This window comes from Photobacterium lipolyticum, assembly GCF_003026475.1.
In the GTDB taxonomy this organism is placed as follows: domain Bacteria; phylum Pseudomonadota; class Gammaproteobacteria; order Enterobacterales; family Vibrionaceae; genus Photobacterium; species Photobacterium lipolyticum.
The window spans coordinates 519,044-568,721 of the sequence record NZ_PYMC01000002.1 but is presented as its reverse complement, the minus strand read 5'-3'; the positions used below and the strand labels follow the sequence as shown (position 1 = coordinate 568,721).

At 46.7% G+C, this 49,678-nt stretch carries 47 protein-coding genes, 1 tRNA gene and 2 pseudogenes (1 of these 50 only partly in view); 32 read left to right on the top strand and 18 right to left on the bottom strand.

From position 1 onward, the window contains the following. Positions 1–186: 186 nt before the first annotated feature. From C9I89_RS05325 to C9I89_RS05305, 4 genes and pseudogenes are all read left to right on the top strand, one after another. Positions 187–881 (top strand): annotated as a pseudogene (locus C9I89_RS05325) (IS3 family transposase); the annotation flags it as partial. A 675-nt stretch (positions 882–1,556) separates the two neighbouring features. Next, positions 1,557–3,065 carry a group II intron reverse transcriptase/maturase gene (gene ltrA, locus C9I89_RS05320; RefSeq protein WP_211315210.1) on the top strand — a complete coding sequence of 503 codons (1,509 nt, stop codon included), beginning with the start codon at positions 1,557–1,559 and terminating at the stop codon, positions 3,063–3,065. Positions 3,066–3,145: 80 nt separating this feature from the next. Next, positions 3,146–3,622: pseudogene (locus tag C9I89_RS05315) on the top strand (IS3 family transposase); the annotation flags it as partial. A gap of 582 nt (positions 3,623–4,204) precedes the next feature. After that, positions 4,205–4,759, top strand: coding sequence for a 3'-5' exonuclease (locus tag C9I89_RS05305; RefSeq protein WP_107282294.1), 555 nt, complete (start codon positions 4,205–4,207; stop codon positions 4,757–4,759). A gap of 60 nt (positions 4,760–4,819) precedes the next feature. Here C9I89_RS05305 and C9I89_RS05300 read toward each other — a convergent pair whose 3' ends face one another. After that, positions 4,820–5,275 (bottom strand): hotdog fold domain-containing protein, encoded by a 456-nt coding sequence (locus tag C9I89_RS05300; protein WP_107282293.1) that lies wholly within the window; start codon positions 5,273–5,275, stop codon positions 4,820–4,822. Between the two features lie 347 nt (positions 5,276–5,622). On the opposite strand from C9I89_RS05300, the gene C9I89_RS05295 reads away from it, so the two are divergent. Then, positions 5,623–6,510: a DMT family transporter gene (locus C9I89_RS05295; protein ID WP_107282292.1), complete on the top strand. Its 888-nt coding sequence runs from the start codon at positions 5,623–5,625 to the stop codon at positions 6,508–6,510. A gap of 197 nt (positions 6,511–6,707) precedes the next feature. Here C9I89_RS05295 and C9I89_RS05290 read toward each other — a convergent pair whose 3' ends face one another. Beyond that, positions 6,708–8,288: a DHA2 family efflux MFS transporter permease subunit gene (locus C9I89_RS05290; protein ID WP_107282291.1), complete on the bottom strand. Its 1,581-nt coding sequence runs from the start codon at positions 8,286–8,288 to the stop codon at positions 6,708–6,710. A 3-nt stretch (positions 8,289–8,291) separates the two neighbouring features. Further along, on the bottom strand, positions 8,292–9,335 hold the full coding sequence (locus C9I89_RS05285; RefSeq protein WP_107282290.1) for an HlyD family secretion protein: 1,044 nt from the start codon (positions 9,333–9,335) through the stop codon (positions 8,292–8,294). A 127-nt stretch (positions 9,336–9,462) separates the two neighbouring features. Here C9I89_RS05285 and C9I89_RS05280 point away from each other — a divergent pair, with 127 nt between their 5' ends. Further along, the gene (locus C9I89_RS05280; protein ID WP_107282289.1) at positions 9,463–10,383 is read left to right on the top strand and encodes a LysR family transcriptional regulator; all 921 of its coding nucleotides are present in this window, start codon (positions 9,463–9,465) and stop codon (positions 10,381–10,383) included. A 63-nt stretch (positions 10,384–10,446) separates the two neighbouring features. On the opposite strand, the gene C9I89_RS05275 is transcribed toward C9I89_RS05280, so the two are convergent. Continuing rightward, positions 10,447–11,427 (bottom strand): DUF3187 family protein, encoded by a 981-nt coding sequence (locus C9I89_RS05275; RefSeq protein WP_107282288.1) that lies wholly within the window; start codon positions 11,425–11,427, stop codon positions 10,447–10,449. A 482-nt stretch (positions 11,428–11,909) separates the two neighbouring features. Further along, positions 11,910–13,073, bottom strand: coding sequence for a glutathionylspermidine synthase family protein (locus C9I89_RS05270; RefSeq protein WP_107282287.1), 1,164 nt, complete (start codon positions 13,071–13,073; stop codon positions 11,910–11,912). Positions 13,074–13,316: 243 nt separating this feature from the next. Between C9I89_RS05270 and C9I89_RS22925 the strand changes: the two genes are divergently transcribed. Both C9I89_RS22925 and vcdP read left to right on the top strand, forming a co-directional pair. Beyond that, the gene (locus tag C9I89_RS22925) at positions 13,317–13,451 is read left to right on the top strand and encodes a hypothetical protein (protein ID WP_281258240.1); all 135 of its coding nucleotides are present in this window, start codon (positions 13,317–13,319) and stop codon (positions 13,449–13,451) included. A gap of 147 nt (positions 13,452–13,598) precedes the next feature. Then, a complete protein-coding gene (vcdP, locus tag C9I89_RS23110) occupies positions 13,599–13,685 on the top strand; it encodes a small protein VcdP (RefSeq protein ID WP_483875141.1) in 87 nt (28 codons plus the stop codon). Between the two features lie 106 nt (positions 13,686–13,791). On the opposite strand, the gene C9I89_RS22920 is transcribed toward vcdP, so the two are convergent. Next, the gene (locus tag C9I89_RS22920) at positions 13,792–13,923 is read right to left on the bottom strand and encodes a hypothetical protein (protein WP_281258239.1); all 132 of its coding nucleotides are present in this window, start codon (positions 13,921–13,923) and stop codon (positions 13,792–13,794) included. Between the two features lie 139 nt (positions 13,924–14,062). On the opposite strand from C9I89_RS22920, the gene C9I89_RS05265 reads away from it, so the two are divergent. Together C9I89_RS05265 and C9I89_RS05260 are read left to right on the top strand one after the other, a co-directional pair. After that, positions 14,063–14,620 carry a TetR/AcrR family transcriptional regulator gene (locus C9I89_RS05265; RefSeq protein ID WP_107282286.1) on the top strand — a complete coding sequence of 186 codons (558 nt, stop codon included), beginning with the start codon at positions 14,063–14,065 and terminating at the stop codon, positions 14,618–14,620. 142 nt (positions 14,621–14,762) lie between these two features. Then, positions 14,763–15,035, top strand: coding sequence for a cupin domain-containing protein (locus tag C9I89_RS05260; protein WP_146155046.1), 273 nt, complete (start codon positions 14,763–14,765; stop codon positions 15,033–15,035). A gap of 5 nt (positions 15,036–15,040) precedes the next feature. Here the strand turns inward: C9I89_RS05260 and C9I89_RS05255 are convergent, their stop codons facing one another. Next, positions 15,041–16,084: an alkene reductase gene (locus C9I89_RS05255; RefSeq protein ID WP_107282284.1), complete on the bottom strand. Its 1,044-nt coding sequence runs from the start codon at positions 16,082–16,084 to the stop codon at positions 15,041–15,043. Between the two features lie 130 nt (positions 16,085–16,214). Between C9I89_RS05255 and C9I89_RS05250 the strand changes: the two genes are divergently transcribed. Further along, positions 16,215–16,796 (top strand): TetR/AcrR family transcriptional regulator, encoded by a 582-nt coding sequence (locus C9I89_RS05250; protein WP_107282283.1) that lies wholly within the window; start codon positions 16,215–16,217, stop codon positions 16,794–16,796. 125 nt (positions 16,797–16,921) lie between these two features. Further along, entirely contained in the window at positions 16,922–17,542 is a 621-nt protein-coding gene (locus C9I89_RS05245; RefSeq protein WP_107282282.1) for a LysE family translocator, read from the top strand. 127 nt (positions 17,543–17,669) lie between these two features. Here the strand turns inward: C9I89_RS05245 and C9I89_RS05240 are convergent, their stop codons facing one another. Further along, positions 17,670–18,110, bottom strand: a complete 441-nt coding sequence (locus tag C9I89_RS05240; RefSeq protein ID WP_107282281.1) for a hypothetical protein — start codon at positions 18,108–18,110, stop codon at positions 17,670–17,672. 679 nt (positions 18,111–18,789) lie between these two features. Between C9I89_RS05240 and yhfZ (C9I89_RS05235) the strand changes: the two genes are divergently transcribed. The 9 genes from yhfZ (C9I89_RS05235) to C9I89_RS05195 all read left to right on the top strand — a co-directional run bounded on the left by yhfZ (C9I89_RS05235) (position 18,790) and on the right by C9I89_RS05195 (position 28,325). Continuing rightward, positions 18,790–19,686: a GntR family transcriptional regulator YhfZ gene (gene yhfZ / locus C9I89_RS05235; RefSeq protein ID WP_107282280.1), complete on the top strand. Its 897-nt coding sequence runs from the start codon at positions 18,790–18,792 to the stop codon at positions 19,684–19,686. Between the two features lie 18 nt (positions 19,687–19,704). After that, positions 19,705–20,061: a hypothetical protein gene (locus C9I89_RS05230; protein WP_107282279.1), complete on the top strand. Its 357-nt coding sequence runs from the start codon at positions 19,705–19,707 to the stop codon at positions 20,059–20,061. 24 nt (positions 20,062–20,085) lie between these two features. Then, positions 20,086–20,961: a phosphotriesterase family protein gene (locus C9I89_RS05225; protein WP_107282278.1), complete on the top strand. Its 876-nt coding sequence runs from the start codon at positions 20,086–20,088 to the stop codon at positions 20,959–20,961. A 16-nt stretch (positions 20,962–20,977) separates the two neighbouring features. Next, a complete protein-coding gene (locus C9I89_RS05220) occupies positions 20,978–21,337 on the top strand; it encodes a DUF2620 domain-containing protein (RefSeq protein WP_107282277.1) in 360 nt (119 codons plus the stop codon). Between the two features lie 9 nt (positions 21,338–21,346). Beyond that, positions 21,347–22,648, top strand: a complete 1,302-nt coding sequence (locus tag C9I89_RS05215; RefSeq protein ID WP_107282276.1) for a YhfT family protein — start codon at positions 21,347–21,349, stop codon at positions 22,646–22,648. Positions 22,649–22,723: 75 nt separating this feature from the next. Then, positions 22,724–23,905, top strand: coding sequence for a YhfX family PLP-dependent enzyme (locus C9I89_RS05210; protein WP_107282275.1), 1,182 nt, complete (start codon positions 22,724–22,726; stop codon positions 23,903–23,905). Further along, positions 23,898–25,124 carry a phosphopentomutase gene (locus C9I89_RS05205; protein ID WP_107282274.1) on the top strand — a complete coding sequence of 409 codons (1,227 nt, stop codon included), beginning with the start codon at positions 23,898–23,900 and terminating at the stop codon, positions 25,122–25,124. The genes C9I89_RS05210 and C9I89_RS05205 overlap by 8 nt, the downstream gene beginning before the upstream one ends. A 165-nt stretch (positions 25,125–25,289) precedes the next feature. After that, positions 25,290–27,485 carry a carbohydrate-binding protein gene (locus C9I89_RS22915; protein ID WP_281258238.1) on the top strand — a complete coding sequence of 732 codons (2,196 nt, stop codon included), beginning with the start codon at positions 25,290–25,292 and terminating at the stop codon, positions 27,483–27,485. A gap of 645 nt (positions 27,486–28,130) precedes the next feature. Beyond that, positions 28,131–28,325, top strand: a complete 195-nt coding sequence (locus C9I89_RS05195; protein WP_107282273.1) for a YwbE family protein — start codon at positions 28,131–28,133, stop codon at positions 28,323–28,325. Between the two features lie 170 nt (positions 28,326–28,495). Here the strand turns inward: C9I89_RS05195 and C9I89_RS05190 are convergent, their stop codons facing one another. The 4 genes from C9I89_RS05190 to C9I89_RS05175 are packed head-to-tail and all read right to left on the bottom strand — an operon-like array spanning position 28,496 to position 31,395. Further along, on the bottom strand, positions 28,496–29,386 hold the full coding sequence (locus C9I89_RS05190) for a DUF7916 family protein (protein ID WP_107282272.1): 891 nt from the start codon (positions 29,384–29,386) through the stop codon (positions 28,496–28,498). 10 nt (positions 29,387–29,396) lie between these two features. Beyond that, positions 29,397–29,735 (bottom strand): PTS lactose/cellobiose transporter subunit IIA, encoded by a 339-nt coding sequence (locus tag C9I89_RS05185; protein ID WP_107282271.1) that lies wholly within the window; start codon positions 29,733–29,735, stop codon positions 29,397–29,399. 2 nt (positions 29,736–29,737) lie between these two features. Then, on the bottom strand, positions 29,738–31,063 hold the full coding sequence (locus C9I89_RS05180; RefSeq protein ID WP_107282270.1) for a PTS sugar transporter subunit IIC: 1,326 nt from the start codon (positions 31,061–31,063) through the stop codon (positions 29,738–29,740). A 14-nt stretch (positions 31,064–31,077) separates the two neighbouring features. Continuing rightward, on the bottom strand, positions 31,078–31,395 hold the full coding sequence (locus tag C9I89_RS05175; protein ID WP_107282327.1) for a PTS sugar transporter subunit IIB: 318 nt from the start codon (positions 31,393–31,395) through the stop codon (positions 31,078–31,080). Positions 31,396–31,967: 572 nt separating this feature from the next. Here C9I89_RS05175 and yhfZ (C9I89_RS05170) point away from each other — a divergent pair. The 9 genes from yhfZ (C9I89_RS05170) to C9I89_RS05130 all read left to right on the top strand — a co-directional run bounded on the left by yhfZ (C9I89_RS05170) (position 31,968) and on the right by C9I89_RS05130 (position 40,259). Beyond that, positions 31,968–32,864, top strand: coding sequence for a GntR family transcriptional regulator YhfZ (gene yhfZ, locus C9I89_RS05170; RefSeq protein ID WP_107282269.1), 897 nt, complete (start codon positions 31,968–31,970; stop codon positions 32,862–32,864). A gap of 32 nt (positions 32,865–32,896) precedes the next feature. Continuing rightward, positions 32,897–33,772: a phosphotriesterase family protein gene (locus tag C9I89_RS05165; protein WP_107282268.1), complete on the top strand. Its 876-nt coding sequence runs from the start codon at positions 32,897–32,899 to the stop codon at positions 33,770–33,772. Positions 33,773–33,788: 16 nt separating this feature from the next. Next, positions 33,789–34,148 (top strand): DUF2620 domain-containing protein, encoded by a 360-nt coding sequence (locus tag C9I89_RS05160; protein ID WP_107282267.1) that lies wholly within the window; start codon positions 33,789–33,791, stop codon positions 34,146–34,148. Between the two features lie 9 nt (positions 34,149–34,157). After that, positions 34,158–35,459 (top strand): YhfT family protein, encoded by a 1,302-nt coding sequence (locus C9I89_RS05155; protein ID WP_107282266.1) that lies wholly within the window; start codon positions 34,158–34,160, stop codon positions 35,457–35,459. Between the two features lie 123 nt (positions 35,460–35,582). After that, a tRNA-OTHER gene (locus C9I89_RS05150) sits at positions 35,583–35,663 on the top strand. A gap of 144 nt (positions 35,664–35,807) precedes the next feature. Then, on the top strand, positions 35,808–36,365 hold the full coding sequence (locus tag C9I89_RS05145; RefSeq protein ID WP_107282265.1) for an NnrU family protein: 558 nt from the start codon (positions 35,808–35,810) through the stop codon (positions 36,363–36,365). A 178-nt stretch (positions 36,366–36,543) separates the two neighbouring features. Then, on the top strand, positions 36,544–37,203 hold the full coding sequence (locus tag C9I89_RS05140; RefSeq protein WP_107282264.1) for a hypothetical protein: 660 nt from the start codon (positions 36,544–36,546) through the stop codon (positions 37,201–37,203). 639 nt (positions 37,204–37,842) lie between these two features. Next, on the top strand, positions 37,843–38,784 hold the full coding sequence (locus tag C9I89_RS05135) for a DMT family transporter (RefSeq protein WP_107282263.1): 942 nt from the start codon (positions 37,843–37,845) through the stop codon (positions 38,782–38,784). 14 nt (positions 38,785–38,798) lie between these two features. Continuing rightward, a complete protein-coding gene (locus C9I89_RS05130) occupies positions 38,799–40,259 on the top strand; it encodes a sodium:solute symporter family protein (protein ID WP_107282262.1) in 1,461 nt (486 codons plus the stop codon). A gap of 93 nt (positions 40,260–40,352) precedes the next feature. On the opposite strand, the gene C9I89_RS05125 is transcribed toward C9I89_RS05130, so the two are convergent. Further along, entirely contained in the window at positions 40,353–41,285 is a 933-nt protein-coding gene (locus C9I89_RS05125; RefSeq protein ID WP_107282261.1) for a helix-turn-helix transcriptional regulator, read from the bottom strand. Positions 41,286–41,774: 489 nt separating this feature from the next. On the opposite strand from C9I89_RS05125, the gene C9I89_RS05120 reads away from it, so the two are divergent. Next, positions 41,775–43,007, top strand: coding sequence for a serine/threonine protein kinase (locus C9I89_RS05120; protein ID WP_107282260.1), 1,233 nt, complete (start codon positions 41,775–41,777; stop codon positions 43,005–43,007). A 451-nt stretch (positions 43,008–43,458) separates the two neighbouring features. Further along, positions 43,459–43,707, top strand: a complete 249-nt coding sequence (locus tag C9I89_RS05115) for a hypothetical protein (protein WP_107282259.1) — start codon at positions 43,459–43,461, stop codon at positions 43,705–43,707. 2 nt (positions 43,708–43,709) lie between these two features. On the opposite strand, the gene C9I89_RS05110 is transcribed toward C9I89_RS05115, so the two are convergent. The 5 genes from C9I89_RS05110 to C9I89_RS05090 all read right to left on the bottom strand — a co-directional run. Then, on the bottom strand, positions 43,710–44,921 hold the full coding sequence (locus C9I89_RS05110) for an efflux RND transporter periplasmic adaptor subunit (protein ID WP_107282258.1): 1,212 nt from the start codon (positions 44,919–44,921) through the stop codon (positions 43,710–43,712). Between the two features lie 4 nt (positions 44,922–44,925). Beyond that, positions 44,926–47,289: an ABC transporter permease gene (locus tag C9I89_RS05105; protein WP_107282257.1), complete on the bottom strand. Its 2,364-nt coding sequence runs from the start codon at positions 47,287–47,289 to the stop codon at positions 44,926–44,928. Positions 47,290–47,296: 7 nt separating this feature from the next. Continuing rightward, positions 47,297–48,037: an ABC transporter ATP-binding protein gene (locus C9I89_RS05100; protein WP_107282256.1), complete on the bottom strand. Its 741-nt coding sequence runs from the start codon at positions 48,035–48,037 to the stop codon at positions 47,297–47,299. Positions 48,038–48,244: 207 nt separating this feature from the next. Next, a complete protein-coding gene (locus C9I89_RS05095; protein ID WP_107282255.1) occupies positions 48,245–48,661 on the bottom strand; it encodes a hypothetical protein in 417 nt (138 codons plus the stop codon). A 383-nt stretch (positions 48,662–49,044) separates the two neighbouring features. Further along, positions 49,045–49,678 carry the 3' portion of an NADH:flavin oxidoreductase gene (locus tag C9I89_RS05090; protein WP_107282326.1) on the bottom strand. Its footprint extends 479 nt past the window's final position, so 634 of the gene's 1,113 nt are visible here — the last part of the coding sequence; its start codon lies beyond the right edge, outside the window; it ends in the stop codon at positions 49,045–49,047.

Below are 49,678 nucleotides of genomic sequence, written 5' to 3'. Positions count from 1 at the left end.
AATATGCGCGAATGTCTCATCAAGGCCAGAGATGATAATCTCATATACAGGCCGGATATATGGAAGCCAACCTGTCCCTTTTATTGAACCAGATGCCTTGCAAGCCGGGAGGTGACCATATATGGTCTAATGATCCCGGACACCATTTAAGGTGGTAAAGTTACCGCCTAGTTTTAGAGGTGTTCAATGACAAAACAACGTCGTACTTTTTCTGCTGAATTTAAACTTGAAGCAGCCAATCTGGTTCTGGACCAGGGCTATACCGTTTCTGAGGCTTCCCGCTCTCTGGATGTGAGTGAAAATGTCCTTCGTCGATGGGTGAATCAGTTAAAACAGGAGCGAGGTGGTCAAACGCCATCGAGTAAAGCGCTCACTCCGGAGCAACAAAAAATCCAGGAGCTAGAAGCTCGTATTAACCGCCTTGAGCGGGAGAAGTCGATATTAAAAAAGGCTACAGCTCTTTTGATGGCGGACGAGATAGAACGTATTCGCTGATAGACCAGTTAAGAGAGCAAGAGCCAGTTGAATTGGTCTGCAACGTTTTCGGCATCTCACCCTCAAGTTATTATGAGTACCGACAACGCCACCGTGATATAGACGCTGAACGCGTTGAATTACGCAGCGAGGTCAAACGACTTTTTGCAGTGAGTCGAGGCTCCGCAGGAAGTCGCTCACTTGTGATGATGATGCGTGATAAAGGTTACAGTATCGGCCGATTTAAAGTTCGGCGGCTGATGCAGGAGGCCAGGCTTACCAGTAAACAACCCGGCGCGCACAAATATAAACAGGCTGCTCATGAACGGCCAGATATCCCGAACCATCTGAACCGAGAATTCGATGTTAGTGCACCGAATCAGGTCTGGTGCGGAGACATCACATACAGTGTGCCCGGAGTTCAGGGCGAGCATGGACGCTCAAATTGAACCACAAGTCTATCTGAAATCCACAGGCAACAAGGCTGAAGTCGAGTTACTGTGGCTATGCTGGGTTGTGACAGCATATGAGCCTGAGCGGCAGTGATTTACCGATGCTGGTAAAGTGATGTAACCCGTGGACAACGGGGAGTGAGACGAACTCGTTACGTCAAGATGCTCCTCTAGGCTGAGTATTGGACGGATGAAGAACATGAACTGATTAACCCGCATCTATGGGCTGAAATGTCGCCACTGCCTACACGAGTTAACAGGCAGTATGACGTAGTGTGAATGAGACAAGTAGGCTCAAGCACACCGATTTGCAGAAGAAATGTATGCTTCTGGCAATGGGAAGAAGTGCCAACACAAATCAACTTCTTAGCGTCATCACCTTACAGCACGATAAGGCTAAAGACTGCGATCAGCATCCACCCCAATATGTTTGAGTTCAGGTAGGTAAACCGGGGAAGGTCTGTTTGAATGCCAAGGGAGCATGCCCCCGATGGCAAACAGGCTGACGGAGTTCTCGTAGTAGTCCGAGATGGGGAAAGCCCATTACATGGCGAAGGAGAACAGTTTAATTAACTTGTGTCAGCAAACTAGTTGACTGTAATTAGGTGAAGACCTCTGATAATCAGCGAAATGCAACGCAAGTTGGCAACATGGACGGCAGACGATGAAAATCGCAGGGTAAATCGCCTGCTTCGTCTCATTTCTCATCCTGACTGGCTGCATCATGCGGCAGAGAGAACACTCTCTTCCAAAGGAGCCAGAACACCAGGCGTGGACGGTATCACTAAATACCATCTGCAAGAGAAATTGGGTGACTACCTTCGTGCACTTAGACTGGAATTACAGTCAGGCAATTACCAGCCTATGCCTGCACGACGCATCTATATCCCTAAAGCAAATGGGAAACAACGCCCACTGGGGATCCCGACTTTGCGCGACCGCATAGTGCAGCGGGCAATGCTAATGGCCATGGAGCCAATCTGGGAGAATGACTTCCATACATTATCCTATGGTTTCAGGCCAGAACGCAGTGTTCACCATGCTATCCGTACCGTCAAGCTACAGCTTACCGATAACACTGAAACACGGGGCCGATGGGTGATCGAAGGTGACTTAGCCAGTTACTTTGACACGGTTCACCATCGACTGCTCATGAGGTGTGTGCGTAAGCGAATAAGCTGCAATGGGTTTAATACCCTGCTCTGGCGGTTTATCAAAGCAGGACATGTTGAACGCAACCTTTTCTGTGCGACAAGCGAAGGCGTCCCTCAAGGTGGTGTCATCTCTCCGCTGCTTTCGAATATCATGCTTAATGAGTTCGATCAGTATCTCAATCAACGCTATCTGAGTAAGAAAGCACGCAAAGACCGATGGTACTGGAACCACAGTATTAAAATAGGACGAAAACCAGCGCTGGAGAACAATCGACAATGGCGGCCTGCCGTAGCTTATTGTCGCTATGCTGATGATTTCGTTGTTATTGTCAAAGGCTCCAAGCTAGACGCTGAACACATTCGTGATGAATGTCGATTCTTTCTTGAGGGGAAGCTAAAACTCACACTGAATATGGACAAAACCCATATTACCCATGTGAATGATGGCTTTGTTTTCTTGGGACACCGGATCATCCGAAAGTGCGGGCCTAAAGGCAACATGCGAGTGGTCTCCTCAATACCGAAGGTTAAAGCGAAAGCGTTCATTCACTCTCTGATAAAAGAACTGTCCGGGGATTTCAGTTGCAGCAAGATAGACAAGGTGGAGAAGATTAACCAGAAACTCAGTGGCTGGTCACAGTTCTATCGCCACACTGACTTTACGGCTATGACATACAGACGAATAGACCGAGTCGTCTTCTGGAAACTAGCTCGTTGGCTCACTCGCAAATACCGTTGCCGAATCAAAGCACTATTGATGAAGTGGTGTAAACGTCCCGAGCCGACAAAAGCTAAGACATGGGTATTATTTGGCAAGACCAACTTGGGAAATCAATGTGGTGTATCGTTGTATCGCCTAGTAAGTAGCCCCAAGAGACCATTTCGGTGGCGTCTGCCAGAGAGCAATCCCTATCTTAGGCAAGAAGTCAGAAATACGGTTACTTCACGCTACACCGATGTTGCTATGGCCGTCGGCCATAATTAAATGGAGAGCCGTATGCGCTGAAAGGTGCACGTACGGTTCGGAGAGGAGAGGCAGAGAAATAGTACGACTACGCTCTGCCTCTTACTCTACTCTGGGCGGGCTCAAAATGGTGCTATCTGGCTGTTGTTCTCGACCTATACACTCGATGTGTTGTGGGTTGGGCGCTGTCTGAACATCCCGATGCAGCACTGGTTGTGAGCGCATTGGACAGAGCTTATGAGCTACGAGGGAAACCCAAAGGTGTTCTCTTTCACTCAGATCAAGGTTCCCAATATGGGAGTCGGAACTTTCGCCAACGGCTGTGGCGTTATCGAATAAGCCAAAGTATGAGCCGCAGGGGAAATTGCTGGGATAACGCGCCAATGGAACGCTTATTCCGAAGCCTGAAAACAGAATGGGTTCCGGCTATGGGGTATATGACAAAGGCCGAGGCATCGAGAGATATCAGCCATTACCTGATGGGCTATTACAACTGGGAACGGCCTCATAAACACAACGGAGGCATTCCACCGGCAAAAGCTGAGAATCAAACTAATTTACTGTCCGGAAATGGTTGACCAATACAGAGGACGGCGCTGGGTGCCTTATCTGGTGGCTATCGGTTGCGAACCAGTTATAACTTACATGTTCACTTATCAGCTCAGTACGGGCGATGGTCCGAGATGTTGCCCTGATATCCTCAAAGTTGCTGTAGCTTCCTATCCCTTCAACCAACCTTTGTTTCAGGTAATCTGCATTTCCCACTGCCCGGTAACGCTGGCTTGTCCTCAGCGACACGGTAACAGACTTCCGCATAGGACTACCCGTGTAATGAAAAATCCGCAGATAAAAGGTGTTCACCTTCTTCAAGATCGAAAAGTGCAGGGTACCTATCGCATCATTTGCTGGACTCGATGTGTGACCTCCTTGATTGACCTTTTGTATGACCTCCGATGCTAAAAGGGCATTTCTCTGCATAGCTGTGTGATGAAGAAGAGGTTTATGTTCATTTTGCCGAATCATGGTTGCAGCTCCCTTCGGAACAGCGAGTTACCTCGTTATCAGTAGCCTGAGAATGCTTTTCCACCTTTCCCGCTTTGGCGAACAGAGCCCCAAATGCTATGATGCCAGGCTGTTTTTGCGTCGAGCCCGGAAAGGTGATGAATTTTAATCGAATAGTCTGTTTTGACCTCGAGATGTGTTGTTGGAATGATGGCCGGGAACCGAATACCGGCGAAATTATAGAAATAGGATTGGCAGAGCTTGATTTAGAGACCGGTGAGATCATTCGTCGCGCCCAGCATTATGTGAAGCCTGAGCATGATGAAGTTTCCCAGTTTTGCACCGAGCTGACAGGCATCAAGCCGGAAGTCATTGAGAAAAACGGTAAGCCGCTGGCAACTATCCTGAAATCTATCGAGCAGAAATTCGGTGGTCGCCATAAAATCTATGCAGCTTGGGGCCGCGATGATCTGATTTTGCGAGCGGAATGCAAAGCGAAAGGCTTAAAAGTGCCGTTTAACGAATATCTTAATCTGGCTACCATATTCAGGCTGCAACGCCATGTTACTAAGAAGCGTTGTGGACAGAGAGCGGCGATGGAAATTGCCGGGATCGAGTGGGAAGGGCGACAACATTCGGGTTATGTTGATGCATATAATCTGGCTCGCTTAGCCACAACGTTATTTTGTGATGCCAAGGACGACTCAAAATAAGAATCCCTGTCAGGAAAATAGCCGCAACATGCGGCTTTTTGTTTTCCCGTGTGGTATCAATCAGCTCAGCCGCACATTCATGGTGATTTCGGCCGAAAACACCACATTGCCTTCGGTATCAGTAACTTCGACCGGGACTATTTTATCCCCCTCGGTGTCCCATTCAATATTATCTCCATTTGCGACGGCGACTAAATCGGTTTTTGCTTTTTTTAAGTATCGTACCGTCATGCCTGTTGGTAACCATTTGCTTTTTTCCGGCACTGACACGTCTGTCATCATACCTGCTGCCAGCTCTGCCATATTGCACATGGCGATGGCATGCACCGTGTTGATGTGGTTATGAACCCTGCGCCGCTTCTTAATGCTGACTTCGGCATAACCGGGCTTCAGTTCGGTGATGAGGGGGTTGATTGAGGAAAAGTAAGGAGCAACACGACAGACTATCAGGGAAAATAATTTATGACCGAAAGGTAACTTTATTAAACGGCGATAGGTTTTGAGATTCTTACGCATTGGACATTCCTTTTTCAATTGCATCCTGGTCAGACCACGCTACATTCTGCTCGATTAAAAATCAATCACCGAATACGTTCGTTCCTCATTGATTTTACACTGTTTCTTATCAGGAAAGATTATGGTTGTAATTTTAGTGATGGAAGTTATATCAATAAATCAATGCCTTGAGTTCGTTTTGTCTCTTTCGTTAGGCGCGGAATTTCTTTGATTAAGTGAATAAAAAGCTAAATGTCTGACAATAGAGCTACTATGTCTGATTGGGGATATTTATATCTTAAATGACCTGCCAGAATACTTAAAAGACAAAACAGCCTATTCCCATCAATTCAGATACAAGGAAAACAATGTTCTACTTATTTCCCTTATTAACCGTTTCTATCTGGGCAGGGAATGCCATCGTTAACAAACTTTCGTGCAGCGTGATTGATCCGGGAGCAATCTCATTCTACCGCTGGTTATTTGCTATGCTGGTGCTCACTCCTTTTGTTGCAAAATCCGTCTGGTGCCACAGAAAAACCATTCAGCCCCACTTATCTAAATTGGCATTTTTGGCTTTGCTGGGTATGGTATTGAACCAGTCATTGGGCTATTTTGCCGCGGTGACAACCACTGCAACCAATATCGCGTTAATTGCCTCACTGATTCCGTTGATCAGCATGTTTCTGAGCGTGCCTCTGTTAGGACAACGCTTATCCCCCCTTGCCATCGTGGGGGCGGTCTTGTCTTTAGGCGGATTAGTGCTGATGTTGAGCCATGGCGATGTTCACTTGTTGGCTGCCCAAGGCATTACTCAGGGGGATGGTCTGTTATTGATCGCCGCATTTGTTTATGCGCTTTATTGTGTGCTGCTTAAACGCTGGCAGATGCCATTAACTAACTGGCAGTCTGTGTATGTGCAAGGTGTCTTTGCGGTAATGATGCTAACGCCGATGTTATTATCCAGCGAGCGTATTGCGATCACGTCTGAGGCGTTACCGCTAGTTATGTATGCAGCGATCCCTGCTTCGGTCATTGCACCATGGTGCTGGTTACAGGGTATTCAGCGTTTAGGTGCAGATCGTACCGCGATGTTCATGAACTTAATGCCGGTGATGACCGCTGCGATTGCCAGTGTGATCTTAAACGAGCAGTTAGCGTCTTATCACTATATTGGTGGTTTGATGGTATTAAGCGGCGTGGCGCTGGCGCAGATGAAGATCAAAGCACGCCAGCAGAACCTGGCGACGGCGTAATTTATTTACTGTCTTTGGCTATAAATCGAACCCAATAAAAACGGCAATAACGTCTGTTATTGCCGTTTTTCTTTATGTGCGTATCAAGTTGTTTTTAATGTAGTTTCGAGTTTCGAGTTTCGAGTTTCGAGTTTCGAGTTTAGAGTTTAGAGTTTTCTAGTTACTAGCTTCTCGCATCTCGTACCTAGTTTCTGCCCTTATTCCGTCCGGCTCGATAGCATTAATAATGCGGCGATACCCAAGAAAATGGTCATCACCAAAAACACATCGTTATAGGCCATGATGGCCGCATCGCGTTGCATGGTTGCCATGAGTGAGGCTTGTGCCTGGATCATTGCGGTGCCACTGTCGCTGCCAGACTGGATAAAAAATCCGGCCTGCTGTTTGAGCTGATACCAGGCATCGCTACTGACACTCGGTAAACTGGCTTTTATGTGGGCCAGATGCTCTCGGGTCTTGTTATCAAGCATGGTTGCGATAATCGCAATGCTGAATGCTCCGCCTAGGTTACGCATTACATTCGTCAGCGTCGATGCATCAGGCGTTTGCTGCTTGCTGATCCCCTGCATGGCCACCAATGAGAGCGGCACCATGATAAACGGGCTGCCGATAGCACGTAACAGCATGGAAAATATCAGCTGTTGCCCGCCAAAATCGATGCTCATGTGGGTATTCACAAAACAGCTTAAACCAAACATGGCAAAACCAAAAGTCACCAGATATTTAGGTTTAATAATCCGGGTCAGTCTGGGCACTAGCGGGAAGATCAGCAGCTGGGGAAAGCCCATCCACATCAGTATTCCACCGATTTCCATCGCATTGTATTGCTGGATCTGGGCCAGATATAATGGCAGCACATAGATCGATCCCAGCAGTGCCATACCTAATATCAGATACGCTAAGCAAGATATCGCAAAGTGGCGATTTCCCAATAGCCGTAAGTTGACTAACGGGGTTTTGTGCTGCAGCTCGTTGATCACAAAATAAATAAGGCTGGCTGCAGAGATAGCCGCCAGGGTGACAATAAAGTCGGAACTGAACCACTCTTCCCGGCTCCCTTCTTCCAGTACCACTTCCAGACACCCTAAGCCCACCGCCATTGTTACAATACCATGCCAGTCAGCTTTTAGCAGGCTGTTGATATTTAACGGCTCGTCATCTAAGCCATAGCGAACCATCATGATAAGCAGAATAGCGGGTGGCAGATTGATATAGAAAATGTAGTGCCAGGATAAGTTCTCGGTCAGCCAGCCGCCAAAAGTCGGGCCAATTGACGGCGCAAAGGTGGCCGTAATTCCAAACATTGCCATACCGATAGCCCGTTTGTTAATCGGGAGCAGCTGTACCACCAGCGAGAAGGCCAGCGGAATTAATGCTCCACCGCTGAAACCTTGCAGGGCACGGAATACGATCATCGATGTCATATTCCACGAGACAGAACAGAGTAACGATGACACCGTGAAGATCACCGTGGTCCAGGTTAAATAGCGGCGTTTGCCCAGAGCGACGGATAACCATCCGCTCAGAGGGATCGCAATCATTTCTGCGACCAGATATGAGGTCGAAATCCAGGAGCTTTCGTCTAATGTTGCAGACAGCGCCCCCTGAATATCTTTCAGCGATGAGTTGGTGATCTGAATATCTAAGATCGCCATAAATGCCCCAATCAATCCGCCGATCAAGGCTATCCAATGACGGCGCGGGACTTCGTCGCTGTGTGCTGATGCTGTCGCTTGTTTTGATGCCAAATGGGTGTTGGTAATCGCCTGCTCACTCATGGCTTAGCCTCGGGTATCAACAGTCGCAATGACTGACAGCCCCGGGATCAGTTGCCCGGTTAACTGCTCCGGATTAGGGAGTACAATTTTCACCGGGACACGCTGAACAATTTTAGTGAAGTTACCGGTCGCATTTTCAGGCGGCAGCAACGCAAACTTAGCGCCAGTTGCCGGAGAGAAACTGTCGACAATACCGTCAAGGGGTTGATCCGGAAAGGCATCCAGTTCAACGGTTACTTTTTGTCCGGGATGGATTTTAGCCAGCTGGGTTTCTTTGAAGTTTGCTTCGATCCAAACCGCTTTGGTCGGAACCAGGCTCATCAGGGGCATCCCCGGTTGTACATAGAGTCCGTCGCGTAAGCTGCGCTTGCCAACAATGCCATCAACCGGAGCATAAATGTTGGTATAGCTCAGATTCAGATCGGCTTGTTCTAAGTGAGCTTTTGCTTCTGTGATCGTCGCCTGAGCCTGTGCGATTTGGCTGTTAATGACATTAAGCTGATCTTTAGATGCCTGAAAGCGGGCGTTGGCTTCGTCTAACTGTGCTTTAGTCACTTTAAGATGTGAGGCTGCATCATCGACTTCATCTTGTGAGGAGTAATTGCGTTTTAGCAGGCTATGGGTGCGGCTCATCTGTTGTTGAGCGCGTTCATGTTCAGCTTGCGCAGAAGCAATCTGGCTCTTTGCCTGACGAATTAATGTTTGTTGCAGTAGATACTGAGCGTCCAGGTTATCAATGGCGGCAGCACTGACGGCCAGATTTGCAGTGGCCTGATTTTTGGCTGTGGTGTAATCGCGATCATCAATTTTAGCCAGTAATTGTCCGGCTTTAACGTGTTGGTTATCGTCCACATAAGATTGAATGATATAGCCGGAGACTTTTGGGCTGATATTGGTGATATCACCTTGCAGGTAGGCATTATCGGTTGATTGAAAATACTGACCGTGACCAAACCAGTAGCCACCGGCTGCAATGCCCAGCGAAAGCATGATCAAGGTGGCAATGATCGGGGCTTTTTTATTATTGGATTTTTTGTTTTCAGCCATGGTGTTCTCTTTATTCACGTAACTAACTCAATAAATATTGTGTTACGAAGTGTAAAAGAAAAAGATTGGTTGATTGGATAGGAGAAAAAGGAAACACTGTTGCAGAAAAGAGAATAATAGGCAGATTATGGATCTGAATACAATAGCAATGTTTACCCAAGTGGTTGAATGTGGGAGCTTTACTCAAGCTGCCGAGATGTTAGATCTCACGAAATCAACGATTAGCCGTAAAATTGCCGAGCTGGAATCCCACCTGGGTGTGCGTTTGCTCACACGTTCGACTCGTAATTTAGTGCTGACCCAGGAAGGGGAAGCATTTTATCAGTCCTGTGTGCAGATGCTCGACATTATGGAGCAGGCGGAGCTGGAAGTTACAGCCAATCAGGATTTGATCCGTGGCCGTCTGAATGTTGTTATGCCGGTGGAATTGGGCCACCTAGTACTGGGACAATATATTAACGATTTTTTGAAGCTGTATCCGAATGTCACTATTCATTTAGAGCTGACAAATCGTGAAGTCGATATTATCGGGGAAGGCATTGATTTATATGCTCAGATAGGCGATATCACCGATTCAAGCATGGTCGCGAGACCTTTCCATTCATCACAACGCGTGCTGGTGGCCAGTCCTGAGTATTTGGCCCAATACGGGGAGATCAACAGTCCCGCAGATCTCAAGCCGCCGCATTACCAAATTAAGATCTACAACGCCGCAGTGAAGATACCCAACTGGCATCTGAAGCAAGCCGATGAAGACGTCCATGTCGATCTGCCCTATAGGCTGCGTGTTAATACAATAACGTCTTCGTTAATGGCTTGCCTGGATGGGTTGGGTATTGCGATTTTGCCGGAATTTATCTGTCGGGAACATCTAAGAGAAGGGCGCTTGGTCGCCCTGCTACCGGATTGGAATATGTCTAATGCACCAGTGAGTTTTGTTTACCCGCAGCGTAAGTTGATGCCGAAAAGGTTACGGGTGTTTATTGATTATATGATTAGCCGTTGTGAACAGCGTGACAGGGCAATGAAAGAGAATATGTCCGGCTAAACCAAAGGCTTTGGCAGGGCTTGCCGGTCACTTTACATTGTAAATTATCCCGATTGGCATTATCTAAAAACGATGACGGTAGCCTAAAGTAAAGGCGATATCTGCACTGTTATCCATATTAAAGACATTTTCAATCATAGAAACTTCCACCGCACCGTTATTGAGGTGATAGCGGTAGCCTAGCAGCACTTCATTTGAGGGCTGCGACAGATCTGAACTCGTCTCGCTGGCGCCTTCATAAAGGTGGTATTCCAGTAAAATTCGGTGACGCTCGGTTAGGACAAACTGATAGCCTACTGACGCCATAAAGGCGTATTTCTTATAGGGAAGATCAGCGAGAGCTTTGTCACCACGGCGGTGTGACACCCCCAATGTCGTATAAATGCGATGCCTGCCGGCGCGGTAACCATAGTTAGCTTGCAGTGATTGCTCAAAGCTGTTGTTTTTAAATGGGCCGCTGGATACATAGTTATAATACAGCGATCCCCCCACCGACAGACCGTGACGATCAGTCTCAAATACCTGATAACCGGTATATAACGTGATGGCATTACTGAGGGTTTCTCCTCTGAAATCATGAATTTCAATGCCATGTTCCGGATCTGAAATGTCAAACGAATGATCGTCAACATTCTCTCTGCCGTTTTGGCTGAGACCAAACGTATCATGGAATATCGTGGTTAAGTTATCCAGATGGTTATTTGCGGCAAAATGCCAGGTGTAATCGAGATCGATCGTCCACCTTTCGTCTACCTGCCATTGGCCGCCGACTGTCAGGGCATTCTGATAATAGTCGGCAGTGTAATCTTCAGTCTCAGCCCAGACACTGGCCATAGTGCCAGTCGCATATAGCTCGACGGCCCCCGGTCTGTTACTGAACCCGGACCGTAAAAGAGGGGTTAGGCTATTTGACTGCAGGGGGGACTGGGCATAGGTTTTCAGCGGACCATAATCGTCAAAGCTGGCATCCGCATTTGCAGCGGTTGTTACCAAAGCGGCGAGTAAACTGGTTGTGACTACTGTATTTACTTTGCTGGTTGTCATCCCGATGTCACTTCATCCCGTTTGATTAGATAGCGATGTACTCATTTTGCTTGTGTATGATGAGGCTATCGATATGGTTGTTTTATGCGCTGTCGTATAAATTTTGGGTATGCATTTGAGGTGGAGTTTATAGCGCATGCAAGCTTTCTGAAGTCTGAATGAGATTGATATAGCAACCGGGAGTTAACCGGATATATAATAAGGCCTTACTAAAAAGTATATTGTCAGTATAGAAATAAATGCAAAGTTGCACGACTTAGATTTCGTGCAGAGTATGAATTTAAAGATCCACTAAATGTTGTTACTGGAAGCTGATGAAGATGCCGAGAGCCAGTGATTGCTATTTCCCGGCTCATGGCTGTTTTTGAGGTGGCTAAGATTGGTATCCTGACTCAGGAACAACGCTTCTAACATAACCGCGTTATCCAAATGCCTTGTTCGGCAAACAGGCTTTTATTCTGATCTGTCTGAGTCGATGGACTTTATAAAATAATATGCGGCAGATAGCGTGACATATCCTGCGTCACTTTTGAGGTATCTTCACGAATGGAAATGCCGCCCGGTTTATCATCGACCAGCCAACTACCGATCAGGGTGTAGTAATCGCCGAATTTAGGCAGCGGGTGATAGGCCTGATAAATGACCCCTTCGTCGCCATAAGGGCCCTCGGTTCGCAGGGTCTGCCGTCCGTTCTGAACTATTTCAATATTGGCCCCTTCACGGGCAAAAATCGGCTTTATGACGTAGTCTTGCAGGTTGCCGAGCTTACGGTCATCGGGGAAGTAGGCGGGCAGCAGGTTGGGGTGGCCTTCGAATTTTTGCCACAGCAATGGCAGCAATGCTTTGTTGCTCAGTACCGATTTCCACATCGGTTCCAGCCAGTTGACCTTGGCATCTGCCAGTTTGTTGCCGTATTCCTCTCTGAACATAAATTCCCATGGATAGAGTTTGAACATCCAGCGAATAGGGCGGTTTTTCATATCGGTAAACTCATTTTTTCCATTGAGGCCGATATCTTCAACATGGACAAAGGCGGTCGAGAGTCCGGCTTCTTTGGCGCAATCTTCCAGATATTGCACGGTACCACGGTCTTCTTCGGTATCTTTGCAGCAGGAAAAGTGCAATGTCTGCCCTGGCTGTAAACTTGCCAAATCCTTAAAACGATTGATCAGCAATTCTTGCAACAGGTTAAATTGATCGGCATCACGTCTGAGCGTGCCGTTTTTAACCTGATCTTCCAGCCACAGCCATTGCCAGAAGCCGGTTTCATACAAAGATGTCGGTGTATCGGCATTGTTTTCATACAGTTTGGCGTGGCCTTTGCCGTCATAGGCAAAGTCCAGGCGGGAATAGAGAGATGGCTCTTTGCGCTGCCAGGAATCGAGCACGTTTTGCCACATCATTTCCGGGATCTGAAATTTCTGCAGCCAGTATTCATCGCGTACAACCGTATCGACCACATCCAGGCACATCTGGTGGATCTCTTCGGTCGGATCTTCAAGATCCCGCTCGATCTGCTCTAAAGTGAATTGATAATAAGCGGTTTCATCCCAGTAAGGATCGTCGTACATGGAATGAAAGCCGAATCCAAACTCTGCCGCAACTTCACGCCAATGTTTGCGTTCCTTACAATCAATTCTGAGCATGGTTCTCTGTCCTTATAGTGCTGCTATCCAAGAGGAAATATGACATTTTTTACGCCTATTAGGGTAAAAGATTGAGCATTGTGTGAGGTTGATAATATTGTATTACTTCAAATAAGTAATGAGAAACGGAGTGACTGCCGTTTTAATGGCCGAATGAGAGATTTCAATTGATTATATCTTGAGTACTTTTAATTCCAGCGCAGGATTATTCTATCAAGGAAGTGATCCCTTAAGTAAAAAGTCGTGGATGACGACGACCAGGCTAAAGGTTATGGCTGGCGTACGATTGTGACATCAGCAGCGAAACGTGAAAATAAATTACAGCTACGAGGTGACCTACATCACCATTCCTGCGAAAGTGTGATCAACTTCAAATAATTGTTGTAATTAATTTTCTCTCTGATATAGTAACCACATCTTCAGACGAAGAAAGAAAATTGCTCAAAGGATGAGCCCGTTAATCGCCTCCAAGGAACCGAGTTCAGCTTAATACTCAATAGTAAAATAATTTAGAAGGTGATCATTATGAAAGGTTTAATTTCAACAAATTTCTGGAATGTTCGTTCTGTTTACACAACGGATTTCCGCTACCCGACTTGCTTCGGTTATTGATTCTGATTGCTGCTTACGCAGTGACAAAAACCGCCTTCATGGCGGTTTTTTGGTTTTAATAACCGTAACTAACTTCAATATCATGCGAGCGTTTCACTTTCCTCAACTATGCCTGAATGCGCAATTGTGTCGCATAAGCCATTCCGTAACTTTCATCATGCTCTTTTTCTGGAGCGGCCATCACAGTTGATGCTGAAACCAACAAGAACGTAGATAGTGCAATTGTTTTAATAGACATATTACACCCCCTCCAAGCAAACAAAACTGTTTCGTTTCGCTTGTAATAGTGAATAACTCAAAGAAATCACATGTCAAGCCTTTTAATACGAAACTGTTTAGTTTATTTTAAGTTATGAGTTGTTGTTGAGGAATTGAAGATGAGTAAGAAAGAAGAGAAGAGACTGAAGATAATTGAAGTGACGGCAGATCTCTGCATTAGAAATGGTTATCAAGGTACTAGCGTGGATGAGCTCACGTCGAAAACAGGATTTTCTAAAGCGACTATTTATCGGTATTTCAATTCAAAAGAGTGCTTGATATCTGAAACACTTCGTCATTATGCCAATAAATACAGTGATTCACTGAAAGAGCTGATTAACAATCCGGAACTTTCGTTAGAACAAAAAGTGGATGAGTTATTTGAACGGCTCCGTCAATTGGTGGTGAATGATCAGTTTTATGGCTGTTACTTCCAACTTGCCTATAGTGAATTTTGCAATAAAGATGAAGATATAGCGTCTACTTGTACTCAATACAAACAAGGTAGAATTGACTTAATCACAGAAATGCTTGTCAAGCATCATGTCGATGATGCGCACCTTAAAGCCGTGAAAGCAGAGCTGATCTATAGTGGCCTGATTGCATCATTACCGATAACTAAAAATACGGCACTTATCGACATAGCAAAAGAAATGTACCTCAGAGAGATTTTTTGATCGTCGCCTAAGATTAAACAATCATAACCAATATGGCGTGTAATTAATCGCGAGAAACAAACGAAGAATTTTAAGTGATTGATTCGGAATTAGTTGTTGTGTGAACTGTGGCGGGTCAAGTGGAATGGCGGGGGAGGAACGAATGATGCTGAATTTAGATTTCAGCAGACGTGTTGTCATTGATACAAACCAGATAGACTGGATTCCCAGCCCTTCTGCGGGTGTTCTTCATAAACCACTTGCTCGTTCAGATGAGGATGCCGGTCATGTAACGAGCATCGTGCAATATGAGAAAGGGGCGATTTTGGAGTCATTGCGTATCAGAGCATCAACTATGGCTATGTCATTGGTTACCAGTTGCGCTTTGGCTTTTTGCAATAGAGCTAGCACTATGGCTAACTCTATTTTTCCTTGATTTCGTTAGACCAAACTGGTTAGCATCTCATCTGAATAGTTAACCAATTCAGTTCCTTCACGTACTCTGGCGACATAATCCGGGTTTGCGATGAAAGGGCGACCTATCGCAATCAAGTCAAACTTATCATCGGCAATCGCGGTGCTTGCGGCTTCAGCCGTATAGCTTCCGACACCCACTAACGTTTTACTGTAATTGGTGCGCACATAACTTGATGCTCGGCCACCGAGATAATCAAACTCCATGCTGTCGTCAAAAATACCGATATGCAGGAATGCCAAGTCTCGGCGTTCAAGCTCAGCCAAGAGGTAATCAAACACGTCACGGTCACGGCTATCGCCAGCCATATTCACATAGGCACCTGGACTGACTCGAAGTGCTGTTCTTTCATTTCCGATCCGCTCGGCAACCGCATCAACCACGGCTAAGGCAAATCGAGACATATTTTCAGCGTTGCCGCCGTATTCATCGCTGCGGCGGTTACTGTCATGGTGCAAGAACTGATCGATAAGGTAACCGTTAGCGCCATGGATCTCGACACCATCAAACCCTGCATCGATAGCATTGCTGGCGGCCTGAGCATAATCTTTCACAAGTTGCGTAATATCATCATGGGTCACAGCTTTAGGAACTTGATACGTCAACTCACGCATTCTCGGCACGCTGCCTTCAACAGCGACAGCGGAAGGTGCCATTACATCTCCGCCACCAAAAAAGTGAGGGTGGGCAACACGGCCGGTATGCCACAACTGGGCAAAAATCTTACCGCCGTTGTGATGCACTGCATCAGTCACTTTGCGCCAGCCATCGACTTGAGCTGCCGTAAATAGGCCGGGGGTATTTGGATAACCCTGACCATCGGGACGAATAATCACCGCTTCTGAAATAATTAAACCTGCTTCAGCTCGACGACCATAATATTCAGCCATAGCTTGTGTTGGTACTAGTTCATTGTCGGCCATGCACCGGGTCAGTGGTGCCATCAAGATACGATTGTTAAGGCTAATTGTGTTATTTAGATCATAAGGTTGAAGTAGGTTAGTAGTCATAACGATGTCCTTTCTTGAATGAACATTCAAGATGCCTTTTCTTGAGCGATCATTCAAGTGTTATTTTGAACAAACATTCAAAAGTAAGTACACTCAAGTCAGGTAAAACTGAATAGTATGAAAATCACCAATGAGAAATGCAGAGTTTGATAGGAAAAAAGTACTGCGATCTGCCATGGTCGCCTTTATGCGTAAAGGTTACAGTAAGACCAGTATGCAGGATCTGACCAAGGCAACGGGTTTGCATCCAGGCTCGATCTATTGTGCTTTTGACAATAAACGCGGCCTGTTACTGGCCGCCTTAGAACAATATAGGCAAGACAGGAGTACTGAATTTCAAGGTTTTTTTTCAGGTTCACAACCGGTGTTAGTCGAGCTAAAAAACTATCTGGATAGTATCGTCCAACAGTGCTTAAGCTGCGACGCAGCCCAATCTTGCCTTCTTACGAAAGCACTCAATGAGGTAGCCGAGCAAGATGCCGAAGTCCAAGGCATAATCTCTGAAAGCCTCGCTAATTGGCAGCAAACTCTGACCGATAAGTTTGAGCAGGCAAAATCTGCCGGTGAGCTGACAACGAAGAGAGAAAGCGCTCATTTAGCTCGCTATTTTGTGATGGGGATATATGGCCTGAGAACGTTCGCTTATACCCACCCTCAAGCAGAAGTGCTACAACAATTGGCCGATCAGCTTTATCAAGATGTCTGTGCTTGATCTTCAGTAGTTGGAACACCCCAGTTACCGCATCTTAGCGTGTCGATATCCGGCTATTAACTATTGTATTGGTTATTACTTGCAGGATGTGTCGATTATTTTTCCTATTTAACACTGAGACTCCCATGGATCCTTCTATTTTAATAATATTTATACCAACCTTCTTCGCGGTGTCAGCCACGCCGGGACTTTGTATGACGCTGGCGATGACCTTGGGCATGACCATTGGCGTTCGTCGAAGTTTGTGGATGATGGCGGGTGAGCTAGTCGGTGTCGCGTTAGTTTCCATATCGGCGTTGATAGGCGTCGCGACTATTTTGCTGGCTCATCCCAACATTTTTCTGGCGTTGAAGTACCTAGGTGGAGCCTACTTGCTTTATCTGGGGATTCAGATGTGGCGCTCACGCGGGAAAATGGCTATTCCTACCGACTTGGAGGATCAGGTAAACGTCACGCCGATTGCGCTGGCCACTCAGGGATTTGTTACTGCTATTGCTAATCCGAAAGCATGGGCCTTTATGATTTCGCTGCTGCCGCCGTTTATCGATGCAAATCTGCCGTTGCGCCCGCAGGCAACTATCCTGATTAGTGTGATCTTGTGTTTTGAGCTGATCTGTATGCTGCTTTACGCGACAGGCGGTCGTACCTTGCGCGGCCTGCTGCAACAGCGAGGCAATGTCATGCTTATGAATAGGATCGCCGGAAGCTTAATGATCGGCGTGAGTGTATGGCTGGTATTAGGTTAATAAAGCAAGAACTGACGTGTTTCTAAAAGTACCGAGTGCGTATGAAACTGTAGCGTTATGATATGAAAAAGGTCGCCAGAGGCGACCTTAAGATGTCCAATTAATATTAAAACGCCATTCCTTAAGATCAGTGATGATTTCGATGATGACTGCCAATATCACTGGTTACAGAGTCATAAGAGAAATCATAACCACCAGTTCGACCAACTTGCGTCATCGCAAAGGAATTATCTTCAAAGGCTTTCAAGCGTAACTCCGTGGCATGCAGTGTTGATACGGACTCGTCACGATCACGTTGTACGGATGATTCAACATGACGTACAGGCTCACTCAGTGCTTGCTTACGTAGTTCTGTGGCCCGTAGTGTTGATACGCTCTCGTCATGGTCAACCAACAGTTGTGGATTAACGTTTACTTGATAAGCAGCCTCACCTTCAAAGGTTTTCAGGCGAAGTTCATTCGCATAGCGATCGCTGACGTTATGATCATGGTCATTACCTGGAGCGGCTATCGTAGTTGATGCAGAAACCAATAATAATGTAGATAGTGCAATTGTTTTAACGGACATATTATAACCCCTTGCGAATGTACTAAACCGTTTCGTTTTGCTTGTGGTGGAGAATAGCTCACAGAAATATTTTGTCAAGAACTTTTGATACGAAACGGTTTAGTTTATTTTTGTCGGTTATTGTTGGAAGATGAAGGTGAACAAGAAAGATGAGAACAGGCTGATGTTATCCCTATTAATTGAAGTGACGGCAGAGTTCTTCATTCGAACTGGTTATAAAGGCACTAGTACATAAACACAGTGAAGATGATTGATTAAAACAGTTGAAGTCCGTCATCCCAGAAACCGCCAACACTGAAATTGCGGGCTTTCTCAAAACTCACCTGCCGGTTATCAGGGATCCATCATGCACGGAAGGTTCAGTGGACTGTGGATCCCCGATAATCGCTACTGTAAATCCAATCGATAATGAAAAGATCAATATTAAGCGATTTCGAGGATGACGACGGTTCGGCTTCATCGATAAAAAACTAACCTGTTCAATCAATCATAATTAATGAGTCAAGGTACTGGAATGGATGAGCTTATGTTGAAAACTGGGTTTTCTAACAAGAAGGCTTGTTGTTAATAAGCCTCGCAAAATTTCTTTTTGACCAATATCTCATTTATGCCCAACTCTAATTTACTTAGTTCACCATAAGCGTACCATTTAAACATTCAAAAAAATGAAGATTTAAATGTGACCAAGAAGTACATTAAAAAAGAAGGTGCCGCTGTCATTAATATATCCCGATATTTGATGTCACAAAAAGAAGGTGCTCGTTTGCGTACTATTGATTCGTTGGCTGAAGAGTTCCGGCTGTCGGTTGGCTTAGTTCAAAAAGCCCTGAAAAAAATTGAAGCAGAAGATGTGATAGCGCTTTCGAGGCAAGGCCGAAATGGTACTTATATCTCTCGTTTGGACAGTGAAAAAATTGTTCGTCTGGCGGGGCTTGGTAATGTCGTATGTGCTATGCCGTTACCTTATACCAAGCATACCGAGGGATTAGCCAGCGGATTAAAGACTCAGATAGGCAGTTTGCCGTTGTATTTCGCCCACATGCGAGGTGCCGGAGTCAGAGCGAAATTGTTAAGTTCCGGCGTGCATGACATTGCCATTATGTCGAAGCTTGCTGCACAGAATTACTGCGACGGTTTAACCGTTGCCGTTGATTTGGGAGAAAACTCCTACTCACATGATCACAGGTTGATTTACCGTAAGGGGGAATATGATGCTATCCGGCGTGTTGGCGTCGATCCGGATTCCCCCGACCAGCAGATCCTGACCAGGCAAGCTTTCCAGGAACAAGACATTAAAATTGTCGAAATCAATTACGGTGACAGTTTAGCTCATTTGGCCTGTGGGGATATAGATGCGGTAATTTGGCTGACGGAAGCCATAGATATGGATAAGTTCGGTCTGGCCGAAAAGTCACTTAACCATATCCCCCACTGTGAAATGGCCTCTGAGGCGGTACTACTGGTTCGGAATGAGGCACTGCATATTAAAGCACTCTTGAGAAACCTAATCGACAAGGATGCTCTGAACACTCACCAGAAAAAAGTCGTGGCAGGCGAGATAACGCCGAGTTATTAGCAAAGATGCGGAGGAAGAATGCAGCAAAGGTTAGCGTTACTTAAGGATGCGGGGGTGATATCCCAGGTTGCACATGACGGAACACTGAAAGCCGTCAAGTTGCTGGTTTCTGAATGGCAGTTGGACACATCAGCAGAGCAATTACAGCTAGCGATGACCCACCTGGCACGCGCAACGGATCGCATTCTTTCCGGAGAACCAATCGAACATGGGCTGGACGAGGAGCTTCTTGCAGAGATCACCGGCGATGATGACTTCCCGATGATCGAAGCGACGAACAGAGCGATCCTTGACGGCTTTGGTATAGAGCTGGCCCCGGATACGGAAAACTCATTCTTTCTTTGCAATCTGTTCTCGCTCTACTGTGCGAAATAAACCGTAACGGGAAAAGAGGCCAATATGATTGACGACAGCGGTTACACCTATGTTCACGAACACCTGCATATTGATTTATCACCGCAAAAAGGTGACATCGACTGCAGGCTAGATCAGTACGATCTGATCAAAGAAGAGCTGTTGCAACTCAAGTTACGCGGTGTATTCAACATCGTAGAAGTGACTAATCGTTTTATGGGTAGAAATCATCATTTTATTGAGGATTTAGCGACTGATACCGGGATGAATATCTTGCTCTCTACCGGCTACTACATTGATGGTTTTTTCCCACCCGAATTGCACTCTCGGTCGGCGCGGGAGATCAGCCGCGAGATGGTGAGTGAAATCGAAAACGGCATTGCCGGAAGCGACTTGAAAGCCAGCTTAATCGGTGAAATCGGTAGCAGTGAGAACACGTTTACCGAGATAGAGAAAAAAGTATTTGAAGCCGCCGCTTATGCCCACCTGGAAACAGGGCGCCCAATCTCCACTCACCAGTCGATGAGTTCAATGGGCCGCCAGCAGGTAGTGTGGCTAAAGCAGTATGGCGTCAACATGAACAACGTGACGATCGGCCACTGCGATCTGAAAGACAACCTTGATGACATTGTCTGGCTCATCGATCAGGGCTGTTATGTGCAGTTCGACACGATCGGGAAAAATGACTATTACCCAGACACCAGACGTTTAGACATGCTGCAAGTGCTGTCTGAACGCGGTTATTTAGAGCGGGTCATGCTTTCCATGGACATAACCCGGCGGTCTCACCTTAAAGGAAATGGTGGTCTTGGCTTTTGCTACCTGATGGATGCATTCGTCCCCATGCTACGCGAACGTGGCATTAGCCAGCAAGAGATAGACACCATGCTAAAACACAATCCCAGTCAGCTATTTGGCTAAATAAAGAGGTTAGCGTATGAAACGAATCGGTATTGCGGGTCTGCAGCGTGAGCAGATAAAAGAGCAAATTGACGCCGCCGCCCCCGGTGTTTTTAACTGCCACATCCTGAACGACATGGATGCAGCCATGCAGGTGAAATCCGGCCAGCTGGATTATTACATCGGCTGCTGCAACACGGGGGCAGGCGCGGCACTATCGATGGCTATCGCCATCATTGGTTATCCGCAGAGCTGCACCATAGCCAAGCCGTCCATTCAGGCCAAGCCGGACGAAATCGAGCGTTTTGTCGATGAGGGAAAAGTGGCATTCGGACTTTCTATTGAGCATGTCGAACACGCTATTCCCATGCTCATTTCTATCCTCTCCAAGAAATAAGGACATTACATGGATGTTGTACATTTAGGGCTAGTTGCTTCGCTCTGCGCAATGACGGCAATAATTGCTAATATGAGCGCAGCAGTATTCCACGATGGTATCCGCCCCATTCTTCCTCAGCTCGTTGAAGGTAACATGACAAGGCGAGATGCGGGTTCTGTTGCATTTGGCTTATCTATCGGCTTTGTTGCCTCGGTGGGGATTTCATTCACCCTTTCGACCGGTTTACTCAACCCCTGGTTACTTTTTTTACCTACAGATATTCTGGGTGTGATGATCGGCAGTCGCGTACTGGCCGGACTGGCTGGTGGTTTGTGGGGGATATTGGTAGTCACATCGCTTACTGCAGTCAATACCGTATTGACCGGGTTGCCGATCGATGCATTAGGTGCACTGGCCGAGCTGGGTACGCCGGTAATGTCGGCATTTGCCTTGTTCCCGCTGCTTGCGATTTTCTATCAATTTGGCTGGCGCGCCGGGGCTGTGGCAGCAGTCGTCATTATCATTTCCCGCTTGTTGGTCATGAAATATACTGCGATCTATCCTGAATCCATCCAGATCTTCATTGGTATGGTCATGTTAGTCGCTACCGCAATCCGTAAAGATCTGACTGACAGGAAAAACGGGATATCACCACCCGATATGTCAGGTATGCACAGCCTGTTTGACGAGCGCACCAAGCGGATCGTCAAAAACCTGCCTTTCCTTGCCGTTACTGGTGCCCTGATTGCCGCAGTGGCGAACGCAGGTATATTTGCCGGCTCGGAAGTGTCGATCTACTCACTGGCCGAAGCGTACAAACTGACCGATCCGGTTGCTCATGATGCCGCGATGAAGCAGGTCGCTTTGTCTGAGTTTATGCGCGGTCTTGGTTTTATCCCGCTGATCGCGACCACGGCTCTCACGACAGGTGTTTACGGTGTCGTCGGAATGACCTTTGTGTTCGTTGCTGGCTACCTTGCTCCAAGTGTTCCTGTCGCAGCAGCATTGGGTGCTGTCATTATTTGTGCAGAAGTCTTCCTGCTACGCGGGATCGGCGGCTTCCTGGAGCAATTCCCGTCCATTCGAAATTCGTCAGACAACATTCGCAACTCAATGAATACCCTAATGGAGTTTGCATTGTTGATCGGTGGCGTACTGGCTGTGATGAAAATGGGCTCCACAACCGGATTCACCATCTTCGCCATCCTCTACTACCTCAACGAGGTTATGGGCCGACCAATACTCAAAATAGCAGCGCCTGCAGTTGCGGCCATCCTGACAGGCTTCATCCTGAACGTACTCTATGTACTGGGGCTTTTTGCAATTTAACCCAAAATAAGAGTTCGCCCACCTCCCCCTAAGCAACATCGGGCGGGCTCTTATCCTCTTAAGAAGGTTTTCTTTATGTTTCTGAATGCCTTAAAAAAGCAGAACCAGGCACTAATAGATACGGCTGCCGACTATTTGAGTAAAGGCCGGCTACTGCCTGATACCTATGTTATTGACGTTGATCAGTTCACGGCCAATGCGAAGCTCATCAAGGCCAGAGCAGACGAACTGGGTATAAAGCTTTATGCCATGACCAAGCAGATCGGGCGTAACCCAGAGCTTGCCAGGATATTGGTGGAAGAGTGCCAGTATCAAGGTATCGTCTGCGTGGATTTTAAGGAGGCTCGACAGCTTGCCCTGGCCGGAATCAATGTGGCTCACACCGGGCATTTGGTACAGCCGCCAAGCAGTATGGTTGCTGCGATGGTTGCAGATATCAGACCCGAGGTGATCACAGTCTACTCGCTGGAGAAGGCCCGGGAAATATCTGCAGCGGCAGTCAATGCGAACAGAACACAAGGGATTTTGCTTAAGTTTTACCGATTGGATGATCACTTATATGTGAATCAAGAATCAGGTTTTCCTTTCGAACTGCTGGAACAGGTTCTGGCTGCAATAACCGCTTTACCAAATCTCAAGCTCGTTGGTTTAACGCATTTCCCATGCTTCTTATACGACACTGAAACCAACACCACTCAGCCTACGGTGAATCTGATCACCTTGAGATTAGCTGCGAATAAGGCTGAATCATTGGGATATGACGTTGAACAATTAAACGGCCCATCGTCGACAAGCTGCGAAACACTTCCCATGCTGGCGGAGTTCGGCGGTACGCACGGTGAACCCGGGCATGCACTGACCGGTACGACACCCGCCAATCATGACGGCAGCCAGCCTGAAAAGATCTCGATGCTCTATCTTAGTGAGGTTTCACATCACTACGGGGAGCACAGCTACTGTTACGGTGGTGGTTATTACCGCCGGGGTAATCTTGTTTCGGCATTGGTTTGGCAAGATGAAGAAGAGCAAACGGGGCGGGAAATGATCGTGCCCGTTAGCAACGATGACGATTCAAGTATCGATTACCACCTGAAGCTTGAAGGGAAATTTGCCATTGGCTCGCCGGTCGTCATGGCGTTTCGCACCCAAATTTTCGTTACACGCAGTGATGTTGCGCTTATTTCTGGTATCTCGCAGGGCGCCCCGCGCTTAATGGGTGTTTATGACTCTTTAGGCAATGAGGTGTCGTATGGCTAGATTTATCGTGGTGGTTTTAGATGGTTTCGGCGTCGGCGAAATGCCGGATGTTACCGTGGTGCGTCCTCAGGATGCCGGCGCTAATACTGCCGAGAAATTGCTTAATCACTTTCCGCTTAAAACGTTACCGACGCTTGAAATGCTGGGGTTAGTCAATGTCGTGGGCGATACCAAATCGGTCATGAAGGCAAATCCCGGTGCGAACTGGGGCCAGGCATGGCTTGCGCATGAAGGCGGAGACACTTTCATGGGGCATCAGGAGATCATGGGCACCCTTCCCAAACCGCCTGTCGTCATGCCATTTCAGCAGTCGATTGATGCTATCGAACAGGCATTACTGGCAAAAAACTATCAGGTTAAGCGGCTGGAAAAAGATGGTTTGCAAGCCCTGATGGTAAATGATTGTGTCGTGGCGGGCGATAACCTCGAAGCCGATTTGGGGCAGGTGTACAACCTGACAGCAAACTTTTCTCAGATCAGTTTCGAGCAGGTCAGGCAGATTGGCCAGGTGGTGCGCTCGGCCAATAGTGTAGGCCGCAATATTGCCTTCGGTGGTTTTGTGAATTCAATGCAGCAAATCGTTGATGCCATCGAAACCAAGGCTGAACCAAATGGGGAAGTCAAATACATAGGCGTCAACGCACCAGATTCTGGTACTTATGACAACGGGTTTCAGGTGATCCATTTGGGCTACGGCGTAGATGCTGCCGCACAGGTTCCCCAAAAACTGAACGAAGTAGGTATTCACACTTACCTGTACGGCAAGGTCGCCGATATTGTCCAGAATGAAGCCGGAACCTCTTATCTTTCGGTGGTCGACACTGAGAAGGTGTTTGAACTGCTGCATCAGGATTTACAGCAGCATACAACAGGCTTCTTCTGCGCCAATATCCAGGAGACAGATTTATCCGGACATCTGCAGGACCCGCGTCAGTACTGGAAAATACTTGAGAAATCAGACAAGGGGCTTGAACAGGTCATCGCGCTAATGCAAAGCGATGATGTACTGGTGGTAATGGCTGATCACGGTAATGACCCTTTTATCGGCCATACCCGGCATACCCGGGAGCAGGTGCCCTTGCTGATATATCACAACCATACTCGCGGCGTTGAGCTGGGAACAAGAACCACACTTGCCGATGTAGGGGCGAGCGTAACGGCGTTTTTCGGGGCGGGGTTACCCGTAAGCGGGAGCTCGTTCTTATCTCTTATTAAATAGAATTGTGTAACAGAAAAAGGTCAGAGAATGTTTATCAGCCTTATAAACGCTATCAGATGCAACGTCTTTGCCAAGCTAAAAATTTAGTTCCTAATGATTTTTATTGGGAATAACACCTGGGCCTACGCCCTAATTTAATGCAACACCAATGACAAGGATAGAACATTGAAAACACATATTAAAGCAGTATCAGCTGCCGTCATTTTAGGATTGTCTTCCCCCGCGTTTGCCGCAGAGGGTGGGATGCAAGCTTTTCTTGATTCGCTGCGCGATTTTGAATCAGGTATTAATCCGGCGCTGGCTGGCTTCTACCTAGATAATTTAGATAACCCTGTCTACACCTACTCCAAAGTGACTAAGCCTGGTCGCCTGGTGCGAGATTGTTCTACCGGAACGATGATCTCGGAGCCAACAACCATCAACGGCTTTTTCACAAAGCTGGGAATTGACACCATTTATAACCCGCTGACCCCCAACGACAGCGCCATGTTCCGTTCTATGCAATACAACTCAATGAACGCATGGGGATTTATCGGGTATCAACTCGGTGAGGCCGTGCTGATTGATGCGGGTTACTATAGTCCGAAAGAAGTCACCATCGAAGGTAAAAACTATGACAGTTTCTACATGTTCGTTCCTGATTCCACCTGGATTGGCTGTAAAACAGAAGCGCTAGCTGAAATCGAAGGATCTGGCGGCAATCAAGTCTATGTCACGGATACTAACTTATGGGAAGGAACCTTTGTTGGTAAAAACGGCGTGAATTCGCTTGATGACTTGCGCACGCAGGCTAAGCAGGAGCTGGTAATACGTGATGCGATGCACTTTAACTACAAAGTGATGAGCAAGCTGCTCGCCGATGCCAACATGACATGGGCGCAGGCGCTGGCAAAAAGTTGGCCTGATAAAGACGAAAACGGCCAGCCAATCCAAGTGCAAGCGACTATGTCAGGTCTTCTGGCAGCCTCCCATCTTCGCGGGGCGTGGGGAACTGCCGCTTTGTTAACCAAAGACCAAATTACCTGTGATGAACTGGGTACCTGCATTACGAAATACGTGCACAAGTTCGGCGGCTACGACACCTTGTTCGATGTCCCTGGAAACAGCACAACACATGGCTCCACGTATAATGAAGTTTTGACCGCAGGATGGGGTAGTGACTTCGTGATCACCGGAGGCGGCAAAGACCAAATTCTACTGAATGAAGAAAAAGGCTCTGTCACAACGGTTGCAGATTTCACTGTAGGTGATGACCTGATTGTACTTCGAGGATGGCAGACACCTGATCCGCTGGCATCACTGACAATTTCAGACATGGCAGGTGATACCGAGCTACAATTTGCCGGACAGAGTGTCGTGCTAAAAGGCGTATCAGCCGCGGCAGTTACTGCAAATCCAGCAGCCGTTATCGCCAAGTCAGATACCTATGTTCTTGCATGGAATACCGGTAAGCAAGTGGTACAGGGCTTTGACCCGGCCGTTGACAAAATTGAAGGCAGTGCCGGCATCGGATTTAAACACCTCAAGGCCTACGAGACACCGACATCTATCATCATTGGTCCGCAAGCAGAAGATGGCGGGATCTATGCCTCTTACGAGCTAGTTGGTCTTACTCTTGCCGACATTAACGCTGAGATGTTTACCAACGTCACGGGTGGATATGATCGTCTTGGCTACATTGTTCCGCTCAACCACATTAACTGGGGTTGGAACATGGAATTGGTTGCCAACACTTTCGACACGGCTAAGACTGTTTTGACAGTACCAAGCAATCAGCCAGTGCCATTTTCTGCCGTCAAATTGACACAAGAAGGGGCTGACACGGTACTCACGTTGATCGAACCGTATGCAAAAGGCGACAAGAAAAGAATCGTACTGAAAAACACGGATGTTAAAACCTTGAGTGCATCAAATTTTGCAGGATTTAGCGGCAACTTCTCTGAAGTTACCACTGATATTTCAGTGATGTTTGAAATCAGTGCCACGGTCAACGGCGTTGGTGGTGTTATTTCCCCGACACCAGGTGCAAATGGTCTGCTAGAAGCCAAAGGCGGAACAGATTTTACCGTCAATTTCATTGCCGACAGCGGGTTCAAAGTGAAATCTATTGTGGTAGACGGTGTTACACAGCCAGTCGCTAACAGCTATACCTTTACGGCGGTCAGTGCTTCATCTGTATTGGTGGTTAGCTTTGAAGTTGGGCAATCGTCAACCTGTCCAGCACCATGGGTATCAGGTACGATCTACAACGGCGGTGATGAGGTGACTTATCAGGGTAATGTCTATAAGGCAAAATGGTGGACAAATAACGATCAGCCTGGTGCTGGTGGTCCATGGGCGCTCGTTAAGGCTTGTAGCTAAATAGATAATTTACAAAAATGGCAGCAGAGATGCAGCCTCTGAATATAAGTCCTCAGCCGAAAGGTTGAGGACTTTGTTTGTTTTGATTGCTCATAACAGACTTCGATTTCAATGTGTGAGAGTTGAGAAATCTATCGGCAGCTGGTTCACAATTCAACCCTAGCCTGTAGCACTTATTCTACTAGCTCAGCTCAAGTCCTGCACTTAAGTTAAGTTCAAAGAGAGCGATTAATAGAGGAGTGGTTCTCTTTTAACTCTGCATTTTGACGTGGTTTGGGTATAAAGCTAGTGCCTAAACACAGTGAATCTGATTGATTGAAACAGTTTAAGTCCGTCATCCCCGATAAAAAATCAATATGTTCAATCAATCATAATTAATGAGTCAAGGTACTAGTACTCATTAATTATGAATAGTTGAAGCACATAAACACGTCATCCCGGAATTGAGGAACGAGATATCCGGGATCCAGCTCTAGCGTGTGATCTTTAGATTCCGTATAAGTTCGTTCCTCACTTTACGGAATGACGAAGTTTGGTGACTGAACTTGTCAAAACTTCTGTGATGAAGTACTAGCTTATATATTGCAAGTGAGTGATATTACGACTTGCAGATATCAAAGAACGCTATTAAGCAGAGACAAACTTATGAATGGCACCAACCGCTCAGATATACAAGCAGGACTAGAGGTTCAAATTGTATTGAAAAAAGATCAACGTACAGGAAATCTCACCAGGGGAGTAGTGAAAGATATTCTAACCAAATCACCGACACACCCCCATGGTATTAAGGTTAGGCTAGAAAGCGGTGATGTCGGTAGAGTAAAAGAAATTTTAGATTAAGCATTAATGAGTGAAAACAGGTCATCTAACGATGATTTATTTTTCTGATATTGATGCTGAGTATTTACAAGGAGCTCCCACCATTTGACGAGCGACTAAGTGATAAGCCCAAAAAAAGGAGGTCTGTTAAACAGGCCTCCTTAATAGTTATTTGAATTATTTACTTAGCGTTATCGCCTGTTAGCCATGCGTTTGAATTGATGGCGACGGCCGCGAATTGTCATGCCCATACGGATGATATTTTCTGGTGGTGCGATACCACCATATCCACCATCACCGATATGAAGAATGTCAGCTCCCGCTCCTTTCGATGCCATCGCGACTTGCTCTATATAGCTCTCAGATGCACCTTCTTGAGATGTACCAATTGCTAATAGTCCAAGCATTCCAGCATTGTGAACAGCATCCATCATCTGATGGGCAATATCGGGTGAAACACTAGATGTTGTATAAGGGGCAGGGAACATCATGATGTCAGCACCAGCCTCTGCAAAATCGCTAACGATGTCTAAGTTATAGTCGTTTCCAACACCACCACCGTGCATCTTGCCTGCGATGATAACGATGTTCTGCGACACTTCACGACATAAGCGAATTGCATCAAGAATGGTTTCCTGTGACACATTCATTCCCGGGTTACCCGTCAACATAATGTAGTGCATGCCTAACTCAACAGCATACTCTACAGTTTCACGAGTCACTGAACGACCGACCTCAATATCAGTAAACCCGAAAGGTACCGGTTCTAGGTTACATCCGATTAGGCGGCCTGTTAAGTCGCGTATTTCCTCAATAGTGAAATGATCCTTAACACCATGGTTACCGGCCCCGGTCACTTCTGCTCGAGGGTTAAAGATATCCAGGCAGTTAAGGGTGATCATATCAGCACCGAATGCGGCCGCAATCTCTGCACCTGAGACGAGATCTAGGGGGGGAGCTATAGATACTACATTCTCAACCATCATGGTGCGACCTTCAGATTGCTTGATACATTCAACAATCTCGGCACGAGTCATGTTATTAACATCATGACTCGTTAAATCAAAAATACGCTTCTTCATTTCAGTTGCCCTATGCGTTGTTTAGCTGACGGTGAATAGCAATGATCTCATTTGCCATATCGCGGCATAACATAGCAGTCATAATGTGGTCCTGAATGTGAGTAAGAATAAGAGTCATTGTGACCTTACCTTCACCTTCATCGAAACCAATTAATCCTGTTTGCGTTTTGTGAACTTCAGTAAGCGCTTCTTCCGCTGCGACCAGCATCGCCTCAGAACGCTCAAAGTTACCGCCTCGAGCCTCTCCCATCGCTTGCATAACAGCTGAGCGAGCTTCACCAGCTTTGCAAAGTAGCGTCATCAAAAACTCTTCAGTAATATCTTCTTGAGTATTAATTTCGAAAGTCATGATTAAGCCTTTACTGGTTCAGCATTCGGTGCATCTTCAGCATTTGCGTGCTCTTCGATAAGCAATTGCTTTTCATGCACCTTGAAGAACGGATAGAAAACAACCATGCTCACAAGTACGCAGACCCCAACCAAAATGGCCGCTGTACCTGAGTTTGTCGCAATAACCGCACCGATAGGCGCAGGCATAGTCCACGGTGGAAGTGCAATGATCTTAGATACAATCTCAGTCTTAAAGGCCATCCACACAATACAGGTATTAATCATTGGTGAAAGCATCCAAGGAATGAAATAGTTCGGGTTCATTACAATAGGCGTACCAAAAATGACTGGTTCATTGATATTGAATGTGCCAGGAATGATTGACATCTTTCCGATTACATTCAGGTGGGTAGCCTTCGAGCGCATCATCAGAACCACAAGGCCCCAAGTACCACCTGCACCACCGACAAAGATAAAGAAATCAAGTATTGGGTTAACGAAAATCTTCGGAATCTCAGTACCTGCAGTTAAGGCTTCTTGGTTCATACCAAGGTTGACCAATAGGATTGGACCCAAGATACCACTAACAACAACAGCGGAACCGTGAATACCGGCGAACCAAAGTAGCTGAATCATAACAACGGCAAGTAGACATGCCAAAAATGAGTCTGATGCCGAGACTAATGGTTTGAATAACTCCATAACCGCAGATGGAATAGTCAGGTCATAGCTACCAAGCACTGCATTAAGACTTGGGATCAACACTGCGAGAATGACGATTGGAATTAGCAGGTCAAATGACGCTGCGATTTTTTCAGGCACAGCTTCTGGAAGTTTAAGACTGATCTTTTTATCACGTAAGAAGCGCTGTAGTTCCGGAACAAACAAACCAGCCATGATTGCGGTAAATGCGCCAGTACCACCCAGAAAAGCCGCTGGTATCACACCACCAACACCTTCAACGGATTGAAGAGGAGCTGCCGCCAAAAGGAAGGTGAATAATGATAGTAAACCAGAGTTTTGTGCGCGTAGCCCATAGGACTCAGCCAAACTAAAACCGATACCAAATGCGGCATAAATGGCGAAAATACCCATACTGATCTGGAACGGTATAAGTATATTACCTTGACCAATCATCTCCACAAGGGAGTGCCAGCCATTAAGGAAAAAGTTATCTCCCGGTGGTGGGCAAGCTAATACCAAAAGTAAAGAACCCACAATCAAAAACGGCATTGTTGCCACGAAACCATCTTTTATTGCATTGATATGTCGCTGGGTTGAAACCTTCGCGGCAACAGGTGCGACGACATTTTCAACGAAGCTCATAACACCATTAAGTACAGACATGAATTAACTCCTAATTACTTGTTATTCATCGATTGATAAAGATTAACTGCTTGATCCAGAACTACGTCACCTTTCATCATTCCGTAGGTCATCATGTCGATAAGGCCACAAGCTTTACCGTTTTCTTCAGCACGTTTCTTGAAATCTTCAAATTGGAATTTAACTTGCGGTGCAACCAAACAAACATCGTTTTCAGCCAGTGAAGCTTCAAATTCAGAAACTGAATAAGCATTAATCGAGCAATCAATATTTTGCTTATCAGCAGCTTCCCGCATTTTTTTTACAAGCATACTGGTTGACATCCCAGCAGCACAGCATAGAAAAATCTTCATACTTTTACCTTTTGAACTTATTTCATCCTGAAAATTTAGATGCTGATAATAATCTTCATTTAAGTGAAAATAATAGGGCAAACTCACATAATTCAAATGTTCATTTTTTTGATGATAAGAAAGACACTTATTTGCGACGCAATTAGAATTATCAATGGTTCTGTTGCAAACCAACAGCATGAGTTATGAACTTCGTCACTCTCCCTTAAAGATTATTTTTCACTATATTCGTGATTATTCTTCTTGCAAACTAAGCCAGCGTGAAGAGAGAGATATTTTCCAGAGCACGGTATCTATGGGTTATCAATTACCTACCTTATTGTAATATCGGTCTCATAAAATGAAACAGTTGTCATTTCTTCATGGAAAATCGATAAGACTTACATTAATGTCAAAGATAAGTGGAAATCATGTGACAGAGGCGAGGGTCAATTTGGTAATGGGTCTGGAAGGAATATTATTCCCTCATGGACTATTTATTATTGACAGACATCTCATTTGTGGTCGGCGCAAATTTACTCGACCCAACATAGGCGTATCATTTAAACATTCATAATAATGAAGGTTTTGATATGCCTAAAACATATATAAAAAAAGAAGGTGCCGCAGTTATCAATATTGCCCGATATCTGATGTCTCAAAAAGAAGGTGCTCGTTTACGTACCATTGATTCGCTGGCTGAAGAGTTCGAGCTGTCGGTTGGCTTAGTTCAAAAAGCCCTGAAAAAAATTGAAGCAGAAGGTGTGATAGCGCTTTCACGGCAAGGCCGTAATGGTACTTATATTTCTCGCCTAGACAGCGAAGAGATTATCCGTCTGGCGGGGCTTGGTAACGTTGTGTGTGCCATGCCGCTGCCTTACACCAAGCATTACGAGGGATTGGCCAGCGGATTAAAAGCCCAGATGGGCAGTTTGCCGTTGTATTTCGCTCACATGCGAGGTGCCGGGGTCAGAGCAAAATTGTTAAGCTCCGGCGTGCATGACATCGCCATTATGTCGAAGCTTGCAGCGCAGAATTATAGCGACGGTTTGACGGTTGCCGTTAATTTGGGAAAGAACTCCTATTCGAATGATCACCGGGTGATTTACCGTAAGGGCGAATATGATGCCATCCGCCGAGTTGGCGTTGATCCTGATTCTCCCGACCAGCAGATCCTGACCAGACAGGCTTTCCCGGATCAAGATATTGACATTGTCGAAATCAATTACGGTGACAGTTTGGTCCATTTGGCCAACGGTGATATAGATGCGGTGATTTGGCTGACGGAAGCCATAGACATGGATAGCTTCGGTCTGGCAGAAAAGTCACTGAACCATATCCCCGAGTGTGAAATGGCCTCTGAGGCGGTACTACTGGTCCGAAATGAGGCTGTGTACATTAAAACACTCTTGAGAAACCTAATAGACAGGGATGCCCTGATCACTCACCAGGAAAAAGTCGTGGCAGGCGAGATAACACCGAGTTATTAGTGAAATAAACTGTGGTGGAATAATAGACCAATATGATTGACGACAGCGGTTACACCTATGTTCACGAACACCTGCATATTGATTTATCACTGCAAAAAGGCGATATCGACTGCAGGCTGGATCAGTACGATCTGATCAAAGAAGAGCTGTTGCAACTCAAATTACGCGGCGTTTTGAACATTGTAGAAGTGACTAATCGTTTTATGGGCAGAAATCATCATTTTGTTGAAGGTTTGGCAAGTGATACCGGAATGAATATTTTGCTCTCTACTGGTTACTACGTTGATGGCTTTTTCCCGCCCGAGCTGCACTGTCGGTCGGCACGGGAGATCTGCCGCGAGATGGTGGGTGAAATCGAAAACGGCATTGCCGGAAGCGACTTGAAAGCCAGCTTAATCGGTGAGATCGGCAGCAGTGAGAACAGGTTTACCGACATAGAAAAAAAGGTATTTGAAGCCGCCGCCTATGCCCACCTGGAAACAGGGCGGCCAATCTCCACTCACCAGTCGATGAGTTCAATGGGCCGCCAGCAGGTAATGTGGTTAAAGCAGTATGGCGTCAATATGAACAAAGTGACAATTGGCCACTGCGATCTGAAAGACAACATTGATGACATTGTCTGGCTTATTGAGCAGGGCTGTTACGTGCAGTTCGATACGATCGGGAAAAACAGCTATTACCCAGATACCAGACGTTTAGATATGCTTGATGTGTTGTCTGACCGCGGTTATTTAGAACGGGTCATGCTTTCCATGGACATAACCCGGCGGTCTCACCTTAAAGAAAATGGCGGCCTTGGTTTTTGCTACCTGGTGGATGCATTCGTCCCGATGCTGCGCGAGCGTGGCATTAGCCAGCAAGAGATAGACACCATGCTAAAACACAATCCCAGCCAGCTATTTGGCTAAATAAAGAGGTTAGCGTATGAAACAAATCGGTATTGCGGGTCTGCAGCGTGAACAGATAAAAGATCAAATTGATGCCGCCGCCCCCGGTATTTTTAATTGCCACATCCTCAACGACATGGATGCAGCCATGCAGGTGAAATCCGGCCAGCTGGATTATTACATCGGCTGCTGCAACACGGGGGCGGGCGCAGCCTTGTCGATGGCAATCGCTATCATCGGTTACCCGCAGAGCTGCACCATAGCCAAGCCGTCCATTCAGGCCAAGCCAGACGAAGTCGAGCGTTTTGTCGATGAGGGCAAGGTGGCTTTCGGACTTTCCATTGAGCATGTTGAACACGCCATTCCCATGCTTGTTTCTATCCTCTCCAAGAAGTAAGGACATAACATGGAGGTTATGCACATAGGTTTAGTCGCACTGCTCTGTGCCATGACTGCAGTTATCGCCAACATGAGCGCCGCAGTATTCCATGATGGGATCCGCCCCATGCTTCCTCAGGTTGCGGATGGGAATATGACAAGGCGCGATGCGGGCTCTACCGCATTTGGCTTATCTATTGGTTTTGTTGTCTCGGTGGGGATTTCATTCACTCTTTCGACCGGCTTACTCAACCCCTGGTTGTTGTTCTTACCAACAGATGTTCTGGGCGTGATGATTGGTAGTCGGGTACTGGCCGGACTGGCCGGTGGCTTGTGGGGGATCTTGGTGGTCACATCGCTTTCGGCGGTTAATACCGTATTGACCGGGTTGCCGATCGATGCATTAGGTGCCCTGGCCGAGCTGGGTACGCCGGTGATGTCGGCGTTTGCTCTGTTCCCGCTGCTAGCGATTTTCTATCAGTTTGGCTGGCGAGCCGGGGTGGCGGCAGCCGTTGTTGTTATCATTTTCCGCTTGCTGGTCATAAAATATACTGCGATCTATCCTGAACCGGTTCAGATCTTCATTGGTATGGTCATGTTAGTGGCTAGTGCTATCCGCAAAGATCTGTCTGACAGGAAAAACGGTATGGCACCACCCGATATGTCAGGTATGCACAGTCTGTTTGACGAACGTAAAAGACGTATCGTCAAAAACCTGCCTTTTCTTGCCGTTACCGGTGCCCTGATTGCCGCAGTAGCGAACGTCGGTATTTTTGCTGGTTCGGAAGTATCCATCTATTCACTGGCCGAAGTGTACAACCAGACAGATCCTATTGCTTATGATGCCGCGATGAAGCGGGTAGCACTGTCTGAGTTTATGCGCGGTCTCGCATTTCTCCCGCTGATCGCGACCACGGCTCTTACGACAGGGATTTACGGTGTCGTCGGAATGTCTTTTGTGTTTGTTGCCGGCTACCTTGCTCCTAGTATTCCGATCGCCGCGGCATTGGGTGCCGTTATTATTTGTGTTGAAGTCTTCCTGCTACGGAGGATCAGCGGCTTCCTGGAGCAATTCCCGTCCATCCGAAATTCCTCAGACAACATTCGCAACTCAATGAATACCCTAATGGAGTTTGCATTGTTGATCGGTGGCATACTGGCTGTGATGAAAATGGGCTCCACAACCGGATTTACTATCTTTGCCATCCTCTATTACTTTAACGAGGTTATGGGCCGACCTGTACTCAAAATAGCAGTTCCGGTAGTTGCGGCCATCCTGACAGGTTTCATCCTGAACATACTGTATGTATTGGGACTTTTCGCAATTTAACCCAAAATTATTAGCATTAATATATTCATTGACCTACAAATATTAAACAATGGTCCTTTTTGAAAGAATGCAAATTTTAACGGGGAGGGATAGGTGTGATCCCACCCCGAGGCAACATACAATTCCCCCTTAGTTCAGTTGGTAGAACGGCGGATTGTTACGTTAATCCGTATGTCGCTGGTTCAAGTCCAGCAGGGAGACCCAGATTTAAGAAAACCGCTCGTAAGAGTGGTTTTTTTATACCTGCCGTTAACTCAATCATGATTCAGCAATATCAATGACCTACAATTAGTCAATAAACCGTTATGCGGATAAGTAGCTAATAATCTAAGTTATAAGGAGATAATAATGGAATTTTTATTACTGGGACTGTTCCTGTTTATCGCGATCCATCTCTTGCCCACGATGGCAGGGCCTCGGCAGCAGCTGATTGCCCGGTTGGGCAGAATGCCCTACTTGGCGTTATTTTCCATTATATCGGTGATTGCCTTACTGCTGATCTTCCACGGTTTTGCTCTGGCCCCCAAAGATCAGCTGTGGGCGCCGCTGTCTTTTTCCCGGCCCCTTGCCCACGCTCTGATGCCCGTTGTTTTTATCTTATTAACCGCGGCCTATTTAGATACCCATATCCGTGCCAAGCTAAAACACCCTATGTTGATCGCCATCTGCCTCTGGGCCTTCGTTCACTTGCTGGCTAATGGTGATCTGGCTTCCACTCTGCTATTTGGCGGTTTCTTTGTTTATGCCCTGATCGATATCTATAGGGCTAAACCAAGAAGTAGCCTGGTGCCGAGGGGAAAACCAAAGGCGCGGTTTGATGTCATCGCTGTGGTGGTTGGATTGATCCTCTTTGGCCTGGTACTACGTGGTCATCAGACCCTGTTCGGTGTGGCTGTTATCGGCTGATCTTCAAGTACAAAAAAGGCCGCTTTGAGGAGTTCTGTTTTATTGATTAGATAATTATTGGATTTGGTTTTAGGCTTGCAACAGAATTTCATCATAATGAGATTTTACGCACTGATATTTTTATGATTTTAGTTAATCATAAAAAAATGCTATTTTTGCAGTTTTTTTATGAGTGAGCATGACCATCCAACAAGTACCTAATTTTAATGAAGCGCTACTGTCCAAACTCGTGACGCATTTTGGTGTCACTCGGCACGTCAAGGACGGCGGTTATATTTTGCCGGATGGCCGTTTACTGAATTTGCAACGTTCAGACATGGAGAACCGCCAGTTCCATCGAGCGGTAGCAGCACTGATGCCTGAAGAGATGATTGGTATCATCGATGAAATCACCATTGTAAACCTCATGGCATCGACCGGGGCAATCCGTTATGAAGCGAGAGGGCGGGTGCATGTAGCGGTAAAACCGACTCAGTTACAACGGCGTAAATTGTTCGATATCATGAAATACAGTGTACATAGTTACCGTGTGTTAGTGTCTGATCTAAACGGTGCCACGATCGGCGATCAAATGTTTCAGTCACCTCATGCTCACGAACTGCTGGATTTTTTTAACCGATGTTTTAGCAGCGCTCAGAAACAATATCGTGATGACGAGTTTTACCTTAGCAAAGAGCTGGATGATTACATCTTTACGTTCCGTCCTGAACAACGCCAGATCGGCCGTTATAAATCAAGCACAAAGACATTCACTATTCTGCCCGAATTCGAAGGATCGCTTGCCATGTTCAAACAGCAAGTCACAAAGCGACAACAGCAAGAAAGTGTTATCGTGTAAGTGGTTCATTGTCATGTTTCTAAGCAACTGCAGAAACGGAATGTCACTTTCCCGCGCTTGCCGAAGTTTAACGTCCATTGTTATCTCCTGAAAGGCTAACGAAGCAGCCTTTGGTAAGGTCTGGTATTTTACAAGATCTACCGCTCTATCAAGCTTATTATGGTCCCAATCAAAAAGATACGTTTTCAATTTTTCAATAACTTAAAGAGCCAGAATACCTCCTCTGTTCACAAACTAAATCCATCGGCAGTAATCAGCAAGTAACCAGCAGTTTTTGGCTAGTTATCTTCCTGTCCGTCATCCAAGATAGACACCAACAAGCTGCTTTTTAGTGTGTATTGACATTGGGTAACTGATGTCGATGAACAAAAAAAAGATGAAGGATAATATCAATAAAAATCAGATGGATAAGTGCGGCTGTTGTTGTTTTACTACGGTCGAAGTCTATCCGTTTTTATCAGTATATTGTGATCTTGTATAAGGGATAAAGATGCTTACTGGATATTGGTCTGTGGACGTGTTTATTATTGCCAACCTGTTGCTATGGGGGATTGTGGCCGTCATTTTTGGCTATCAACATACAGCGGGCGGTGGAATGCTCAATGACCAATCAAATAATAACGATCGAAGAGGTTAGTCATGAATACCAAAACATTAGGTTATAGCACCATGATTGTATCGGCAGCCCTGATGGGCTGTGTCGGATTGTTTGCCCGTAATATCAACACCAGCGGCGATGTTATCGCCTTTACCCGAATGACGGTAGGTGCCATTTGTGTCTTTGCTCTGATGCTTCATCAGGGGAAAACCATGCTCATCAAGTCAACTAAATTAACACCGTCAGTCATTGCCAGCGGGGCTTGTTTAGGGCTTTGCTTAGCGGCATATGTTTCATCAACGCAGCACACAACACTGGCCAATGCGGTATTCCTTATTTATACCGGCCCTGTATTCTCAACCATACTGGCGGCTATTTTCCTGAAGGAAAAAATATCAAAACTGACAGCCGGCTTACTCACCGCGGTTTTCATCGGCTGTTTATTCATTATCGGCATCATTAATTATGATTCGACAAGTGGATTAACCGTGTCACTCTCCTTTTCGAAAGAGAATTTTATTGGTGACATGTTAGGTTTGGCATCCGGGGTTGGCTACGGTCTGTATCTGTTCTTCAGCCGCTACCGTACCGATGTCAGCTCTGACTCTCGTTCATTCTATAACTTCTTATTTGGTGCAGTTGCCATTGCACTTTGTTTTACCGTTAACCCGCCGTCACTTGCGAAGATGGATACCAGCTCTTGGGTGTGGTTGATCTCGATGGGCTTTTTCATTGGCTTTGGCGCGTTGTCACTGCTTACCATTGCCGCTAAGCACCTGAAAGCCGCCGAGCTCGCTTGTGTCTCTTACTTTGAAACCGTGGTTGGCGCAGGTATTGGTATCAGCATGTTTGGCGAATCGCTTACTGCGCTGCAAACACTGGGAGGGATCCTTGTCATCGCCGGTGGTATGGGTGAAATCGTGCTATCGATGGCGAAAAAGCACAGCAATGCCAAACAAGCTAAAGCCACCACCCAACAATAACCACGGAGGTTACGATGGCCATCTTATTAAACTGGGCGCTGCTAATTGCCACTGTGATCATCATGATCGGCTTAGCACTGTACAGTAACAAGATTGTGCATTCGAGTAAGGGTGAAGGTGGTTTTCTATTGGCAGCTAACAGTTTGGGGCCCTTCATTGGAGGGGCCACCATCGTGGCGACAGGCTTTTCTGGCTGGGGATTTATGGGCTCGCCAGGTGTTGCCTATAAATACGGTGCCATCGAGCTGCTTGGCAACTTCTTTTTTGCCCCGGCAATGGTTTTTGCTGTTCTGTTCTGCGCCCGTTTTCTTCATCAAAAAGCGCAGCAGATAGGTAGCCTAACGCTACCGGAATACGTCGCCCGCAGTCATGAAGGTCCCGATTCGGTCAAGCGAATCACCCAAGCCTTTGTGGCGATAATCACCATTGTCCTGCTGCTGGTCTTTCTGGTGGGTCAGATTAAAGCATTAGGCTTACTTGCCGCTCCCTGGCTCGGTATTGAACAAAATACGGCATCGCTGCTAATGATTGCGATCATTGTGGTTTATACCTCAATTGGCGGGTTGGCAGCGGTCGCATTTACCGATGCTTTTATGGTTGTCGGGATGTGCATTTCGGCCCTGGTTATTGTCTGGACAATTTTTACTGATATGCCTGTTGCAGAGCTGTTAGATAGCCTTAATGCTATCGATCCCGATCTGTTAGCCCCAAGCGATTCCGGGCCTTATGGATCGTCGGTATGGCACGTGCTGATGGTATTGCCCTACGCGTTTATTTACAGTGCCACCTTACCCTATATGTCTGTTCGTTTTATGGCATTATCATCCAAAACCAAATTACACCATATTGCAGCCTACATGACCCCGATGGCTTGCTTACTGAGCTTGGTACCGATTGCAGGGCTTTATACCCGAGTTAAAGTACCTGGACTTGAAAACCCAGATCAGGCAATGCCGACATTTTTAACTACGTTCCTGTCGCCAACCGTCTCAGCGGTGGTGACTTTATTTATTCTCTTTGCGATGAAATCAACCACCAATTCGGTCTTACACTCGATTGCCGGCTCGGTGTCTCATGATCTGCGTCAGGCTATCTGGCCCAATTGTAAGCTCTCCGATAAATCGCTGTTGCATCTGAACCGTTTTGCCGTTTGGGTATTGGGCGGAGCGGGTTTCGTTATTATGTTATATGCGCCGCCGTTTATGCTGTCGATGCTGGCTATTTTAGGTTCAGGTACCCTGATGGCGGCTTTGGTTGCCCCGACACTATTGGCTCATTTTATTCCTTCTAACATTTACGCAGCGTTATTCTCTATAGTGATTGGTTTCGCGACGGGATGTACGCTTTTCCTTCGTTTTGATCTTGGCTGGGTTGAAGCACCAATGTACGCTTCAATATTGGCATGTTTTTCTTATTGGGTTGTTGCCAAAGCATTTCAACTTCATTCTATAGAACGCGATATTATTTCACGTTAATTTAAATAATACTGAATGAGTAGCAGTAAATAATGGCTGGGAATTTTAAATACCAGCCATTATTAATGGAAGCATAATTCACTCAATAAACAATCACGACATATATGGGTAATTGTTATTCGTGTTCATCAGTTGATTTTGTAATTGCCCTTCAATAGAACGATGCTGCCCTATATTTTTTCGCATATCAATATGGCTTGAACGATATTCTTTTGGTGTCAGTTTTAGTAAGCATTTGAACTTGGAATTAAAGTTTGAGAGTGAAGAAAATCCCACTTCTGCACCAATGTGAGCAATGCTCCAGTCAGTGATCACTAAATAACGTGCCGCCTGACGCACTCGCTGTTCAATAATATACTGGCGAAAAGTAATTCCCATATTGGCATGAAAAAACCGCGAGAAGGTGCTCTCGGCCATATGTAATTGATCGGCTACGATTGATACAGATAAAGGTTCAGCTAAATTATTGGCAATATACTTTAAAGCAATCTGTACCCGCTCTTCGATTCGCTGGCTATTTTTTATCTCAAAATTGTCAGCGAGGAAGGTCGTAGTCGGTTGTACATGAGACAGCTTATCAAGCAAGCTCAGTAGGTTCAGTACCTGCGAAAATTCAAACGTGTTTTCCAGCATCTTTAAAAAGGTGTAGATTTCTGAATTTGCAGGAATATCAAACAACATACCGCTACGTGATTGATCTAACATTTTTTTTATATTGCTAAATTGCACGCTGTCAACAAATGTCTGCCCCAGTGCATTTAAACGGAAGTGAAGTTCATCACAGCCATGCTCAGCACCGTCCTCGAGCGGGCCTAATACTATACGGAAAGGATTAAACGGCGCTAGTAATACTAGCTGGCCGGGCTTAAGATCATAGTGTGACGTACCTAAGTGCAACGTACATTTACAATGGCGTGGCCAGACCAGAATGTAATCTGCTGCAAAAATCATATGCTCTGTTTCTTCTACCTCTTGAATATCAAACATAAGAAATTCAGGTGTATTGGCTTTAATGCGCTGATACATATTCTTTCCCTCGCTCTACCTCCTTGCATGGTCGCTTTAGACTACGGTAAAAACCACATTGGAAATTTAGAAACGTGATATCAAACCACATAAATGCTACCTATCAGTATGCCTGTGTGACATACAGGTGATTTATGTTTATTCTGTCGCTAACAGGGCATAGATCACATTTTAATAAGGTTCAATAACCACCTTTTTGCTATATCAGCAAATGAAAGCATAGATCAGCCATTTGTCAGCATTAAATGACTATATTTCGTCACGCTGACGCGGCATATTATAACCATTGAAGAGCAATAATATTCCAGGCTCATCAAGCATAAAGATTAATTTTATATCGTTTTTATATGTAGGTATCAATCATCTAATTATTAATTAAGAAACTAGAAAGGGTTAAATATAGCTATCAGACTTGCTTATGTTTTTTGGAAAGATGGTTATTAATATACCTGTTTAATTGTTCATGTTAATTCTCTTGGAGATTATGTAATGAGTGTTTCCAACGATCTATATCCAAATGCTTCAGCGCCTCTTGAAAGAAAAGACAGTGGCGTTCCATATGTTCGTCCTGGCCTTCACGTTGAATCTTATAATGACTTCGATCCTCTACGTCATGTAATTGTTGGTATTGCCGATAACCAGCATATTCCAGAGGCATGCCCGGCAAGTAATGAAAAGATCCCTGCGGACTCACCGATGCGCGGAGGGAAAGCAGGGCGTCGGACTCAAGAGTCTATTGATCGTGCAAATGAATGTTTAAACGGCTTTGCCAAGCAACTGGAAGATCGTGGAATTATTGTTGACCGTCCGGGAGCGGTTGATTGGCACGAGCGTATTACTACGCCAGATTTTACCATCAGCTCTGGTTTTGGTGTCATGCCCCCACGAGACTGCTTGCTAACCATGGGTAAAAGCATACTGATGGCACCGATGAGCTTCCGCAGCCGTTATTTTGAATATCTCGCTTATGTTGATTTACTGCGCGAATATTTCGAATCAGATCCTGAATGCTTAATTGAACAAGCGCCACGTCCTCGTCTTTCTGATGATAGCTTCCGCATGGATTATGTTGCCGCTTATGAACATCTTTCTGATGCAGAAACCATGGCCCGTTCGCTTCGTAAAGAATACAGTACCAAAGAGACTGATATTCTTTTTGATGCCGCTGATATCATGCGCTTAGGTAAAGATATCTTTGTTCAGCATGGACTGACAACGAACTTAGCCGGTATTCGCTGGATCAAACGTCGTTATGAACCTCAGGGCTATCGTGTTCACACCTTAAGCTTTGAAGATAACCACCCAATTCATATTGACGCAACATTCTGTCCGCTTCGCCCGGGACTCATGCTGCTTAACCCCAATCGCCCATTGTTCAAAGGCCAACGTGAAATCTTTGAAAAGAATGACTGGCAAATTGTTGAAGCGGTTAACCCAGCTTGGGATAACCCACCGCCACTATGTTATTCAAGCACATGGCTATCAATGAATACACTGATCCTTGACCATAAAACCGTGTGTGTCGAAGCATCGGAAAAAGCCCAGCAAGAGCAGTTTGATAAGCTTGGTTTTGAAGTTGTTCCTGTTGATTTGCGTGACGCTTATGCCTTTGGCGGGGGCTTACACTGTGCAACTGCAGATGTTTGGCGTGAAGGTACGTGTGAAGATTACTTCCCGAATCAATTTGCAGGGGCGCACGATATCAGTCACTGGGAATACTAATAAATTATAAAGCGTCTCCTTTAGGATATTCTATTGGATGGGAATAATCCTAAATATCGACAGAATCCGGGATCAATTTTGCTCCCGGATTTTTATTTTCAGGGGCTGTAATTACGAATAATTAATACGGTTGCATAAGCATCACAAGTTCTGGCTTGAACACGCTACCACCGTCCGTTCACGACCAAAAGCAGTCATGTTTACCTATATAACAACCTTACGTTCTCCGCAAATAACGATGACAAGCAATCCGTCTGGGATTACGTTTGTAGTGGGTCTGGGGCATGCTATGGTTATTATAAGTGGTAGGGAGTTCTTGCGTCATATGACTGACGAAGGCGTTTGGGAAATGACCTTGTTCGATTGTCATACCGAGGACGGTACCCGTCTGTCATTCACCTGAATGATTACGTGTTTTTGAAAGAATGAACATTAACCAAAGGACAAGACGATGACAAAGTTAGTAACTCATATTTCAGTCGGTGCTCCCGATCCAGAACTAAAGACGTCTCCTATTCTGGAAGAAGGGGATGAAGAGTTTGATGTTCTGTCACAGGAAGTGGAAGATTTGCCGCAGTGCTATTTTAATAATGTTGCCTATGATGATGGCACTTATGTTTGTAGTGGTAGCGGTGCGCTTTTGCATTGTGAAAAAGGATTGTGGGTAAGAGAAAGCGGTTGTGATCCCGATAACCCTTGATATCAAGGCTTCAAAGTTCTCACCGTCACCCGCTTGCCGTCTTCGACCTCATCGCTGGGGTGGTTGATGACAGCTTCCCCCGCGGTTACACCTTCTATGATCTGGGCTACCAGGCCATTACGCTGGCCGACCTTAACGACTTGCAGCCTGGCACGGTGGTTTTCCATTGCGAACACTGCCCAACCGTTTTTATAACGGAACAGGCTGCTGGCAGGCACCTGCAATACATCCTCCTGATGCCACAAAATAAAGCGCGCCTCAACACGGTAACTGTCGCCTAACCTTTGCCATTGCTCGGCAGGTGAAGTGAAATCGGAAATGATTAAGACCCGTTGCTCTTCCACGCCCAGTGCAGAGATTTTGGTAAAACCGACCGGCTCGATAATACGCACAGTGCCTTCCAACGGATGTTCGCCCCCCCAGCGTTCCAACAGTACTTTCATTCCCGGCTTGATCTTTACGGCATCGGCAGAAAGGACATCCACTTCAATTTCCAGCGCCGAGGGGTCGCCGACCTCCAGCAGGGGATCGCCGGTCCGCACCGGACCCTCGCACTCATGCGCAACCTTGAGGATCCGCCCGCTGACAGGGGAGCGAATCGGCACTCGCTCTGCCGTTGCACTATCGGAGGTTGCCGCCGAATACCGCAAAGCCGTGCGCGCAGCTTCGAGTTCATATCGGGCCACTTCAACATTGAAGTCAGCCGAGCGCCTGACGGCGGTACTGGTCTGCAGCCTGGTTTCGGCCTGTTCGAAAGTCTCATGTGAAATAACCCCTTTGGCCATCAAAGGTGCAAGCCGTTTAAGTTCATTATTCGCCAATTTTTCAGCGGCGGCGGCGGCACGTGCCTGCTCCTTGCTGGCATCCAGCGCCGATCCGGCCGCTGCTACTCGGGCCTCGGCCTCGGCTCGGCGGCGCGGATCGAGCACCTGTGATGCCAAAGGCGTGATCCCCAGCAAATCCTGATGCTGCTCAACCGGATCACCGACATTCAGTTCCACGCGGCAGGCAACACCGTCCACCGGTGCCGAGATTACATAACGATCAATCACCCGGGTGCGGCCTTCTTCTTCAATAGTGATGGTCAAAGGCGCACGCCTGACCGCGACGGTTTCAATCAGCGCCGGCTGCGGCCAGAAGCCCCAGATCAGCAAGCCAAGGATCAGTACGACGAACAGTATGATAACGGGATGTTTTTGCAACATAGTACGCATCAGCTTACTCCTTGGTTTTAAGAACGGCCACCATGTCAAGACGGGCCAGGTTACGCCAGATCATCACGGCAGAGATAAGGTATGAAACAATCACCACCAGGGCGGCAAACGCGTAGACGTTCATGCCCAAAACCAGTGGGATGCGATACAGATCGGAGTCAAACTTAAATGCCAGGTAAGCACACAGGCCATGGCCGATAAGCAGTCCGATCGGTATGGCCAGCAATGTCAGCAGCGCCAGCTCGCCCAGCAGAATATAAGCTATCTCACTGCGCTGAAAACCCAGTACCCGGAGGCTGGCCAGTTCGCGGTTGCGTTCCGACAGTGCAATGCGCATGCTGTTGTAAACCACGCCAAAGGCGATGCTGCCGCCGAGCATGGTGGTGATAAAGGTAAAGAACAGAATGGTCTCTTCCATGGTTTTGTAGAAAGCCTTGATGGCAGATTTTTGCTCGACCACGCCGGCAATGCGCGGCATCTCCTTAAGCTCGGCATACACCTGACGCTGGTAGCGCAGGTCGACTTTTAACCGGGCACCGTTGATGGTATTACCTTCTTTGAGTAATCGGTTCAGGGCAGACTGCTGCATGTAGGCATTCACTCCCAGGTATTCTTTGGCGGTACCGACCACCGGCACCCGGACCGTGGGACGGTTGCCTTCCAGAACTTCAACAGTAAGCATGTCTCCGGGCCGGATCTGCAGCAGTTCGGCCAGGTAATCGGTGAGGATGACACCTTGTTGCGGCAGATTGATAACCTTAAGCTCGGTATCAAGCAGCCGCATCAGTTTGCCGCCCGGCGGAATACCCTGCACCGAGGTGCGATAAAAACGGTGCTCAAATTGCAATTTCGCCGCTACCGCACGAAAACCTTCGGCATGGTCCACCCCCTGCAGACTCTGCAGGGAATAGAGCGAGCGCTGAGACGTCGGCTCGGTATAAATGGCAGTAATATCGCTGCGCTGGCTCAGCCCGTAGTGTACCTCAACCATGTGATCGATAGCCCCTTCCTGAAAACCGCCAATCATCATGGTTGCGCCGGCCATACTGATCCCCAGGACCGTCAGCAAAGATTTGAGCGGACGGCGTTCAATATGGCGCAGGATCATCCGTGTCGGCTGCGAAAACCAGCGTTGCAATCCCAGGCGTTCCACCAGCGTTGGGTGAAAAATCGACGGTGGCTCCGGTCGCATGGCTTGAGCAGGAGGCAGCCTGGCGGCACGGTTAACGGCATACAAGGTGCCGAGGATGGCAACTGCCATGCTTATCGCGGCCGCGGCAACAATCACCTGGGGCCTGAGCACATAGATCATAAACGGCAGACTATAGAAGGTCATATAAATGTTACTCATGCCCTTGCCCATCCAGATCCCAAAGCCGATACCGGCGAGGATGCCGAACGACACGATGACCAGCACCAGCTTGGTGTAATGCAGCCCGACAGCAAAGTCGCTGTAGCCAAATGCCTTGAGCACGGCGATCTGCTCGCGCTGCAAGCTGATCAGGCGGCTGGTCACGATATTGAGCAAAAACGCGGCCACTCCGAAAAAAATAATTGGGAACACGGTGGCAATGGTTCGCTGCTGTTTAAGCTCTTCGGACAAGAAACGGTGGGAAAGCTGGTCCTCGCGGGCTATAGCACCTGTTCCGCCATAGGGTTTCAACAGTTCATCGAGACGGTCGATAACCGCCTGTGCATTGGTGTGCTTGCTAAGGGTGAGGGTAACATCATTGAACGCGCCGTCCATGTCATAAGCCGTCGCCAGGGGTTTTCGCGCCATCCATAACACGCCGTACCTCAGATAATCAGGAAACATGGCGCCCGGAGCGATCTGGTAGATATACTCCGGGGACAGAACATGGCCGACCACGGTGAGCGTTTTACGCCGCCCGTTAATGGTGGCGCGCAAATGGGCGCCGGGTTGCAGATTATGGGCGCGGGCGAATTCTTCGCTGAGCAGCACTTCTCTGTCGTGTCCCGGCTCAAGCAGCCGTCCCTTGCGCAGGTAGATCCGGTTTAGCTGGCCCGGGCTGTTATCGGGCAATGACAACAGATGCCCGCTGACCGGATCATCAAAACCTGCCATATCAAGATTCACATAAGCCACCACCCGGGTTTCCACCCTGTCGACGCCGGGAATCGCTTCAATGCGGCTTACCAGCGACAGCGGTGCCCGCTTGAGGGTAGCGAACACATGGGCAAAGGAATGGTTGCGGTAATAGGTTTCACGGGTCTGATACAGGGAATCGAGGGTGCTCAAAGACATGATGAAGATACTGACGCCGCCGACAATGACCATCGCAATGGCCAAGGCCTGCATCCGCATGGCCCAGAGCTCTCGCCAGAGTTTTTTATCGATCGCCTTCATCGCCGCGTCACCATGTTAGTTCACAGGGGGCCAGGCGGGTCTTGTTGATCTCAACCCTGCTGATCAGCCCGTCGGCCAGATGGATGACGCGATCCGCCATTTGTGCAATACCGGCGTTATGGGTGATGACGACCGTGGTAGTACCTAGCTCCCGGTTAACACGCTGCAAGGCTTCAAGTACCACAATCCCGGTTTCGGAATCCAACGCCCCGGTCGGCTCATCACATAACAAGACTTCCGGTTGTTTGGCAATCGCGCGGGCGATCGCCACCCGCTGCTGTTCTCCCCCGGATAGCTGGGCCGGGAAGTGATCCAGTCGCTCACCCAAGCCGACCAGTTGCAGCGCCTCATCCGGTTTCATTGGCGACTGGGCAATTTCGGTCACCACGGCCACGTTTTCCCTTGCCGTAAGGCTGGGGATCAGATTGTAAAACTGAAAAACAAAACCGACGTGGTAGCGCCGGTATTCCGTCAGCTCGCTCTCGACGGCCCGGGTCAGATCGCGGTCGGCATAAAACACGTGACCGTCAGTCGGTGTATCCAGTCCGCCGAGAATATTGAGCAGGGTCGACTTACCGCTGCCCGAGGCCCCCAGCAGCACAGTAAACTCCCCCCGATACAAATCCAGATCCACCCCGCGCAGAGCACGTACCTGTACCTCACCCATCTGGTAAACCTTGGTGACGTTATGGACATGGAAAACAACATTTTCGCCGAGTGCCTCATGGGGGGGCCGATCCGCTGACATAACATTTCTCCACTAATGCTTTGTTCAGTATAGCCATTTTCCACAGGCAGCAGACTTAATCCCAGGCTGAATCTCCCTCCACTTTCCTTGACATTCCAATCCCATACATTGTGCAGGGGAACGAGGGAATTATTTTTCCTGGAACTGAGAGTGAAGAATGTGCTACTTCTAACTTGCTAAGTAATCAATTCCTAGCGTATAAATTACTTAATTTTCTTCCATTAATTGAGTTATAGATTCCTCTTTAGCTCGACCTCGAAAGTGATAAACTCTTTTTGTAACTTTACGGCCTTCGCCAGAAGCCCCTAGTGATGCAGTTTCGTTGGCACCATCTAGAGTAAGACCTGCTTTACCGCTAGCTGAATTGTCATAAAACTCTTCGATTTCAACTTCTTCAGCATTATCTATTCGTCTTGCAATAGCTAACTCTTGTTCAACTTTTGCTTGCTCTTGAGCAAATTGCATTTGAACTTTCTGTTTCTCAGCCTCAAGCTTCAGTTCACTTAGACTTTTATTCGATGCAAGTGACATTAACTCTGTTGATTTTTGTGCACCTTCAGCCACTAACCATGCTAATGGACTTGTATACATAAGAACTTTTTTTGTGTTTTTCCATTTAGACATTTTTAAGACCCAGCTTTCTAATAAAGTGATAATTTAATATATTAACATTATTGCAAAAAATGATTAAATAGTTAATTATCAATTAATTAAAGTAAATGTTGGAGGTAGGCTTTTGCCCAATACTATATAACTTTGGGGTGAAATGTCGGGGAAATGCACACACTTGTACTGATAGGCATACCATACACGAACACCTCGTTTTCGCGCAATGCCCGTTTAAGAGTAACCAACCGATAAGAGCAGAAGTCAAATCTCAGGTTGAAGTGATTCGGCATACCTCACCAATATTACCAAATCTAACCCAAATTACTGTTAACTGGCTATGAATGAGTCAGCAATAATTCGCTGACTCATTACTAAATAGAGATATGTTGCTACTTATTTTATAAGCTCGCGAATTGCGATTTTCTTTTCTTATTAACAACACAGAAATTGCCACGTTTTGTGCGACATTTTGAGCATCTTTCACACTCAACTGGTGCTCTGTTGCCTTCTTTCCAGCGTTTAATTAAATGTGGTTCAGACAACAAAGGTCTTGATAGGGCAAAGTATTGAATATTGGTTGTATTCGCAATTTCTTCTATCGCATCAATATCCGTTAATCCGCCAACGGTAATAACCGGGACATTCACCTCTTGGCTGATAACATGACCGTACTCATGAAAGTAACCTTCTTCTTGGATAGTATATCCGTCAAAAGACTCGCCAGTCATGGTATTCGCCTTACCATGGATATTGCCCGAGATGATGATGGCATCCACGCCAATCGCTTCTAATTTTTGACAAACCATGCGAGTTTCGTCAAAGGTTAAGCCACCCTCAAAAAACTCAGATGCTGTAAGTTTAACTAATATCGGGTACTCATCACCGACAAGCTTTCTGATTTCAGCATAGATCTCTAATAAGAATCTCATTCGATTATCTAAGCTACCGCCGTATTCATCTTCACGTCGGTTGTAATATGGGCTTAAGAACTGATTGATCAAATAAGTATGTGCCGCGTGGATTTCAACCCCA

Excerpts from the sequence above, each read along its gene's own strand:
- C9I89_RS05120 (WP_107282260.1), top strand. The coding sequence starts at position 41,775 with ATGAGTGTTTCCAACGATCTATATCCAAATGCTTCAGCGCCTCTTGAA.
- C9I89_RS05300 (WP_107282293.1), bottom strand. The coding sequence starts at position 5,275 with ATGCGTAAGAATCTCAAAACCTATCGCCGTTTAATAAAGTTACCTTTC.
- C9I89_RS05260 (WP_146155046.1), top strand. The coding sequence starts at position 14,763 with ATGATGCTGAATTTAGATTTCAGCAGACGTGTTGTCATTGATACAAAC.
- C9I89_RS05195 (WP_107282273.1), top strand. The coding sequence starts at position 28,131 with ATGAATGGCACCAACCGCTCAGATATACAAGCAGGACTAGAGGTTCAA.
- C9I89_RS05305 (WP_107282294.1), top strand. The coding sequence starts at position 4,205 with ATGAATTTTAATCGAATAGTCTGTTTTGACCTCGAGATGTGTTGTTGG.
- C9I89_RS05130 (WP_107282262.1), top strand. The coding sequence starts at position 38,799 with ATGGCCATCTTATTAAACTGGGCGCTGCTAATTGCCACTGTGATCATC.
- C9I89_RS05280 (WP_107282289.1), top strand. The coding sequence starts at position 9,463 with ATGGATCTGAATACAATAGCAATGTTTACCCAAGTGGTTGAATGTGGG.
- C9I89_RS05180 (WP_107282270.1), bottom strand. The coding sequence starts at position 31,063 with ATGTCTGTACTTAATGGTGTTATGAGCTTCGTTGAAAATGTCGTCGCA.
- C9I89_RS05125 (WP_107282261.1), bottom strand. The coding sequence starts at position 41,285 with ATGTATCAGCGCATTAAAGCCAATACACCTGAATTTCTTATGTTTGAT.
- C9I89_RS05135 (WP_107282263.1), top strand. The coding sequence starts at position 37,843 with ATGAATACCAAAACATTAGGTTATAGCACCATGATTGTATCGGCAGCC.
- C9I89_RS05155 (WP_107282266.1), top strand. The coding sequence starts at position 34,158 with ATGGAGGTTATGCACATAGGTTTAGTCGCACTGCTCTGTGCCATGACT.
- C9I89_RS05220 (WP_107282277.1), top strand. The coding sequence starts at position 20,978 with ATGAAACGAATCGGTATTGCGGGTCTGCAGCGTGAGCAGATAAAAGAG.
- C9I89_RS05290 (WP_107282291.1), bottom strand. The coding sequence starts at position 8,288 with ATGAGTGAGCAGGCGATTACCAACACCCATTTGGCATCAAAACAAGCG.
- C9I89_RS05160 (WP_107282267.1), top strand. The coding sequence starts at position 33,789 with ATGAAACAAATCGGTATTGCGGGTCTGCAGCGTGAACAGATAAAAGAT.
- C9I89_RS05115 (WP_107282259.1), top strand. The coding sequence starts at position 43,459 with ATGACAAAGTTAGTAACTCATATTTCAGTCGGTGCTCCCGATCCAGAA.
- vcdP (WP_483875141.1), top strand. The coding sequence starts at position 13,599 with ATGAAAGGTTTAATTTCAACAAATTTCTGGAATGTTCGTTCTGTTTAC.
- C9I89_RS05255 (WP_107282284.1), bottom strand. The coding sequence starts at position 16,084 with ATGACTACTAACCTACTTCAACCTTATGATCTAAATAACACAATTAGC.
- C9I89_RS05275 (WP_107282288.1), bottom strand. The coding sequence starts at position 11,427 with ATGACAACCAGCAAAGTAAATACAGTAGTCACAACCAGTTTACTCGCC.
- C9I89_RS05190 (WP_107282272.1), bottom strand. The coding sequence starts at position 29,386 with ATGAAGAAGCGTATTTTTGATTTAACGAGTCATGATGTTAATAACATG.
- C9I89_RS05285 (WP_107282290.1), bottom strand. The coding sequence starts at position 9,335 with ATGGCTGAAAACAAAAAATCCAATAATAAAAAAGCCCCGATCATTGCC.
- C9I89_RS05270 (WP_107282287.1), bottom strand. The coding sequence starts at position 13,073 with ATGCTCAGAATTGATTGTAAGGAACGCAAACATTGGCGTGAAGTTGCG.
- C9I89_RS05205 (WP_107282274.1), top strand. The coding sequence starts at position 23,898 with ATGGCTAGATTTATCGTGGTGGTTTTAGATGGTTTCGGCGTCGGCGAA.
- C9I89_RS05100 (WP_107282256.1), bottom strand. The coding sequence starts at position 48,037 with ATGTCAGCGGATCGGCCCCCCCATGAGGCACTCGGCGAAAATGTTGTT.
- C9I89_RS05105 (WP_107282257.1), bottom strand. The coding sequence starts at position 47,289 with ATGAAGGCGATCGATAAAAAACTCTGGCGAGAGCTCTGGGCCATGCGG.
- ltrA (WP_211315210.1), top strand. The coding sequence starts at position 1,557 with ATGCAACGCAAGTTGGCAACATGGACGGCAGACGATGAAAATCGCAGG.
- C9I89_RS05240 (WP_107282281.1), bottom strand. The coding sequence starts at position 18,110 with ATGTCCGTTAAAACAATTGCACTATCTACATTATTATTGGTTTCTGCA.
- C9I89_RS05185 (WP_107282271.1), bottom strand. The coding sequence starts at position 29,735 with ATGACTTTCGAAATTAATACTCAAGAAGATATTACTGAAGAGTTTTTG.
- C9I89_RS05210 (WP_107282275.1), top strand. The coding sequence starts at position 22,724 with ATGTTTCTGAATGCCTTAAAAAAGCAGAACCAGGCACTAATAGATACG.
- C9I89_RS05215 (WP_107282276.1), top strand. The coding sequence starts at position 21,347 with ATGGATGTTGTACATTTAGGGCTAGTTGCTTCGCTCTGCGCAATGACG.
- C9I89_RS05145 (WP_107282265.1), top strand. The coding sequence starts at position 35,808 with ATGGAATTTTTATTACTGGGACTGTTCCTGTTTATCGCGATCCATCTC.
- C9I89_RS05245 (WP_107282282.1), top strand. The coding sequence starts at position 16,922 with ATGGATCCTTCTATTTTAATAATATTTATACCAACCTTCTTCGCGGTG.
- C9I89_RS22920 (WP_281258239.1), bottom strand. The coding sequence starts at position 13,923 with ATGTCTATTAAAACAATTGCACTATCTACGTTCTTGTTGGTTTCAGCA.
- C9I89_RS05175 (WP_107282327.1), bottom strand. The coding sequence starts at position 31,395 with ATGAAGATTTTTCTATGCTGTGCTGCTGGGATGTCAACCAGTATGCTT.
- C9I89_RS05095 (WP_107282255.1), bottom strand. The coding sequence starts at position 48,661 with ATGTCTAAATGGAAAAACACAAAAAAAGTTCTTATGTATACAAGTCCA.
- C9I89_RS05230 (WP_107282279.1), top strand. The coding sequence starts at position 19,705 with ATGCAGCAAAGGTTAGCGTTACTTAAGGATGCGGGGGTGATATCCCAG.
- C9I89_RS05165 (WP_107282268.1), top strand. The coding sequence starts at position 32,897 with ATGATTGACGACAGCGGTTACACCTATGTTCACGAACACCTGCATATT.
- C9I89_RS05110 (WP_107282258.1), bottom strand. The coding sequence starts at position 44,921 with ATGCGTACTATGTTGCAAAAACATCCCGTTATCATACTGTTCGTCGTA.
- C9I89_RS05250 (WP_107282283.1), top strand. The coding sequence starts at position 16,215 with ATGAGAAATGCAGAGTTTGATAGGAAAAAAGTACTGCGATCTGCCATG.
- C9I89_RS05225 (WP_107282278.1), top strand. The coding sequence starts at position 20,086 with ATGATTGACGACAGCGGTTACACCTATGTTCACGAACACCTGCATATT.
- C9I89_RS05265 (WP_107282286.1), top strand. The coding sequence starts at position 14,063 with ATGAGTAAGAAAGAAGAGAAGAGACTGAAGATAATTGAAGTGACGGCA.
- C9I89_RS05295 (WP_107282292.1), top strand. The coding sequence starts at position 5,623 with ATGTTCTACTTATTTCCCTTATTAACCGTTTCTATCTGGGCAGGGAAT.
- yhfZ (WP_107282269.1), top strand. The coding sequence starts at position 31,968 with ATGCCTAAAACATATATAAAAAAAGAAGGTGCCGCAGTTATCAATATT.
- C9I89_RS05140 (WP_107282264.1), top strand. The coding sequence starts at position 36,544 with ATGACCATCCAACAAGTACCTAATTTTAATGAAGCGCTACTGTCCAAA.